Origin of the sequence: Bacillus sp. NPDC057893 (assembly GCF_042796455.1) — a bacterium.
GTDB lineage: Bacteria > Bacillota > Bacilli > Bacillales > Bacillaceae_G > Bacillus_A.
In genome coordinates this window covers 1-56,954 of the sequence record NZ_JBHVNG010000012.1, presented here as the reverse complement: position 1 = coordinate 56,954, position 56,954 = coordinate 1, and the positions used below count along the sequence as shown (strand labels likewise).

Genomic DNA, 56,954 nt, shown 5'->3' with positions numbered 1-56,954 from the left:
TGGCTGGTGTGCTGTGATTGTTTAAATGATTCTTTTTGTAACTTCCCTGGATCTGTTTCTTGTTGCGGGCTCTCAATGGCATTTTTAGCTTGTGAGATGTTTCTCTGCTCTGCTGTCTCAACATTTTTATCTAATTCCTTCATAGCACTCTCTTGTTGCCGAAAATTGCTATTTGATTTATCAGATGTGTTTTTCCTAATCAAGTTTCAGCAGCCCCCTCATTACTCATTTGCGGTTGCCCTCAAATGCTTAATTTCCTCTGGTTTTGTTGTCATAACCGGATATAAGGAATTGTTTTTAGGGAACTTATCCTTAAATGGTAAAATGACACCTGAATAAACAATTAAACCTTCGCCCTCTTTAGAGTTAGTTATATAGTTTGCTTGATAATCACTAATACCGAATTTACTTTGTAAAATTCTTCTATCACTTGTTGCTTGATTTAAAAGATAAACAAAGTCTGTATTATCAATGATCGTTTCAATCTTTGGACTTGATAATAAATCTTTAACGTTTTGCGTCATACCTGTTGGTATACCGCCCCATTTTCTAAATCTCTTCCAAAACTCTACACTATAATTTGCTGTTTGTTCTTCTGCTAAAAGTTTGTGGAATTCATCCATGTAATACCATGTCTTCTTATCTTGATTACGGTTTATTGTTACTTTGTTCCAAACATGGTCCTGTAGGACTAACATGCCTAACTCTCGTAAGTTAGAACCCAACTCTTTAATATTGAAACAAATCATACGATTATTAACATCAACCGATGTACGATGATTAAATACATTCAATGAACCATGAACATATAATTCTAATGCATCTGCTAATTCTCGACCTTCAGCTCTATCATTATTAAGTAAAGCATTATATAAATCCTCTAAGATAGGTATGTTCTCAGGTGTTGGATTTTCAAGATAAGGACGATAAATAATACGAACACATTTATCTACAATTGTTTTTTGCTTTGCTGTTAGTCCCGATTTCCCACCTGCAACAACTTCCATCATGGTAAGAACAAACTCCGTCTTGAAGGAAATTGGATTTTCTCCTTCTCCGTAATCTAATGAAATATCTAACGGATTAATATATTGCTTTGAATTAGCAGATATTTTAATTATTTCTCCACCTAACCTGTAAACGAATGGTGTATATTCCGCCTCTGGATCACAAATCAAAATATCATCTGTAGTTCTCAAGAAGGTATCTATTATTTCTCGTTTGGAAGAAAATGATTTTCCCGAACCTGGTGTACCTAGAACTAATCCATTTGGGTTCTTCAGGGATTTTCTGCTAACCTGAATCAAATTATTACTTAAAGCATTTAAGCCGTAATATACAGGTTCTTGAGCTTCTTGGTACAGCTCTTGTGTTGTAAATGGAACAAATATGGCAGTAGATGAAGTTGTCAGTCCACGCTCTAAATCTGTTACAGTAATGTTTTCACCAAGTGGCAAGGCACTGATTAAGGCTTTTTCTTGCTGTAGTTTCAGTTTTTTCAATGTACAATTTTGCTTTTGTGCGACAGAATTCAATCTAAAAATTGCATTATCTAAGCTTTTGCGATCATTTTCAAAAACTATAATGGTAAAGGTCAAATAGAAATATCTTTCATTTTCCCTTTGTAAGTCTCTTAAAATTTTTCTACTTTCTTCAACGTGCATATTTAAATCTGTCGGAAGAATATCCATATCATAACCACTACGTAGAGCCTTTTTTTGCTCCTCAATTTTAATACTATCGAGGTCAGATGTTTTTGATTTAACCATTTTGACAGCTTGTTGTTGTCCCAGACTACGAATGTGCATACTAACAAGTATTTCAAGGTCTAAATCTAAAAAGTCTGCTAAAACTCGGTCTGATAACTCTGTTGCATCAATTTTTAAATGTAAAGCAGCCGCATGCTTGTTATTCACTTTAAATTCATCTGCATAGGACTCAAAATCTATATTCTTAGGTGCAATCAAATCTTTAGTTGTTCCACTACTTAGTTGTTCCTTTGATAAACTCTCTAATTCGATATAGTGCTTAGAATTATTATTTAACAGGTAATTAATAATTGATAATCGTTCAATACCATTTAATTCTTCTACTCCTACACCTAATGTTTTAAAGTGATCTTTGATATTTTCTTCGATACTTGCTAAACGTCTAACGGCATTAGTATAAGATTCATCTGTAATTGAAAAAACCAAGTACTTATTTCGGACAATACCATTATTTCCTTTTTGTCTTTGTTCCTCTAGAAATGAAAAGTATTCTTCTTGCATCGTTTCAAAATCTTCAATATTACTCATACTTTTGCTGTAAGCAAGCACTTCTTCATTCTCTTCACCATTCATACGATAATTGATAAAGCAAAATTGAATTTTAATAGTGTCATCGAATGAATTTAGTAGTGTACTATATTGTGCGAAAATCCTTTGTTTTATTTCATCTTGTGACAATTGATACGATATATCCGAAAAACGAATCATTCTGTTATAAGTTTTCTCTCCAACATGACAAACCCCATTCGGATACATTTTGTTGTAGTTTAATGTTTCTTGTGTGGTTTTTCTTATTGGACGTTTTGAATCAATTAGTTTTTGCAACACCTGAAACAGATTGAGTTTTTCTAACCTTGCGTTTTTCATTCATCATATTCCTTTCTGCTGCAACTTTAACGTTTCTTTTTGATACTTTAAAGTATCTCTTTTGTGGATTCAGATATTTATACTCTAAATAAAGCTTGATCCACGTTTCAGCAGGCATACCATCTTTGGTGAAGAGTGTAGCAAAAATTGCTGGGCATGCTGTAAAGAAAAGACCATATAAAGCAACATCCAAGCTAAAGCTTTTTAGTAAGAAAAATACTGGTAAACCTATCGCTAAAGCGATTGAAAATCCTATTAATTGTCTTTTGGTTAATCCAAAAAACAATTTAGATTTTATGGTCTTTAACTCTTTGGGAATAGATACAACGAAATTGTTATTCATTCTTATCTAACCCCCTCCTAAGTTGACTAGGCATATCTTTCAAAAATGTTAATTCCTCTATAAATAAGGCGTTGTGTACAACTTTTTTAGTTGGGAAAATAATTTTTAGAAAAATTAATATAAATGTAAATGTCCAAATAGCAAGAAGTATCATATTAAATACTCCTAGTACACTAACAGTCTTTAAACCATCTGTAACAGTTTTTGATGTTGAATATTCATATAAATCTTCAGCGTTACTTACAATTAAATGTATCTCAAACAATGTTATTATTAATGTTATTAGAGACATTACACCAAACGTAATTAATAACTTTTTATTTTTAGTGAACCATTGCTTCATCTACATTGCCCCCACTACAGATTTAGCAAGCGTATGCGTTTTAGTTAACGTGACTACTAGGATTGCCATTGAAACAACCATTAACATCAATCCATATAACCCTGTTCCTTCGGTAGTTATTAAGCTACTTGCCTTTTCGAGTAGTCCAGCATATACAACTAGACAGACTAACATGAAATATCCCTGAAGCATTAGAGCCAATAAGTTTTTAACGTATGATTGCCCTATACTTCCAATCCAATCACGATTTAAAAATGTTGCAAAAGGAATTGGAGCAACTGAAATATAAAGCATAATTGTTATGATACGACTCCAAGCTACTAAATAAATAATCCCACTCATAACAAATGTTACGACTAAAGCAATACCTGATACAAACCACATTGACATAGCAGCGCCTACATCTCCCTTTTCTACTGAGCCAATCAGGTTCTCTTTTATAGAATCAGGTATCTTTAATGCCGAGGCTGGAATATGATTTGTTATCCATTTACCAAGATCAAATACAGCAAGTGTTATATCGAAAGCGTTAGTTAACAATAAAATCATAGCGCTCGTTTTAATGATTAAAAACATTAATTGTCCCGTCTCAAAATCGCCACCACGATTTTTTTCAACAACTAGTTGATATAGTTCATAACAAAACACATATGTTAAAATCAACCCCGCAACGGGCAATATGGCGTTGTCAGAAATTATCCTCAAGTTATCGACAATCGTTTGGGAAAACTCAGTTGGCGTTTCTGAAACGTTTGTTTGAACTGTATCAACGCTTTTTTGGAACAATTCAGTAATCATATCAAGGAAGCTTTTCGTACTCCCCATCAGCATGTCAAAAAAGAAATTCGTTATGCCCTTTATGATGTCGTCTAACATTCGTCCACCTCGTTTAATTCAAATCAATATAAACAAGTTTATTTGTCTTATTTATTTTTTGAACAATTTTTAGTTGTAAGTTTTTATTTTTAGCGTATTTATTCGGAATCGCTAATAATATTTTTCCTGATTGTTCAAAAGTCGATTCTGCTCTATGATCGGCAGTGATATATGTTTGCTGATATGTTAAAAATTCATTTTCACTAGCTAATTCATTTTCACCTATTACAAGTCCTGAACCCTCGTTTAATAAATAGCCTTCATATGGATTACTTCTTGCTTTTTCATTTATTTCATGTTTCATATTAATGATTAGTAGTTTAAAATCATTTTTGAGGTTTAAATTTTTTTTAACTACATAATCGTTATACCGATCCCGAAAATCAAGTTCAGATGATTGATCAAAATCTTTTATTTCAACATTAGTAATGCTGCGAGTGAATGTAACTTTTTTCCCTTCAATGTTATAGTTGTTATTTTCAAAAATATTAACTGGCAAGTGTACGGATTCATTCTTTTTGACACTTTTTATTGGTGTCTGCTGTTGTTCTTTAACAACATTTTCATTTTGACCACTACAAGCTGATAACATTGAAACTGATAACATTATGAATAAAGCTTTTTTTGTTAAATTCAGTGTAATATCCCCCTTACTGATTAAAATTTAGAATTGACGTGCATTAAATTTGTGAAATTTTTTATTACAATATAATGTAGGAAGTGTAGGGTAAAAATATTGAGTACATCATATTAAATAAAAAATAAATGTGTTTTATTCTATTTTTTTAGCACTAAATATACTTGGTTCAAACAGATTTTCAAGGGGTTCTTGCAGACACAAGCTGATTGCCTCCGCTCTATTTGCATTTACTCCACTTTTACCAACCTCGATTCCATACAAGGTGTTTTCAGGAACATTGGATAATCGAGATACATCTTGAACAGTTAGACCCTTAGCTTCTCTAACCGTTCTTAAAATTGTTGAACTTTCATTCAGTATTTTAGCCAAATTACCACCCCCTTGTGTATATTTTATTGGATTAATAATCCAATGTCAACGTAACGTTGAATGTTATTGAACATAACGTTGATATTTTGTGAGTTTTGAACTAATACTAATTGAAAGGTTGATTTGATTGGAAAACAATACCTTTGGGCAAAATCTTAGGAATTTAAGATTACTTAAAAAGCTTAGCTTAAATGCTTTGGGTAAAGAGTTAGACGTAACAGGAAGTGCAGTATCTGCTTGGGAACTTGGAAAAAAAGAACCCAACTTTGATATGCTAAAAAAAATCGCAAGCTATTTTATGGTTAGTACCGAATATTTGTTGAATCATCAAGTTCTGGACAATGAAGAGCAAAAAAAGGCAGTTGTTACACAGTTGGCTCATAAATTGTACGAAAAAAGCAAGGATATTCCAGTGTTCGAAGAGGAACTACTTTCCTATATTAGTTACTTGGATTTCAAAAATAAATTTGAACATGCTGAATTACAAAATAACGAGATTAACAAAGATGAAAAAAATAAGTAAACTAACTATCATGGAAAAGAAAAGAGCGTCTTTATTTTAAGATGCTCTTCCTCATTTATTTAGATTTTCACGTTCAATTTGATTTAACACACTTAAGATTTCATAGTAAAATTCCACAGGATTTTCTTGGCTACTTAAAATTTTTTCTAAAAGTTTTATTTCTGCATTCCTCAGCCCGGCTTGATCTAACGATTGATACATAACTCTTCAGCCCCTTATAACATACTGTTTAAGAATTTTCATTAGTCACAACAAGATGTTCGATAGTAATCCCTAATGCTTTAGCTAATTTTTCTAAGGTTTTAAAAGTTGGGTTTCTTCTGATGCCATTCTCTATTTCTGAAATTGTAGATTGAGGGACACCTGATCTCCTTGAGAGTTTTGACTGACTCCATCCTCTACTTTCTCTGAAAAGCTTTATTTTATAAATAATGGCCACCTCCTCGAATCATTTCTTGCTATATATATTTGAAACTATCTGTTTACAGATAGTTTCAAATATTCTTTTTTATATTACAATTCTCTCGTAATTTAGAGAAGGGGCAAAAATATACCCCTCCCCATGCGACCATTTTCATGGTAATATTATTATTTATGACAAAAAATAGCAAAATAAAATAAAGGGCGAAACACGCCCTTTATTTTATTTTGCTATATATCTTTTGCAGTTGCTTTTTTATTGTTTCAGCTGATTTGAACAATTTTTTTGCAATTTCAGCCTTACTAAGCCCGCTTTCTTTTAAATAAAAAACTTCACGCTCTGACGGTGTTAACACTCTTGCCTTCCTTTCTATTTTCAATGCATCTACTAGTATGGCCGACACATCTGAATGAAGGCAATTTTTATCATAAAATGCTTCTCTAATCACTTTGGGAATATCTTTATACGATTGTTTGGTTACATAATTAATGGCTCCATTATCAAAAGCTTCTAAAATAATTTCCTTTTCATCCCAAGATGTTGACATAATTACCTTATTAAAACCTTTTGCAGTTAACTTCCTTGCTACCTCTAATCCATTTAAATGACTATCTTCTGGTGACAATGTAACATCTAATAAAATTATATCAATTTCTTCTATATTTCCTTGTAGAGCTTCTTCCTCCGTGTAAGCTTGCCTTACAATCAATATATCTTCTTCTTTTTCTATATAATTTTTTAAACACTTCATCCAGACTTCATCATCTTCTACCAACATTACCCTAATTTGTTGCATAACGCTTAATCTCCCATCAATATAAGAATAAATTAATAATCAGCAGATTCTACAATTCGTTTACTTGGCAACCAAATGGTCATTGTAGTACCCTGATTTTCTTTACTTTTTATTGAAATATCGCCATTATGCTGTTGAACGACATTATAACAGTATGTTAGACCTAATCCATAATTCCCTTTATGTCCTTTAGTTGAATAGAAAGGATTTAATACAAGAGACTGATCTCTTTTCTTTATCCCCATTCCATCATCTTTTATATCTATATAAATTCTTCTTCTAGTTTTATATATTTTCATTAAAATATGACCCTTTTTGTTCATAGCTTCAGTTGCATTCTTTATAATATTTAAGAATGTTTCTTGTAAGTGAACAAAGTCTCCGTGTATAAGCATATCCACTTCATACTGCTTGGTTATATGCACTTCTTTACCAATATACGGATGTGCTAAAGAAATCGCAGATTCCATGCATTCACTTAGTAAGAAATCCGTTTCTTTCAACTGCATAATATCTAATTTGCTTTGTATCCGTGTCGATACATCTAACAAATGCTTAGTAGATGCTAAAGCCATATCAATATTTTCTGAAGAGTTAGGGTCGTCACCTATAGAGTCTTTAAGCTCATGAATTAAAATATCCAACTTTGAAGCTTCATTCTTCATCGTATGATTGAATAACGCTGAACCGCTTCTGACAGCCTGCATAGTAGTATCCCTTTGCTGTCGCTCAAATACGATTTGAACATCTAAAAATCCATATTTAATTATGAAATAAGCAAAAAAAGCAAATTGAAGCGCTATTCCTATTGGATTATACAGCCATACACCTTTTATCCCCATAGCTTCTAGTACTATATTTGTGAATAAAGCAAACGTTGACATTGGTACAATAACCAGGCAAGTAAACATTTTGTTTTTCTTTATCGCTGGTCTATTCTCACGCCATGTAGCCCAAATTAAGAGGATGTCCATACCAATTACATAAGGTACTACCCAAAGACAAAGTGCAACATAATGTGCTTTAAATACTGGATACAACGTATCATATTGATACATAATTACAATCGGTATTAGAAATACAATTTTCCAGAAGATTTTTTGTTTTTTTGTTTTCAAAACTTCTGCAAAAGAGAGCCCAAAAATCCACATAGCATATGGTGTCATGTAATGACTTAATGAGGTTGATATGCTATCCGCCCATAAAATCCATTCGGAGCGGTTCGGAATATCACCCAGCATTACACCTAAACCACCAAATCCTCCAAAGATAGCTATTGCGCTTCCCCATCTAGTGGTTTCATTTTTGGGATTCGTAAAAAACAAAATCGCGGCGATCATCCACAACAAAAATACAAGGACAATCATGGCAGAATTACCCTTCTATCCGTTTTCGGATAAATTGGATAGTATCAGTAGCAATTTTATTGCGATTTAAAACAATTCCTGCATGCCCACCGTTGTATACATATCTTGTCGGTTTCTCCCAAGATTCCCATAAGTAATCTGTATCTTGAATGTGAACATACCGGTCATTTTTTGCTGAGATTAATAGGATGTTATTCTTATTCATTACTGGAACAGATTGACTTGGTTCAGTAATTTTCCAATGATTTATTAAATCTTCATATGTAACACCATGCTCCTGTAAGTCCTTTTTTATATACTTCCCAGGATTGGTTTTCCATATTGAATAAGAAAGACGGTTAGCGTAGAAAATAGAAACTAATACATCTATTTGAGGTTCAACTAAAGCTGTTAAATTTGTAATAAAGCCACCTAAACTAATACCGATCAATGTAACTTGACCTTTTTTATTTTCTTTAAGCCAATGTATTAATCCACGCAAATCAGCCACCGCTTGTTGAGATGCTTCCACTGTTCGCTCAACATTAGCACTTATCATGTATTCACCACTATACAGGGAACTTTCCGGTTCTCTATCAAAATGATAAGGCATTGAAAAATAATACATATTCCATCCTAAATCCATCATCTTTTTTTGAAATATGTTTTTAACTTTGTCTATAGAATCCATTCGCCAACCATGTACAAGTATTACATTTGGTGAATCTTCATTTTTATTTATAAAAGCTTCACCTGTTACTATGTCATTACACGAAATACCAGATTTGATTGAACTTTTATATTCAAATTTACCGACTTTGTAATTTTGGTTATCACATGCGCCCATATTAAATTGAATATCAACTGGATTAGTTTTATAAAACTCTTGGATGTTTTCTACTCCTAAATATTTATTAGAAATAGAGGAATATTGGAATTCTTGACTACGTTTCCTATGTAGATCATATAAAGCACATAGATCTATTGCTTTTGAAAAAACCAAAATGTAACCCTCCGATTTTTTATGAAGTACGACACCTTACCTAATTTAAAATGCTATTTTCTCTATAATGTGGCAATATAATGAATTTTTTTCATTATATTTACATTGTATAATTTTAAAACTGTTTAATCAAAAGGAAATGCCCTTTATTGCATTAAATTAATAGACTAATCCGTTTTTTCGGAGAATTTTAACCATATAGAAGGAAATTTTTTTATGTATTATTGGTCATACTACGTAAAATTATAAAGTCCAGAATTAAGAGCGAAGAGAGACATCCCCCCTTTAAGTCATGACTATCTCTTTGCATGTTAAACTGGTAAGGGGAGGGATTTTTTAAAGCTATATATTGGAGGGAAATAGAATGAACTATATTGCTCACATCCGCGAAAGTGACAAGCAGGTACAAACTGTCGAGGAGCATTTATTAGGAGTAAAAGAACTAGCTGAAACCTATGGAAAAAAAATTAATATAAAACATTTAGCTGGTTTAGCAGGCATGCTTCATGATTTAGGTAAATATACCAATGAGTTTAGAGAGTACATATTAGAAGCAGTAAATAACCCTGATTCTCCATCTAAAAGAGGAAGTGTTGATCATTCAACTGCAGGCGGAAAATTTTTATACCAATTCTTCCATACAGAAAATATTACTCCTTATAAAGGGATAATAGCTGAAATAGTAGGCAATGCCATTATTTCTCACCATGGTTACCTCGCGATTTCTAGGCTCATAACCATTCTCAAGGTCGCACCTCTTGTAGGTGCGTGGATTGAAATAGTGCCAAGAGGGTGAAGAATCAGTTGCACGTGTCGTCGCACCTCTTATTGGTGCGCGGATTGAAACTTTTTTGAGATACTTACTGCTGGATATATAATATTTCATATTTCGACTCTTATCCTTCGCCTGCTCACCTTTCGAATTTTCTCGGCTTTTATTCAAATGAAAATTAAAAGCTGAATCCCTTCTCACAGAAGAGGTTTCAGCTTTTAATTTTTTAATCATATCCTTTGCAACAAGATGCAATTATATTTTAGTGTATCCGCATCTTGTAGCTATTATTATGTATGCTATATTCCACAAAATAATTACAAAAAATCTGTTATTCTTTTTATCTATTTTTATACTATGCTTCTCTTTTGAACCATATGCTTCTTTTTTGATTCATCTATGTATGTATAAGTTTAGGAAATTATGTACAGACTTACAGATACATAAAGGAAAAAGGAGCGGAAAAGAATGATAGGAAATAAGCAAAAGCGTACAAAGTTAGGGAAATGGTTAGATCAAAACGGGATTGAAAAAAAGGAATTAGAAATTGCAGCAAAAGTTAGTCGTAGTACTATAACTAGACTTTGTAATGATAAAAATCATGTTCCAACTCTTACTATTGTTCAAAAGATCATGAAAGCAATTAAGTGTTTTGATTCTAAAGTAAATGCACATGATTTTTGGGACATGTAAAAAGCACAAGGATTAGAATTCACCTTGTGCTTTTTAACTTTATAGTACGTCTTTTAATAAAAATGCACGGGTGTATACGTTATATTCTATCCCATACTCCTCTAGTTTCTTTTCACGATAATCTAAAATTGTAAAAAATAGAATATTAGGTATGATATCTCTTTATTTTTTATACATCTTTGCGATTAAACCATAGTACTTTATTTTTTCTTCACTTGTTTTCATGTGTTGCAACCTATCAATCTCAACAAAATGCGGTATCTGATTCACTCCATAATAACCTACAATTCGTATAAAATTGAATTAAAACGCATCCCTTAAAGAATTATGCTATAGCTGTATTAAATTATGCTCTATTTCAGAGCAATAAAAAAAGATTAACCGAAAATTTCCAAGTTAATCTTTTTGAAGTTTCAGAAGTGTTATACCGCTTCATAAAGACCTTGCTATTAATAAAAAATAATAGCAAGGTCACTCTCCTTTTTTTCTAATGTTTTTAAGTATTCATATCCTTCTCTTGTAATCAGTAGCTCTCTACCTATCATTTTTACGCTACCCTTCAATAAAATATTTGAATGTCTCTTCCACAAAAAATATATATATTTAGGGTTTTTACCTAACTTTATACTCGCTTCACGAGCCGTTAATATCTCATTCCATATTGATGACAAAAATGCTCCACCTCCCAGCATATTAATTTATTTATTCCATTCACAAAGTAATATACAATATCCTTTTTTGATGCCATATAATTTTTTATCTTTCATTTTCTTTTTTACGTTGTTGCTGCTGTTTTTGTTGCTCTTGTCTATTTACTTCCACTTCTTTTTCTTTTCCTAAACTTCCATAAAGTAAATTTCGTTCTTTTGTCATTAATGACAACTTATAATGTAATTCAGATTCATCAGTTATATTATGATTCTTTTTTAAATAGTCCATATCACGCTTGGCAACATCATACTGTTTAAATTCATGATAATGTTCTTGTTTAAACGCCATTTTATTATCAGACTGTTTATAAGCCATGATTAAAAGATAACTATTTTTATAAGTTCGAAAACAGCCCTTCATTTTCTTTAATTTAAAAATTTCATTATCAATATTTAAAAGTTGCTTTTCAAAGCTGTCAATTAACGCTTCCTTATTTGCTTCAATTTCATCAAGTTCCGTAAGTGAAACATTTAGTTTATATAGCTTAGAGCTTAATTCATTTAAGTAATTAATATTTTGCTTAGTAGCCCATCTTTGAAGTCCCTTATTATTTTTAAATTTCTCTTGTGATTTATCTATCCATTGTCTGTTAATTATGCTTGTTTTGATCGGTGAATAACCTTTGTTTTCTATTCTGTATTTGATAGAGGATTTAAGGTAATTAAACCCCATTGTTTTAGTTCGCATAAACTTCCCTGACTTCGGATTTTTAAACGATAGATATTTTCCTTGTTTATGCTCATATCCTTCTTTTTGCATGAAGCTTAAAAATTCAGCAAACGAATTTGATTTTGATATGTTTTTATCAATTGTTTCTTCTAGGTTTCCTTTGAAGGATTTCTTCTTTGATCTAGCTACATATTCGTTAAACGCTAAATATTTTTTCCTTCCCTTTCTTCCTTCTTCGATTATCGACAAACCATATTCTTCAGAGATTTTATCATTTTCTTCACGTAATCTATCCAAAGTATTTACACGCTTTGAATCGAACATTTTTAATTTATTAAAATCAATATCATTGAAAATAATATGATTGTGTAAATTATCTGTATCTGTATGTGTAATGACTGTATATTGATGATTGCCCTTCAAATAATTATCAGCAAATTCTACTCCGTATTGATGAACTTGTTCTGGCGTTAAATTATCGTCACTATCAAACGATTGTATTATCATTCTTGCACTCATATTTTTATTGCTTTTATTTTCTTCATTGTAATCAACTAAAACACTTTTAAAATCTCTTTCTATTGATTCGATATTACATTCATAAGATGTCATTAATTCCTCGTTTATTTTATGCGGTTGCATACTGTAATTAATGACATCTTTTAAGTTATTAACTTTTTGTATTTTAATAATAGACATTGAAATCAGTCCTTAATTAATAAATTTCATATTCATCTAATATGTCTTTCAGTTCAAACCAATCATCATCTGAAAAAACATTATCGAGTTTGGATAACTTAAATTTCAATTTCTGTGCAAAAATAAAAATGCTATCGGCCAATTTTATTAATTGATTATCATCTAACTTATATAGCGTATCACCATATAAATATTGCCATACATATTCTGTTACTTCTTTATCTTGTTCAGGCGAGTTTTCTATACATTCTATAATATAAACAAAATCTTCTTTTATCTTCTCATACACTTCTTCTAATAGTAATTTCTTTGGTATCTCCATTTGATTTTCCGTTAGTGATTTGATTAATTTTTCCTTTTGCTTTTTACTCAAGTTATCGCTATTAAACTTAGTTTTTAAATCAAGTAATCGGTCATATTCTGTATTCATAATATTTATGATTTTCTTCTGATTAACTCTAAGGAAATCAATATCATTATCCGTGTAAATTCCGTCTGTATTGATCCTTCTAATCAAGCTATTTATATTCTTTCCAATATAATTTATTTCTTTAGTTAAATCTCTATAAGCTTTCATATCCACTTCAAGTTTAAAAAATGATTTTGCACTAGCAACTAGAAATGCTGAAACATTTTTATAGCCAAACTCTTCAGATTTATTTTTAATGTATTCTTTATCATTTTCAGTTAATCTCATTTGAAAATAAGTGTTAGTTCTAACCATATTTTATTTCCTCCTGATACTTAAATTTATTAAACAATTTATCGAGCGAAGCGACAACAAATATATAAGTGATTTTGAAAAAATCGCTTATATATATTTGTAAAGGTCGTAGGAATCTCCTACCAAGTCAAAAACAACGTTTTTGGGGTTTGGCATGCCAAACCCGTAGCTTGCCTTCTACTAAAACCTTAATATTTTCTTTCCAAAATCATATCATCATTTTCCATTATATGGTACAATGTGTTAAATAATTTGTTAGGGGGGATATACTGTAATGGTTTCAGTAGATGAACATACACAGGTAGCGATGGAAGTAGTGTCACAGGGTACAAAACTATCAGGGGAATTACTATTAAAAGTATTGAAGGCTTTAAATGATCTCTTATCTAGCGATGATAAGCAAAAAGATTTTATTTTAAAAGATAATTCAAAAGAAGGTAAGCAAAAAATAAATGACTTGATAAATAAGCATAAAGATGGTGTTGTAGCTTTAGATGAAAATATTACTAAACAACAGTTAAATGATTATCAAAAAGAGTTTAAAAAATTGGGTGTCGATTTTTCAGTAGTGAAAAATGGAAAAGATGATTATTCATTTTTCTTTGCTGGTCAACAAACAAATGTTATAGAAAAAGCATTAAAAAATGTTGTTGAAAAAAAAGAGCGTGCCAAAGAAAATGAAAAAGAAAAACCTAAACAAAAGAAAGTTGATTTTTCAATGAATGGCGTTGCAAAACTTGATAAAAAAATCAAAGAAGAACAAAAAGAAGTATCAAAAGATAAACAAAAGACACAATCAATTAGTCGATAGTAATTTAAAACGATGGATAGAAAATATTCATCGTTTTTTAAATCTCATAAAGAGAGGAATGTTCATTATGGATAAAGAGATAGATAAAACTTCATATAAAACATTATGTGAATTTGAAAAAAGTTTCTTTGAAAATTTCAAAGAAAAAGATAATGGAAATATAGAATTTACTTCATTTGATTTGGAAGATACAGAAAGAAAGGTTCCTATTCAATCAATCACATATACTTCCTTTAAAGATTTATTTGAAGAACAATATAAAGATTCCTTTTTAACAAGTATTGAATCATTAGATTTGAAAGAATTAGATAATAAACTAGGGGCTAGTACATTAGAAACTATAATGGCCAGAGATCCAATCATTCGTATTCGATATGAAGAAATAATAAAAGAACGAGATTTAGATAATGATGGAACGCCTGACCGGATAGATATAGACGACACAAAAAATTCTGTTCAAACTGTTGGTGATTTAGACAAAGTAAAAAACTCAACCAATAAAGAAACACAAGAGGATAATGAAGAGAAGAAAGAGAAGAAAGGGAAGAAAGCAAAAAGAAAAAGTCATGATATAGAACTATAAAGGAGCGAATATCTATGGGTATTCTAAAGTTTATTATTAGGACAATTATAAAGCTATTGATATTTACAATTACAATTTCATTCGCAGTCATCAAATTTGTGGTTTTTTTTACTCTAATATTTTTAACACTTGGAGCTTTTGCATCAAAAACTCAAAAATATTAATTATCAACCCCCTATATTAATTCTAATAACAGTCTTCACATGTAAAATAAAAAACAAACTAATGATACCTTCGATCAGTCTTTTAAAAAAACTACACTTTGTTTTAAAACAGCTTTAAAACCGCCTATCAGTTTATTTGGTAGGTGTTTTTTGTATTTTTATAACACTTATTAATCGCATCTATTTTATGTTTTGAGAGGGAGAATTGAAAAATCATATGAAGAATTTTTAAAAAAGTACAGGTAAAATTTTACTAGCATCTGGATGTCTCAAGTGCAGTTCTTTCAGGAACCGTATAAAAGAATCTGTTTTAAATTCATAAGCTACATCTTCAAATAGTTCACTCAAAAAATATAGTTCTTTACTTGATCTTTCTTCTAGGAATTTTTCGGTTTCGCTTTGGCCTTTAGAAAGAATTTGAGTCATTTCTTTCCACCATTCATCAAGCGGGCTCATCCCAGCACCGTGGTCAGCTATTTCGATTCGATTGGAAATGATCTCTTTAGCTCTGGACCAATCCATATCATTCATCCCCTAACTCCCCAAAACTGGGAACCCCTACTTCCAAAACTCGTACCATTTCTTATCCTTACTCGCTGCAATCATCTTCTTAACTTCCTGGACTTCTCTGATCGTTTGCATGAGCATTTCACCGCGGCCCTGGTTCTTCGCTATGTCTTCGCTAGTATTCGTCGCTATACACGTTTCGGATTCCCTTATCGTTTGTATAGCGTTCAATAACTCCGACTCTCTTTGTGCAAATCGCTGGTCTTGTTCGACTAAACGTTTGCTTAATCCCTGTAGCAATTCATTCTGTTTTTCAATGACTTCTTTTTGATCCTGAATCATCGTCCTTAGCGTTGTAGCGTTGAAATCAGGTTCTTCATAGCGCTCCACAAATCACTTTAAAATATATTGGCATCAATAAAGAAGAAAAAGATAACATACTTGATACATTTTATATTTAAGCTATCAATTTTAATATAAAATAAAAGAAACCAATCTTTTAAATAATAAAGATTGGTCTCTTTCAATATTAATTAGAAATAAAATTGAATTCCTTTAATATAACTTTCCAAACTCGTTCTTCTCCAATTATTACAGAAGCCCTACCTACCATTCCCGTATACAACTCATGTGAATATTGTGTATCTATTGTTGCTTCTAATTCATACACATATCCTTTAGAATCCTTATCAAAAATCGGATGTGCTGATAAATAAGTTACTATTCCTGTTTGTTTATCAGATTTCTTTAGTTTAAATGAATATTGTACTTTATCCCCTTTTTTAATGCCTTTTATATCTTGAGCCGGTAATAAAATTCTGATCTTTTTCTCATTATCTTTAGGAACAATTGAAACTAACTCTTGACCCGAATCAACTAAATCACCTTTTTGCATAGCAGAGGAGAATTGTACAACCCCATCTCTTTGCGCCCTTATACTTGTCATGTCATTTTGATTATGTAATACATCCAACTCTTGCTTTTTTATAAGAATTTCTTGCTCTAAAGGTTCAATTCGCTGATTAACTAAAACAATTGTACTTTCTTTATATTGATTTAAAGCATTTTTCTTTTCTTCTTGCTTTCCTTCTTTAGCAATATCAACTTTTTTCCCTTCATTTTGTAAAGTCTCTTTTCTTAATTGAATTCTTTTTTCAATACCATTCCGCTGAGAATCTAAAGATTCTATTTTATCATTCAGAGATTGTTTATAATCATCTAACATAGTCTCTTTTTGTTTTTTAACGGCATTTATTTCTTTTTGTATATTTTCTTTATCTATAATTAAACCTTGTAATACTTCATCTTGCTCACCGATAATTTTATTATTATCTATAACTTTTATTTCATTATCTTTTTCATTTTGTAAAGATTGATAAGTTTGTTCATATAATTTATATTCCTCTATAATCTTTTTGTCTGTATCATCCAAAAAGAGCGATTTATGACCTTGAATACTCTGTTTTAATTGTTCTAACATTCCTTTTTTCTTTTCTAAATGTTTAATATTTTGGTCCAATTGACTCTGTTTATCTATTAATTCCTGATTTTTCAATTGAATTAAAGTGTCTCCTTTTTTCACCTCATCACCTGATCTAACAGCAACAGTATCTATAATTCCTCCAATTTGCGTTCTCGATACGCTCACATCATATTTGCCTTGTATCATTGCAGTCCCTTTACTCACAATATCTACTTTTCCTATATATGCCCAAATCATAAAAACTAATAGACTCATAAATAAAAAACATAGCAATCCAATAATAAAACGAGGTGGCTTTCTTTCTAACAGTTCTACACTATCCGTTAATTGATCAAAAGAATAAATCTTATTCATATTGACCACCTCTCATTACATAAGATTTTTCTTCTATATGTTCTACATGAATCGTTTGATTCTTCCAAAGACGATAATATTCATTTTTCATAAATAATAATTCTTCGTGAGAACCTTGTTCTATAATATTTCCATTTTTCATTACAAAAATTTTATTTGCATGCTGAATGGTACTTAATCTATGCGCAATCATAATTACCGTTATTCCTAGTAAACCTAATTCTTTTAGCATATCTGTAATTAATTTTTCTGTTGTAGAATCTAAATTACTAGTGGCTTCATCTAAAATTAAAATATCTGGTTTCTTTAACAATGCCCTTACGATAGCTAATCTTTGTCTTTGTCCTCCAGATAAATTTGAGGCATTTTCTTCTAAAATCGTCTCATAACGTAATGGTAATTCACTAATAAAATCATGAGCACAAACTTGCTTACATACTTGAATAACTTCTTCTAATGAAACTAAACGATTCAATCCAAATATCAAGTTTTCATAAATAGATCCACTAAAGAAAAAGGATTCTTGTGAAACATATGCAATACGATTCCTCAATGCTACTCTATTTATCTCTTTAATTTGATAATCATCATAATATATATCGCCTTGATTAAGATCATAATAATTCATTAACAATTTGGAAATAGTAGTTTTTCCAGAACCACTTTCCCCAACAAACGCAACTTGACTACCTGGATCAATAGAAAAACTTATATTATTTAATACATTCTTACGTGTCCCATAACGAAATGTAGCATCCACACATTCAATGCTTCCAGATAACTTTTTAGGAGAAACTTTATTATATTCTTTTTCATTTTGTTCTAAATCTAAATCAAAGATTTCATTTAAACGTTCTCCCGCAATTAATGCAGATTGCATTGTAGGCTGAATTCCTATTAAATTTTCAATTGGATTCAAAAAATAAACCAAAAGCGCATTATAAGAAATTAATTCCCCAATTGTCATATTCCCTTTTAACACTTCCATTGCACCAACCCATAAAATAATTGTCCCACCAATTAATTCAAGCCCCATCTTAATAGAACTTTGTAAATTAGCTAACATTCCACTTTTAAAAACATATCTCAAAAGATTAACAAAACGACTTTCTGTTTGAAAAAAGACCTCTTTTTCAGCATTATATGATTTTACAGTTGCAATACCATTTAAAGATTCCACCAAATAAGATGTTAATTTAGCATTACTCTCCATCTCTTTACGATTAATCTTTTGATAAGGTTTATGAAATCCCCAAATAATACCTATATAAAAAGGAATTAATAGCAATGTAACCCCAAATAAAATCGAGCTATGCACATATAACAATACTGCTCCTAACATTACCATTACTGTATCAATCATTAATGTAACAGTTATCGTTGATAATGCATCTCGTATTTTGCCAGCATCCATAAACCGCGAAATAATCTCTCCAACTTTTCTTGTTTCAAAAAAATGCAGCGGCAAACCAACTACATGACGATAGTATCCAAGCATTAACTGAATATCTATACGTCTACTCAAATATAAAATCAAATGCGTTCTAAAATAAGAGAGCAAAATTTTAAAAATATACAAAACGATAATTCCTATAGAAACAATATGAAGCGTTTGTATTAATTGATTTACAACTATTTCATCAATTAACAATTTAAAATAAAATGCTCCAGCAAAACCAAACAGATTAAAAAATATAGAAGCAATAAAAATTGGAAATAACAAATTAGTCTGCAGCTTCAATAAAGACAAAAAACGAGAAAATCCCCCTTTTGATACTTCTGCCTTCTCAAAATTTTGTTTTGGACTCATCAAAATTAAAATCCCTGTCCAAACTTTTAAAAAGTCTTCCAATTTATATTTAACAGACCCACTATCAGGATCTGCAACATATACTCTATTATTCTTCACTTTATGAATCACTACATAATGTAGTAATTCACCATCTACTAATATATGAGCAATTGCAGGCAAAGGAATTTCATTTAAAAGTGTGGGATCTGTTGATTTTACTCCTTTCACCTCAAAACCAAGTCTTTCTCCGGCTTCTAATAGTCCTTGTACATTTGTACCATCTAAATCTGTCCCTGCAATTTGACGAATTTTAGCAATTGAAATAGAAAGTCCATAATGTCTTGATATCATCGCAAGACATGCTGGACCACAATCTTTTAAATCATGCTGTTGAATACATTTAAACTTTTTAATCAAATTCAATCCTTCTTTCACTATTTTATATCCATCTATAATTCAGTATATAAAATAAAATAAATTTAAGATAAAAAAAATAAAAAAAATTCTAAATATGTAAAATTGCATATTCGGAATTACATATTTTGTATTAGAATAAGTTTATGAAATATATATTTCTAAATATTAAAATATTAAAAGGAGGTTTACAGCATGAATTTAAATAACACAAAATTCGCTGAACTTAATGAAAAAGAACTTCAAACAAATGGTGGAGCAAGAGGGATTTTTGGTCCTATTATCAAAGCTGGAAAACAGTGTTGGGATAATGATTCTTGCCGCGAAAAAACATATGGTACTTATGGTCGAACAGATAGTCGATATAAACATGGCGCTCCATATGGAAAATGGTAATATTTAAAAAATACAAAGAGGATTCATTAGTTTATATGAATCCTCTTTGTATTTTTAATTATATGCTTATAATGATTAATAGTTTAAAATACAAAGAGGATTCGTGTTAAGTATTTTTATATTTTAATTGAAAAGGAAAGAAAATAAGTGATAAAAAAAATACATCAATTTTTTATGAATTTGCATCCAATATCATTTATATTAGTTATGGTAGTATTAAGCTATTTGATTACCAGACCATTTATGTTATTATTACCAGAAATACAAAGTAATCCTGCTCAGAATGAACCTATATATCATCAAATTTTATCCGTTTTAATTATAGCCCCTATAGTAGAAACTTTAATTTTCCAAGTTTTTTTATTCTGGATTCTTCGTTGTATTCCCTGGATTCGTGAACATGATTTATTAATAGTTTTAATTGCAGCACTAATGTTTGGTTTATATCATCCATTTGGGATAACTTATATAATATGTATTACAGTAACAGGAATTCTTTATAATTATGCTTATTTGATTTATTATAAAAAAAATGAAAAAGCACGTGTTACAGTATCTGCATTTGGGATTGTGTTTTGGATACATGAGGTAGATAATATAATTTCTCTTACAATACAAAATCTGTATTTTTAATACATTAGACCTAATAACAGAGTACTTGCTATGAACCCTAAAATAAACTCTTTAAATCATATAAAATACTAAGATTTGTTACCAAAAACTATAAAAATAATATGTTTATAGCAAGGGAATGCTTGTAGACTGAACTATACTGCATTCCCTTATTCTATGTATACTATATTCTCATTCTCCTTTTTCTAACAGTAGAACCACGAATCTTGGCGAAGACATTGTTTTTTGCCCTGACCTGGGGTCCGTCCTCGCTATTTATTCCACGTTTTCTTGACCACGAGCCTTCTAAGCCCTCAAACTCCCGAAGGCAATCCCACAGGACAAAAACCGCCCTATGGGACAACCTCCAATATTTTGCATGAGGGTTCCCCTCATGTTCAAGAAACTTTCGCGGCATAACCGCTCAGTAGTTGCACCAAAAAAACACTTCTTCACCTTGTTAATAACCAGAGTAAATATGGAGATGACGGAATAAGAATCAAATGCAGGATCACTATAAGCCAAGAATATATATTATTCTTTTTTAATTTTGTTCTTCGTTTAAAAATAACGTTTAAAATCCAAGTTCCGACAATTGTAATTACTACCCAAAAAATAAAATCCCACAAATCACCTGTAGATTCCGGAGGATTTGACCCAACAATCATTATAAGAATGATTCCAAACGGAATATATAAGCATGGATAAACAAGAATATAAGAAAAAAAACACAAAATATATTTTACTAATTCTTTTTCTTTCACTAGAAATTCCCCCATTACAATCTATTACTTATCTATTAACATTTTACTCATTAAGTAAATAATTACCATAAATTTACAACTGTTTCAACCCATTAAAAAAGTCAATCTCTTAACCAAAAAATCGACTTTTTATTTATTCTTATTCAACTAAATCCCCCGTTATCTTAATAAGGAAAAAAGATGACCAGAAGAATAATGGCTTTTATGTTGATTCTTGTACAGATAATCCTGAACAAAAACACCTTGAATACTTCATAATAAGAGGTGAAGATGCTAAACAAATATCAGATTTATTTAAGACTCAGCATGAAGTTTTTCTGATTTATTGGATGCTGAGGCAGTCTTTTTTTTATTCAAATAAAGATTTCATTAATATTTAAATCCTAATATATAGTTGTGAATATAATTAGTTGAGTGTTAAAATACCATAGATACTCCTTAGGGAGTTCTCATGTAATTACGCAAGAGTTTAAAAACTCTCGAATCTTAGCCCTTGGAGCGCCCTCCAAGGGGCTGAACCACTTAAAATATGGATCTTATGAACGTTTATTATTTTCACTCACTTTAAAAATCACATATACATAATATACAAATATATGATAAAATATCTTTGTGAACCATCACGTGTTTCAAATACAACATTTTTTTGATGACCTCTTACCTTTCCTTAAGAGGTCTTTTTTTTATAAATAAGAGGTACAACCGAGATACGTGTAAAAATAGGTCATACGACGGAATTGTCGCCTGAAAATTCTAAACGATCTTTTTATTTCCTTTCGACATAATATGACAATATCCATATATATTATTTGTTATTATTAATATAGCAATCTTATATTTTACATAATTGGAGGAACAAACGTGGGAAAAATATTTAAATTTGGATGCCTAGGCATTATAGCTTTATTTGTAATCGGAATAATTGCTATGGTTGCTGGTGGCGGAGATTCAACAGAAAAAACTTCAACAGACACTAAAGCGGTATCAAAAGAAGGTGTGTCTTCTGACGTGAAAATTGCTGTAGGATCTATGGAAACAGTAGATTCTGTGGGTAATGAATATACAAAAGAACAAGCACAAGGTGTCTTTAAAATTTTAGAAGTTACACTTACTAATAATCAAAAAGACGCTATCACTGTTGATGCTAATAGCTTTAAATTGGTAGATAACAAAGGTCGTGAATTCACATATTCAACACAAGGTCAAACATCTTTTGACTTAGCTAACGGTGGTAAAACTGACTTCTTCTTAAAACAATTGAATCCTGGTCTAACACAAACGGGTAAAATTGTATTTGATATACCAAAAGATGCTGAAGGTCTTTTCTTAAAAGCAAGTGGCGGTATGACAGGTAAAGAAATTAAGTTAAAAGTAGAATAGTAACAAGGTACTCGAAAGAGTGCCTTTATTTTTTCTCAATAACCAATATTACTTAATACTGTAAAATAATAATTGGATTGGCATCCGATCCAATATTACTATACGATGGTTCAAGTCGGAGAAAGGCACCATAGGGTGTCTTTTTTTATGTAGAAAAAAGCCCAACCATCCTATGGGAATGGTAAGGCCTTTATATATACTACTTATTATCCAATTCATCAGTTTTATTATGGGGTAGTACCACACATCCATCAACTTAACGTATATTTTTATACAAAATGCGGTCTTTCCACGTAGTTTTTTATTATCTTTTATAGATGTTATAAAAGTAGGCACATCAAATAAACCCTGACGGGTTTCAAATTTTTCGCTATGCTACCTGATGGGCAGAAGTGGTATACTCATACACAACACCTAAAATATCAAAGACTGTTTTTTTCTCATATCTGTGAGATTTTCGTCCGTTTCGCTGTAGGAGGTTAAACAGACGAAGGAGAATCTTTGATAATTCTTGGGTGTTTTTATGTAGTGCTTGATGAAAAAGTAAGAAATAATCTTTAATTATGTACATCGCTTTATATTCACTTAGTTCTTTCTGTTTTTTACGTAACAGGAGTTCTCTCATTTTAAACATAGTAGAAGAACATAATAGGATACTAATGAGTTGTCCATAAAGGTGGCATTCTAATCGCTCTTGTTTAATAGATTTACAACGATGAATTCGAAACCAAGATTTCCATATTTTAAATAACAGCTCAATTTGCCAACGCAGTGAATATAAATCATAGATTTTCTCTTTCGGTACCCATTCCGTAGGAATGTTTGTCATATATACCGTAATTCCTTGTAAAAGTTTCGTACGCTCTGTATATGTAATCCCTTTTTTCTTTTCACGAATAGCTCGATCATGTAGACGTTTCTGTTTCTGTTTTTGCTCATCTGTACATCTATAAACCACAATGCGAGTGGGTAGTTTGTCTTTGCTCCCTACATATACATCATGTAATTCATACACTTGGCCAGGTTGTAATTGGTTCATGATGTCTTCCAAATGAATTTGTATATATACCGGTCTCAATTGAGCAGGTTTTGTTTTAAATACCACTGTTTCGAATTCTTTTCTATATATTTTAGTTGGTAATTTAAGACGCGATAAATAATACCCTTCCTTATCTTGGATCGATTTAAAGTCTTGTAAACGAAAATACCCTAAGTCACGAATATATAGTTCATTCTTTTGTGTCATGTCCATTCGAGTCGCCCCATATGCCTGATCACTTCGTTTTCCTGGTTCAATTTTCACATCAGAAAACTCTCCACTCAACAAGTCATACTCTAATTGAATTTTCACACCAGCTGTATGACTACAGCCTCCGGAACCAGGATAAGTAGCTGCGAATCGATCTGGAACTTGAAAGGTTGTAGAATCAAGGATGCGAATCCGCTCAAAGTAAGCAGAAAGAGAATGAGAAATTGTAGAAGTGTAGTAAATACATTTCGAAAGAAGGCTACAGAAGCCGAGTTAAATCGTCGATTAAGTCCCTCAGGACTTAATAAAATTCCTGTTGAAGTTTCTAATTGACTACAAAGTTGAGTAAGAGAGGTTGTAGCGATTTGTTGATTTAACCATACACACAAAGATAAAAAATGGTGCCCATGGCACTTACGTTTTCGTTTCATTCCACCTGCTTCTATAGCTAATTGATTAAGTGTAGCGGGAGACATATATCGATATAACTCTTCGGCAAATAAAGACAGCTCTTGTTTTTGATGCATATTCATAAAAAGCACGTCACCCTTTCTCATTAACATAAGAGAATAGTAACGTGCTTTTAAGTTTAAGAATAGTCTAAATCCTTAAGTTGATGGATGTGTGGTGCTACCCCTATTAGATATAGTGTCTTGTATATAAAACATGGTTAACCTAATTCTTGTGAAATACTATCCTATTGAAAAATAGAAAGATAACTCCGGAAATGTAAGTTTTAAGTAGAGAGAATAAAGAAATTATTATTGGTCGTATTTGACAAATAAGAAAAATCATCCTTGTTGAAGGATGATTTTTTGTAAGAATTTAAACTAATATAAAGAAAATAGTTGTTAAGATTATAGAAAACCCTAATATCGCTACTGTCACAACGCTATGACGTTTACCATTCATCACAATACTAGCAATATATTTCTGAATCATTACAGTGAGCAAGTAATAAAAAGTTGTTTTGGAACCGATTCCTTGACTCATTACCCCTGATTGTTTTACCGTGCTTTTTTTTTATGATTTAATCACTTTAATACCTTTTACAATATTCCAAATAAAGAAGTATAAACTAATAATACTACAAATACATACCGCGATAATTGCCCCAATACCCAGTGTTACATCTGGCTCTTGGGAACCGGTTCCCATAATTCCTAACACAATAAGTGCTATAAAAGTAGCAATACTAGGAATAATATGTGTCCACAAAGCACGTTTAGCGTGCTTTTTTGTTTCAGGTTCTCCAATAATCAAAACAATAATTGGGAACAAAATAGGTGCAAATAGAACACTCCAGTATGAAAAAGCAGCTAATAATCTATTTCCATTCATATGTATCACCTCATGACATAATAATTGTTATTTCACTAATAAAATACAGGTAAATCCATTTTGTCGCTATCGATAAACCTTTCGACAATCTTACAAAACTGTAAGGTTAGACTGCACTTGTTGTAAGAGTAGATTCTTTGTATAGATGCTATATTAACATAGCACTGAAAAACAGATAAAGAAGGAGTAAAAAATGAAAAAAGGTTTTTGTTTATTAATTTTAACTGTTTTATTTAGTATTGGATTAGCTGGTTGTGGACAATGGGATCGTTATAGTCCTTTTGCAAGTAAAACAGACGTGTATGGTGTAGTCAAAGAAGATGCACAACGAGATTCTAATGCACCTGAAAATGTAGAACATTATGGTTATGATTTAATTGGATATGATAAAGATTTAAACAAAATTGACTTAGGCTTTAGTTCTGGTCAAAAATTTCCAATTGGGACATATATCAAAGCAGTGAAAAAAGGCAGCGATACAAGAATGCATGATGTGACGGTCATTAAGAAAGAAGATATTCCAGAAAATATATTAAAAAAATTAAGTGGAAATCAAAAATAATATTGCAGAAAAAGACACAGCGTGCTGTATCTTTTTTTGTAAATAATGAAGAAATGATACATACAATGATGTCCATTAGATAGTGTGGATACACTACTATTCATGCAAAAACTAGTTCGACCCAAATAATAAAAAATTCTTAACCCTCAATGTTGACTACAGAAAGGGATGGAATTCAAATTATTTCGGATGATTTTTAGTATATTACAAAAATGTAAGGTGAATGTAATGTTAATTGATAGCGGATTATGTTGAAGTAGAGCAAAATGACGAAGGAACAAACAAAGCGTAGGAGGATAAGATTATGAACAAACCAGTTGTAGATGTTAAAAACGTTCAAAAAGTATACGGTAAAAAGGGGGAGAACCAATCGCATGCATTAAAAGGTGTTTCATTTTCAATTCGAGAGGGTGAATTTGTTGGAATTATGGGACCATCGGGTTCAGGAAAAACAACGTTATTAAATGTAATTTCAACATTAGATAACGCAACGGGCGGTACAGTTGAAATTGCAGGTACGGATATTACAAAAATGAAGCAAGGAGAACTTTCTGATTTCCGTTCTCAAAAATTAGGATTCATCTTCCAAGACTTTAACTTGTTAGAAAACCTATCAATTTATGAAAACATTGCTCTACCACTTTCACTTCAAGGTGTTCCATCACGTAAAATTGGACCAAAAGTAGAAAAGGTAGCGGAGATGTTAGGGATTTCAGCAATCCTTCAAAAATATCCATCTGAAGTATCTGGTGGACAAAAACAGCGTTCAGCAGCAGCGCGTGCGCTTGTACATGAGCCAGCGATTATTTTAGGAGACGAGCCAACAGGAGCGCTTGATTCTAAAAATGCAACAAGTCTATTAGATGCAATGACAAGCTTAAATGAAGAACAAGATGTTTCTATTATGATGGTTACACATGATCCATTTAGTGCGAGTTACTGTCAACGTATTTTATTCATTCAAGACGGAGAGCTATATAAAGAACTTCATCGTACAACTGATCGTGAAATATTCTATAAAGAAATTTTAAATGTACTGGCAGACTTAGGTACACAAACAGCATAAAAACGGAGGTGAAACCATGTTATTCAAACTATCTATGTCAGGTCTAAAAAGTAAGCTTAAAGATTATATTGTCTTACTTGTTGGCCTTATCATGTCGATTTCTATTTTTTATATGTTCCAAACGCTAGCACTGAATGAATCTTTTCTTACAGAAAGTTCTACACTTGGCCCTATTGTTTTCGTCTTTTATGCAGGTTCAGTCTTACTTGCGATTATTACCTTCTTTTATATTTTATATGCGAATTCTTTCTTATTATCGCTCCGTCAAAAAGAGTTCGGTATGTATATGATGTTAGGCGCAAAAAAACATAAGGTGACAATGCTTATGTTTATTGAAACAGTTGTATTAGGGATCGCATCTCTTGTAATCGGGATTACGATGGGTATAGGCCTTTCACAAGGTGTTGGTCAGTTACTGATGAAACAGCTTGATTTTACTGCCAGTGGTTATCAAGCACTTTATATTCCATCAGTAAATGTTACTTGTCTTTTCTTTTTTGTATTATTTGTTTTTTCCGCGATTATGAATAGTTTTAAACTATCACGTATTTCCGTCCTGCAACTTGTTCATGCAGGTTCTAAGACAGAACGTACATCTGTAGGAGGAGCGAAAACAGTTGTTATTGCAGTCCTAGCAATTATTTTGTTAGCAATTGGCTATGCTTCTATGATTTACATGGATAAGTTACAGCAAAATGGAATTATTATCGCTTTAATCACAGTAACATCAGGAACTTACATGTTATTTGGAACATTCCTACCGCTCATTATTAAAAAATTAAAGGGTAATAAAAAACGTAGTGAAAAAGGACTGAATGCCTTTACTTTTGCACAGTTAAACTTCCGTATTAATAGCCTAACTAAAGTACTAGCAACAGTCACAATGTTAGTAGCCCTGGGGGCTGGAGCGATCGCTGGCGGTATGGCGTTTAAAAATAACGTTATGCTTTCAGTAAACAGTTTTAATCATTATGATGTAGTGATTCATAATCCAAACAAAGAAGAGAAGAAAATTTTAGATGGTATTATATTTAAAGAGAAAAATGAATATCGTTACAAAACAGATGGTAAATTTGTTTACTATTTAAAAGAAGACTTAGATAAAAATCGCCCGCTTGTACGAGACGGCGAAGGACAAGAAAGTGCAGGCAAATTCAAACGTATTTCTGAAGAGCTTCCAATAGGAGCGATTTCAGGAACAAATGTAGAACAAGGGCCTGATGTAAAAGAGATGCCACAAATGTGGAATGAGGGATTCCGTACAATTGAACCTGAGTATGTTCACCCTGATCATATCATTAAAATTGTAAATCAAAAAATGTATGATAGCTTACAAGGTGAAGAAGGTATGGTATTAATTGGGAAATCTGATGATTTTGTAACACATACAAAAGAATGGAAAAAACTTGACGAGTTACAACTAGCTAAATATAAAAATGTAAAAGATGAGTTGAATTTATTCAGTAAGTACTCTGGGTATTCTGTAATTTACGGTATCTCAAGTGGAACTGTATTTATGGGGTTCTTCTTAGGCATTGCTTTCCTAGCGATGATGGCAAGTTGTTTAATGTTTAAAGTTCTATCTGGGGCATCCAACGATATTACACGTTATCAAATGCTTCGTAAAATCGGTGTTCGCCGTGAATTATTAGCGATGTCAATCTATAAAGAGTTATTCTTAGTATTCTTATTTCCAGCAATGGTTGGTATTGTCCACGTATTAGTGGGTATGAATATGTTTTCGTATTTCTTAATTAATCCGTACTACCGAGTATGGCTTCCAATCGTTATTTTTGTAGTTATTTACGCGATTTACTACTTCATTACAGTTCAATTATATAAAGGAATTGTTCTTCCAAAAAAAGATTAAGATTTCAAAATGAAGCTGTCCTAAAGGTTTGTTGAATAACATCCCTATTGGGACAGCTTTTTCAATTCTGGTGAAAATATAAAGTGAGGAATAAAAAGAACGGTAAATTTCTAATAAAATTATACTTCTTATTATAGAGAATAGCGCCACACATCCATCGACCTAAGGTTTTGAAATAAACTAAAACGGATTTTTCTCTCTATTATTTATTTATGAGATTTAAGTTCATTTTTTTCGTTTTGGGGGTACTCTAAAATATTAGCTTGATGGCGATGTGTGGTGCTACCCCTTATAGTACAGCTAACATTTTTTCATTTTTAGTCCTTATCGAATGAAATCCTCTGTTTTTTGCTGGGAATCCTGATAAAAGATTATTTATGATGTATTGTATTAGTGAAAGTATTCATTTCCATTCGAGGATTGTGAGCAAACGTACCTTTCGAAAACTCCTTTACAAGTTGGTTACTATTCAAAATCGTCCTCATTGTCGAGTTTAAGGTAGCTGCATCGTCTGCAAAGCCTCCATGATGTTTGGAGTGGCTAATTAGTTCAAGTTTTCCTGAAGTAGTTTCAAAATAACTAGGCTGATTGTTCTCATCCGAAATTACCCAGGCACCTCGTCTGCTTTCTATTAGCCTGTGTAAAGACGAATTTTTATTAGCATAAATTTGAAGACCTAAAATTTCTTCACTCTGACCTATCTCAAAAAACTGAGTAACTAAATAGAGGAGCAAGTTGCGTTGATATTTTGCTTCAAAAAACCGACTCACTAAATAAAGAAGCGAATGATGGTAAACGGTTATACCGTCCTTTTCACATGTATCCTTCAATTCCAATTCGTTGCTTAATGTATATAAAAAGAAGTTATTGAAAATATTGTGATCAAACGCCTTAACATATGTTTCTTCAAATAAATCTATCGTACATGCAGGAGCATACAGACTGCATGTTGATTTACTAATGTTACTCATGTCCACTTTTTTTTCAAATATCTGTTTTAGCAGAGTTGCCAGGACAATCGCACCTGCACTATGACCAATCAAATGAAGTTCAAACGCGAATGAGATTTTTTTCAGTGACTCGAAAAAAGACCACCCTGCACCACTATCATTGAACACTTTTTCGGCATGTTCTTTCATCTCATCCCATATTTCTTTCATTTCATCCCCTTTATTATGAGTTTTGACTGAGTATTCAATGAGTTCTTCTAAATTATCTGTTTGTATCTCCTTTATAATTTCATAAAATTGTTGACATAGAGTTTCGGAAAATCCAGAATGCCAAACAAAAAATATTGGGTAAATGCCATTCTCCAAAAATATTGGGATTTTTCGGTGAGCATTTTCCACAGCCTTATTATGTTCAACTAGTCCACCATGACAGTGAAATACTAGTCGATTAGGCATTTCATTATTTTTAAAAAAAGATTTAATGTTATCAATGATGCTACTTGAGTTAGTTTTACTTATACCATCTGTTATTATAATAATATGTTTGTCAAATTCATAAGAAAGATTCAATTCGGTTCCTCCTGGAATTCTGTTTTTATTTTTCTTATTATGTTCAAAATTTGCAACAGAACCCTATATTCACGCCCCGTAGTTGGTTCGTCACCAAAAGTTATCCTAATCCGTAATCACATACACTCACGCTCCAGGCTAACAGAGCGAGATAGCTTTATAAAAGCAAATCAGCTTTTGTAATAAAGGTGAAAAGTGAGTATTTAAAATTGGCGCTCTTAACCGAAAAACTACTATTTGTCTCTTTAGTTAACCTTATCATTTACTGTATTAAAGGTGTCAAAAGGGTATGGGATTATTTTTGTTGAACGATAAATCATGTCAGACACTGTTACACATTTATAATCGTTTTTGTACAAATACTCCATAATATCCTCTAACGCTTTCACCGTCTGCGATGTCCGAGAAAATTCGCTACCATTCCAATCATGGAGTAAAATGATATTACCAGGTCTAACACCTTTGGTTATGTGTTTAGAAATTCGGCTAGCTGCTGGACTTTTCCAATCTTGTGGATCCTGATGCCATGACCATAGAATAACAAGTTTTCCGTTTTTAATAGCTGTATTAATAATTAAGTCATTGTGTAGGCCTCCAACTGGGCGATAAAGAGCTGGTTTATATCCAGTGATAAGCTTTATAATTTTATCCGTTTGATTTAACTCTGCTGTTAATTTAGCAGCAGTAATATTTCTATCATAAATATGATTATAAGTGTGATTAGCAATTTCATGTCCTTCATCTACTTGCCTTTTTAAAATAGCAGGAAATCTTTTAACTTTATTACCTGCTACGAAAAAGGTTACTTTTGCATTGTACTTAGCTAATATATCAAGTATTTGAGGAGTGAAAACGGGATGAGGCCCATCATCAAATGTTATTGCAACCATTTTATCCTTTGTGTTTACTTCCCAAATTACCTGCCCTGTTTTTTCATACGCCTCACGACTATCTGTGAAAGCGTATGCGGGTATTTGTATGAAACAAAAAGAAATAAATAAAAGAATGGGAAACATCCAAATTTTTTTCATGAATAATACACTCCTATGAAATGCAAGTAAGTTTAGTTTATGGAGTTATCATCAAATTATTTAATAAGAAATTAAAAAGAATAAAGGATTGCCCTTACCATCGATTACATTTTCCAATATATATATGTTCTATGATAGGAGGCGGTTTTGTAACATGGTTTTATAAATCATAGGAAAATTACATAAAGACACCCAAAATAATAAAATATGTTTCTTTATTACAAGAAAGCACATTTATTTGTTTTGGGGTAATTCTGAATGCTTAAGTTGATGGGCATGGGGTAGTACCACATGCCCATCAACTTAAGAAAAATAATCGCCCCAAAAATAAAAAAATGAACTGAATTCTCATAGACAACTGTGGAGAGATAAAATTTTTGCTTTGGGGCAACCTCTTTTCTTCTTGAACAGCTTGCAAATCCACCTTCCATTGTTTCAACAAATCCTTTTTACGTCGCATCGAATTTGTACCCCTCAGATTGAAATATTAATCCATCAATTGTGTTATACACATTTATATATTTCCTTCAATAAAAAGAGAGCACCAATATCGATGGTGCTCTCAATGTGAATTGGCGTTTATCCTGAGCATTGAATAGGACACGAAGAACTCGTCCTATTACATAATACGCTTGTCCTTATCATAATGTGCGATAAAAAAAGCACCCTCGCCCAGGCGCCAAAAGATATATATACGTTGAGGTAACTAACACGTTAGAAAAGGCCCTTCCATATCATTGTATGATTATCGCTTATCTTTATACCTAGCAGACTCATTAAATACGTTCAATGTATAATTTCTATTGATTTAACCATGCCTAATTCTATCCAATTCATGGTTAGTATTCTAAATAGACCAACGATGTATTATAATCCTTTATATACCCAAGGAGGTTCACCATGCTTAATTTTCATAAAACATTCCCCATCTTAGGATTCTTTTGGTTTTTATACAGTTTCATCGGTCTCATCTTTTTATTACTATTCCTTAGCGTGTAGTAACCACGCGTATAAATATATGTTTACTATTTAATTTCTATATAACAAAGAAAAAGGGACCCGTTATAGATGCTTTTTTTCATTATGCTTCTTTTCTTTTATCTTATCTCTGATAATTTCAACAATCCACGCTAAAGAAACAGCAATACCAAAAAGAATACTTACACCTGCAACGGTGTAATAACCTAACTGTTTAGCCGTTAAATCTACAGTAAGGGCTATCCCTAGTAAAATGATTACAAACATTCTTTTCTTTCTTTTCTCGAACAAACTAACTTCTCCTCCACTAGAAGATCATCTATATAAAATTCAACATTAAATATATTGATCACGAACATCATAAAATCTATCTATCCTTATTATCGCATTATACTAATTAATTCTCAACATCTCATATATATATATCGATTATCTTTATACCTAGAACACTCTTTAAATACGCTTATCATGTAATTTCTATAATGCTAAGATAAATATTCTTAATGAACTTGATTTTATAGAAATTAACAAGAAATTTATTTATGGAGATTATGATAATATAGCCAAGTACATAAAAAGAAAATTTCAATAAAACAAGTTAACATGGTAAAATAATATTTGGATGGGAGTCCAATACATATTATTAAAATTAAGATGGTTCAAGTCGGAGGAAGGCACCTTTGGGTGTCTTTTCTTTATAAAAAAGGACTCATAAAACCCCTTAAATTAGTAAAGTTCAACATTATCCTTTTTTATTCATTCGTTTTAACTTAATATATTAATATTAAGTTAAAAATCGTTATAATTAGTAAATAATTCTATTAACTAGATAGAGAGGATACAATATTATGAGTTATAAGTTTCGTAGAATTATCCAATTTTCCCCGGGTGTGAAAATTAACTTTACATACACAGGTACGGGAGGGAGCGCCATCCCACCTGAATCAAGAACAACAACTTATGTACCTGGAACCGGAATCTCGTATACACCACGAATATAAGAGTCAAATAACTATTATAAACAACGAGGATTTCAAAGACAAAACACTTCCCCTCCCACTATGAATGAACAAGATTACAATACGGTAAAAGTACTTAATCCGGTAAGAGAAACCCAAACTTACATTGTTACTGCTTTTCGTAAGAAGGATAATCAAGTAAACTCCGTGGGTAGAAAACTAATGAAACCACTTTCCATAATTACAGGTGTTTTTGCGGGCCTATTCTTAATTATGATGCTTGTTATACCTGCTCTAATCCTGGCAGTCATTTCTTTCCTATGTTATAAAAATATAAAAACACCATTTGCGGTTGTATGCCCAGAATGTGATGCTGAGAATTTATTCATTTTTGAGGAAGAGAAGATTGCTTGTCGTAAATGTGAGAGCACTCTTATAATCCAAAAATAAAAGGTTATCAAATACACTTCCCAAAAATGAATTGTGGTATTGAATTCCAAGATGGCCCTTGAAGCCTCCAGCTCTCTTTTTTATTTCTTTTCGACAATATATGACAATATAAAGATGAATAATTTGTTATTATATTTACGGATTTATTTACATTAGGAGGAATGAACAACTATGTTTAAAAGATTAGCAGTATTACTTATTGGAGCTCTATTATTATTTGGTTTAGCTGCTTGTGACAGCGTTAAATCAATGACAAGTAATGTCACGGTTGGTAAGGTAATTGAAGAATTTAAAGCTGCAGGATTAGAAGCTGACAATCCTAGTGACCTACCAGAAAAAGAATTTGGAAATACTAGAAAAGAAGCAAAGCGTATTCTTGTTCCAGCATTAGGTGAAGATAGTGGCGGTAGAATATTTGAGTTTAAAAACAAAGAAGATCTTGAAAAAGCTAAGAAATACTATGACGATTTAGGTAATGGTAATCAAATGCTATTCTCTCATACTTACGCAAAAGGTAACTTCCTTATACAAATGAATGGTGATATGGAAGATGCCCAATTTAATAAATATAAAGAAGTTATGGATAAAGTAATTAAGTAGGTTCAAAAACCTGCTTTCATTTTTCTAAAAACATGATAGAGTTATCTTGGGACGGTAGTCCATATACATATTTATTAAAATAAAGTAGTTATCAAGTCGGAGGAAGGCACCTTAGGGTGTCTTTTTTTATGGAGAATCATTTTAAAAACTAAAAATAAAAGAATCTCAATAAATGAGGTTCAAAAAATCTACTATTTTAAATTACCTTCGTAAAAAGCAACTCCATTTTGAACATGTTTTAAATACCAAGTAATCGTCCCACCACAAACATTTTCATTAAAACTATTAGTATATACTCCATTTGAGTAATAAACCATTCTTTTGAATTTACCATTAGAATACTCATAAGGAATTGAGCATGTTGCTTCTTTCGGAGAGCTCACAGCTTTTTGCGTATCAGCTGAAGCTGTCCCGATTCCTCCTGTTAATGCAATGCTAGTTGCTAATGCTCCTACTACTAATTTCTTGAACATATAAATTCCCCCTTTGATATTTTTTTATAACTTACATCTTAAATGTATCACTTTTATTATCTTTGTTAATATTTTGAATATATAGAAATATCTATTTAAATTTGGTAATATTAGGATTTCATTTTATCAAATGGAGAATAGAGGGGTTTATAATAGTATGTAATATTACATATCCATTAGATTAGATGTTATGATATGCTCTCGTAAGTGTGATACAAAATTTCTTTAGATTGGAAAACTAAACCTTATCTACCCAATTGTGGGGACGCCTTATGGCGTCTTTTTTTATAAGAAAACCCCCAAGCATTCATACACTTGAGGACTTATCAATTGAAAGGTAGAACTGTTTGGAATTCCTTAAACTATGAACAAAGTGGGATTACTCCTAAACCAATTAATAAAGCTGCAGCAAACCGCTGGAATTGGTTTAGGAATTTGGATACCTTCTACAAATAATAAGTATTTACCATCTACTATTTTAAAACAAACTAATTGCATGGCTAATCCTCCCTTCTGTTAGGATTAATACATTGCATTTTTAAATATAATTATTAATATATTTAAATTGTTTTTTTTTTTGAAAAACGTGTAATTTAGTTAATAGCTGAGGGAAAGTACATTAGATCGTCTTTTCTTTATTTTTAAAAGGACCTGCTCAAATCATGCGTAAAAACATACAGTAAATTGAATCCGTTAAAATACATGAGTGAACCCTTGTTTTACCCTCCAATTTAAAGGAGGAACTATTATGGGATTTGGTGGTAGTTGCGGCGGAGGCTGTGGCTTTGCTGGAGGATTTGCTTTATTAGTTGTATTGTTTATATTATTAATCATTGTTGGAGCTGCTTGCTTCTGCTAAAAAAACTATTAGAAAAGGAACCCTTATCTGGGCGCCTTTTCTTTATGTATATTATTTATTATCCGATTCATCAGTTTTATTATAGACACATTTGGCTTCCCCAAAAAGACCACCAGTGTCCCATTCTCCACCATAATGGGCACACCTTAGAGGATCACCATCATCTCTTGAAGGTGGTTTATTGTCAATATCATTGATCATATTAATAAAAAATATACTTGCAATTCCAAATACCACAACAAAGGGAATGAGAAAAGATTTAGAAAGCTCTTTTAAATCCTCTTTTGCTTGTTGCTTTTCTTCTCCTGTTGAAAAGAGATAAGCAAATAAAGCTAAAATGAATGCGAAAAAACCCAAGATTATTTCAATTAATCCACTGATTAAATCTATCATTACTTATGTACCTCCCTAATATATGTACCATTAATTAACCAATAATTTCCTAATACATTGTATCAGCTAAGGTGCATGAAAGTATAACAAATTATTTGTATAACTTATTTTATTAATTTTCCATTAAATCTACTTGTTTTTGCTAAAAAAATAATAAAACCCACTTATGTAATAGATGGGTTTTATTATTTTAAATTCTTTATAGTTGATTATATAGATACAAAATCATTACAATTTCTTTTGTTTGTCCTTAACTTTTTGTAAGTTATAAATACTATCAGACTCAGTATATTTTGATTCTTGTATAGGTACAAGTTGTATAATATCATCTAAGCTACAGCCTAGTACACTACACACACGTACAATATGGCCTATACTTAACAATATAGTACGATTCTCACATAAATCATTAATAGCTGGTTGAGATAGTCCGCATAGTTCTGCTAATGCTCTTTGGGATATTCCACGAGTTTTTAAATATTCTCCTAAAATAATCTTTACACCTGTAGGTGTCTTAGATTGATGAAGAGGTAATATATTATTATACTTCTTTTTTTGCCAATCTTCGCTATCCTTAGTTATTTTATCAAGGTTCATGTATTGTAATGCATCCATGATATGTACACCTTCCTTATTCAATTCTAATTTACCAATTTATCTATTATAGAAGTTAATTACCTATACGATCAACAGTTTCCTTCTCACAATTTCTCCTTAATTACAGAAAAAACTTGAGAACATTTGCTACGATACTATCAATCGTTAATAGAATTGCTACTACAATTAATAAAAATGTACCTGGATTCTCTCTAGCAAATTCCCACATATATAATCTCCAATCCATTATAAAAATAAGATAATAAAATATATTATACCAAAATTTCACGTACTATATCCGATGTGTAAAACCAAATTTCGAAATAAAGCATATTCTAACCATCCGTTCCCTTTTCCTCTAACCAAGTAAGTAATAATTCCTTTATTTATTCCTCTATCTTAGCCAGTCAGTCCCCCAGGTCTTATACAATCCTATGTTTTTCATCTTTTCTTCGTATTTAAACTTGACTGAAGGTCTTGAAGGTTTTTATCATGTGGGAACGATTATGGAACACGGCTGGAAGGCAGAATTATCCCCTATTTTGAAAGACTACAAATCTAGTAATCAGTCAAAATAGATGGATAAGCGTCTTTGTTTTCGCCATGCGGTCACTTATAAGGTATCCGTATGTATAGACCCTGTTCACTCAGCGATCTTCACCGCATACATCCTTTTTCTATGGCTTGTCCTTGTAATATCGTCCCTACAAGACAAACTGAATGTACTCCCTAGCACCTTAATGCTAACGATAACCACCCGAACCTTTTAGAGAATCGTCCCTGGGCAAGTTCTCGCCCGCCCTCACCAGAAGAACAGGATTCCAGTGAGGGGTGCTGTTTTTGTAGGCGTATACTCTGTACCCCCTGCACGACCAACAGCTAGCCACGCCGTAACACGTTCCCTCTATATAGAAGCACGAAATTACGGCTTATCAGTTTTTATTTACGTGGTATCAGGCAATTCCACGCGAACAAAAAACAAAAAAGGCATCTCCAATCCCTAAATGACCTGTACATTCACAAGACTTCTAGGTTTAGAGATGCCCGGTATATATCTTTTGACTACAAAAAATACAATTCTAGCATTTACTAGTTGAATTTTAGCCAAATCATAGATAAAATGGGTATATCAAAGAAGCCTCGTGAAAAGGCATAATTGTTTAAGATAGTGATGGTACACTACTTAAACCGAAATCCCGTCTGGTTAAACAGGTTATGTCTAGTAAGTGTTGGTAGCAATTACTAGAACTGAGTCATTCCCGCTAAAGGTTGGTAGCCGATAGCATTTGGGAGTGGCTTTTTTATTTTATGTTCATATTCAATTGTTTTATTTAAAATATCAAAATATGTTTTGTTTTGTAGAATGGTGCTTGTTGTGTACTACGTTACAACAAGCCTTATCCTTTGTAAACAGCGATTTTATGCGCTTTTTTAATAATATCCCTATTTCCCTATTTCCCTATTTCCACTTATAGATATAGGGATATTTCCCTTTTTCTAAATATCCCTATTTCCCTATTTTTGTTGTTTTCCTACCTCGTTTCTGTTCTACTAAATTTCCTGTATCTTTCTCAAATCTCCCTAACTTGCAAACAAACAAAACCTTTTTAAATCAACGTTTATGTTATTAATTACTAACTCTATGATTCTATTGCATAACCAAAACATCATTGTTATAATTTCTTTAAAGATATAGAAATATCCCTATTTCTATAGTTAGAAATATCCCTATTTCCCTATTTCTATTTTTCCCTATTTCTATAAAGGGATATAGGGAAATTTTAAAAAATATAACTGGAGTGGTAAAAATGGCTATTACAATTACGGTAGGGAATTACAAAGGTGGAGTCGGTAAAACCACAAATGCTGTATTGAACTCTTATGAATTTGCTAAAAAAGGCAAGCGTACATTACTTGTTGACCTTGATCCACAAAGTAACGCAACAAAGTCTTTAATGTTAACAAAATCAATCCTTAATCCTGATGAGATTGTTACTGTTGAAAAAACATTAATGAAAGGAATACAAGAGGGGAACCTGGACGGCTTAGAAGTAGAAATTATGGAGAACTTACATTTACTTCCTTCTTACGTTGATTTTCAAGACTTCGCAAAATTCCTTTATAAAAATTGTTCTTCGGAAGCTGAAGAAGATCATTACTTTAAAGGATTGCTAGAAAAAATAAAACATAAATATGACTACATATTTATCGATGTTCCTCCAATGTCACTAGAAGTTACGAAGAACGCAGTTGTAGCTTCTGATTATGTTCTCATTGCTCTACAAACACAAGAACGTTCTCTTACTGGTGCAGAGAACTACGTTAATGAACTTATCAAGTTAAAGGAACTATATGATCTTGATATTGAAGTAGTTGGTGTTCTTCCTGTCCTACTAAAAAACAACGGTAAGGTTGACGAATATATCATGGAAAATGCTCGTGAAATTTTTGGGGAAGAAAACCTATTTAAAAACATCGTCCCTCAAATGGAACGTATTAAAAGATTTGATGTGAATGGTATTACTGAAAAAGATAGACATGATATGAATGTAATTGAATTATACGAAAAGATTAGTGATGAATTGTTATCTCGTATTGATATGTTTGAAGAAATGAAGGTTGGTGTGTAATATGGCAAAAACTCCTGGTTTATTAGGTAGACAGAAAAGTAACTTTGAGCCTACTGAGCCTTATGTACCGGAACAAGGACAAGCTACGGTGGAAAATAAAGAGGTATCGGCTACAATTACTCCTTCTCAACCTAAGACAGAAGAAAAACCAACTAGTCGAAAAGAGAAAAGAATCGAGAAAACTGAACCGAAAAAGAAATTTAAAAATCAGCAAGGCAGTATTAAAATTTCTAATCAATCAAAAGAAGATCTTGAAGTATTAATGAAACTTACAAACACAAAATTCAATTATGAAATCATCGATTTACTTATAGATCGTTATGTAGAAAACGAGCTAACACCTGAGCAGAAAAGGAAATTCAAGCTCTTAACAGAGCTTTAAAAAATATAGAAATATCCCTATTTAGAAATAGGGATATTTCTATATTTCCACCTTCCCTCTATCATAACACGCAAAATAGTTTTAACAGTTTAAGATAAAAAAACTAAATAGGAGTGGTACCTTGGGAAAATAAAGGTAAATCTTTTGTAGTAACTGTGACACCTATTACCGAAAGCTCAGATTTAACTATTCAAAACGATCAAACTAACACGGAAAAGGAAATACAGACACCAGAGAAACCAGATCAACGTTTAATTCCATCTAAAACAGCTAAAATTTCACCTGCTGTTTTGCTAAAGCTCAATACCCTTAAACCATTTATACAAGAACAAGAAGGCATGGATAAAACATCAATTAACAATATTATTGATATGCTTGTTGAACACTATGTAGATACCAACCTACAAAATCGACATTCTAAAGGATATAAAGATATGTACAAGCGTCTTTATGAGATGTTAGATAATGAATAAAAAAGAAGTGTCCTTGATTCTTATGGACGAAGACGGATATAAGAGAGTAACTAATTAAAGTAAGGAATAACGTATATGAAAATTAAAGTATTACTAGCAAGCCTAATCGGACTGATACTCGTAGGGTGTCTATCATCTAAGGATACTATAGAAGACGGGTTCACACATCAATTAGACTTTGAAAATAAGTTAAAAGAGTACTCAAATGGTACAATTGAAATTAAAGATTCAAGTATAGAGTATCGTGATAAGGAAAACGACAGTGTTTATTCTGCAAACTGGAATGGCTTCACAATTTATTCAAAGATGGGTAAGAGCGATTGGTTATCAAACTCATACTCTGTTACTACTGAGAAACTAGTATTTGATGATAAGACAGCAAATGAACAATATCGAACACTTATGGAAAGTATTATTCGTATAGCAGACCCAAATCTATCTACCGAAGAGGTAAATAAGTTAATCAACTCAGGGGTAGACTTAAATGAGGTAAAAGATGGTAGGGGTTTCTACTATCAACTAAAGATAGGTCAAGACCCAGTAAACAACATTGACTTTACAATTGTACCTAAAGGCGGTTGGTAATTAAATAACGCATATAAAGAGATAAGACCCTTAATTGTGGTCTTATTTTTTTGTCTTCTTTTAACCAATAGCACTTTGAAAAAAACACGCTAAGCAAAAAATACAATGAGCTGCCCATATGGACAGCTCATTTACATAATTATCGTTATTGGAAGTTGTAATGTGGTCTCTTGTTTTAAACGGTTAACTAACTTTAAATTTTTTCCATTTTGACGACATGTTCAACGCCGCGAAAAAATAAGTTTATTTTCTGTTCCTGAAAGTAACCTTTTTATATTTTCTCTATGCTTGAAAATAACTATAAACGTCATTAGGAAAGCAAATATATAAAAGTATATGGTATTCCCGAAAACTGGAACAAATGAGATGGCTGCAAAAAGCATTGTAGCGCATATTGTGCCTAAAGAAACATAACGGGTAAAAACTACTATCATCACAAAAAAACAAATGCATAAAATGGCCATAACCCAGTTGATCATAAACATCACAGCTACTCCCGTAAGTGCTCCTTTGCCTCCTTTAAAACCAAAATATATCGGCCAGTTATGCCCTATAATCACTCCTGCGCCTGCCGCTAAAAGGCTTACGCAATCTTTAGCCTCTCCTGAATAAAAGTAAACGCTAAGGAACAATCCTATAAAACAGGCAATTATTCCTTTGAATATATCTCCAGCAAGAACAAATACTGCAGCAGATTTACCAAGTACCCTCAGGGTATTGGTAAGCCCGGCGCTTTTGCTTCCATGGTTTCTTATGTCCTTTCCGTATATTTTCCCTACAATCACCGCTGTATTAAGGCTGCCTAAAAAGTAGCCCAAAGCTAAGGCTGAAAAAATTTTAAAAATATCAATCATCACTCTTCTCCCTTTAAATTATTCTAATTTTCTTTTATTTCATTTTATCAGAATGTAGCATGTAGCAAACTATGAATATCGTATACATGCTTGGTTAACATAACGCATTATTATCGGTAGAAAGGAACAGGGGAAACCCCACTCTCACAAGGGAACCTTCTTTTTTTGTTCTATGGATCTATGCATTTTTTTATACATTCCTATCCTGGCGTGGGTTTTAGGATTCTCATTTGTTACTGGATTAGCCGAAAAACTGTATAAAATCTTGCATGCTCACTTAATCGTTCTTCCATCGCTAATATACCCTAATTCAATTCTTGCGCCATAACGCTGTATTATTGTTGGAGCTGTTGTTAGATATGGAATGGGATTATATCCGTTTCTTTGGATTCCTCTGTCTCCGCATTTGGATTGGCAATTTCTAATCGTTGTGCAATCATCTTCGCTGCCTTTTCTAGCTTCATAGCGTCATGCTTGCTGAGTTCAATTAACTTTTCAATCACCATAGCATCATGCTCTGTGTATTGGCGTCTACCACGATTATCCTTCTTTACAGCGAATCCCTCGCGCAGCAATACTTCCATGTACTTTCGAAGGATGCTATCACTTATTCCTATTCGTTTGTATACTTCACTAGCGGAATAAACAATTTCGTCCGTCATAGCGTCACACATCTCCTTGTGACAGTATTCCATGATGACTAGGAAATTCTTGCAAATAAAAAAAAGACCTGTACAGGCCTTTTCAACTCAGCTATATACCTTCTTTTTCTCTTTTCTCTAACTGATAAGTTAAAGCTACATTGAACAAGAATGTTATAAATGCAATTATACTTAATGTAATAAAGATATAACCCATGATTGATATATTATTATAATCAATCGCCAAATATAATAATAAGCCTATACAAAAGAAAGATGCTAAATTATCAGAAATGACTTTTTTCACTTTAGTTTCCTCCATACGTTTGTATACTTCCATTTTTTACTATAATAATATTTTATATCGCTTTAGCGATTTCAACAAGCACTTTCATAAACAACGGCATCATTTGAACTACGATATGACCGTTCCTGGCTACCAACCATTATAAACATCCCTCCGCATAGCGCCACAACGGATGCTATTGTACTAATGGTTCAGAAACTCCTGCAAAGAAAAAAGCCCCTATTAGTGCTTAGTCACATCATAGATATTACCTGTTTTTCAATTAAATAAGAATTCACTTTTCCACTCAGGGTCTTTTCTATCCTCTTTATTATAATCAAGAAGACACTCTTTCATTATTTTTGTATCTCCCGGTAACCTTTTTTCTAACTTTGACCATCCGTTAAAGATCATCTTGTTTGGCAAAGGAAACACAAATCCTGTTATACAATCCCAAAAAGCATCCCAATTTCCCCCATAAAAATCAGGAAACTCAAGTTTTTCTTTAAGGAGTAAATGCAATTCTTTTACAGAATAAATGTTGCTTACATCTATGACTATAATTGATTCATGTTCATTACTCAATTTATACACCCCATTAAAATATTGAGCTTATATTTTATCTTTCCTCGAGAAGCATTCTTTCTTTTTTTCGTTTTTCATAGCGTAATTTTACATAATTCATTGCCACACAGTATAAAAATGATACAAACACTAATATAACTGACGCAAAATAAAAATAGTCCATAAATTTTAGGTTATTATAATTAACAAATAGAAATGCAGGTACCAGAATAAGTATCAGGGCTATATAATTCTCAGAAAATACTTTTTTAAAAGCGTGAATCACTCGCCGCACCCCCCTTTTATTATCTTATTATGCAGTTTTTTATATTTTTTATATTTTTTATATTTTTTATATTGCTTTAGCAATTTCAACAAGTAATCGCATAAACAATGGAATCATTTGAACAACTATATAGCCGATCCCTGACCTTGAAATTAAACTGAATTCACGTTCCTGGCTACCTACCATAATGAACAAGCCCCCGCATAACGCTACAACGGATGATAATATATTCCTGCAAATAAAAAAGCCCCTTATAGGGACTTTTATTATATTTTTACAGCAAGACTATCCATGAAATTGCTAATTGAAGAAGCTTGAAAGATACGTAAATTAGAAGATCTAATATCATATTGCTTATCAGTAATAATAAGAATGGAAGGAAAGAATTTAGATCCTTTTGGCTGCCACGATTCGTTATGCCATTCCTGACTGTGGAAATATAACTCATACCGGTTCATCTTATCTTGCATAACTTTTTTACTGTAAATGGACTTCTGAACCTCGATAAAGAATGGAGACCTGCGCCAGATTGTAAATGCATCAGGTTCCATATAGTCCTTGCCATACTTTGGCTCAACTTTAAATAGTTTTGGTTTTTCATACTGAATGAGTTGCTTGTATACGTCCACAATGCCGAGAAAGTGGGGAATCTTTTGGCTAGTTTTCCGAAGTGTGCTAGGTTGAGGAAAATAAATGTATGGTTGCTGCGAAATATTTGCATCCACATGGCCATCTCTTCTTAATCGTTTCATTACCGTATTACAGCAAGTAACTGCATTCTTTAATCCTTGAAAATGCAAATCTATAATATCATCACGGGACATGCATCTAAAACGTTTCAAATCATTCAAAATGGTTTTATCTCTACTCATCATAATTCTAACACCCCGAATAATTGATTCTCTTCTTGTGGAGGATTCTGAAGCGTCATATTCTCTTTCGGAGCGCGATAAGGTTCAACAATTTGTTTCGCTTTGCTTAATTCTAAATAAGGAGCTTGCACTTTCTTTAATCCATTTAACTTTAATATTATTTGTCCAGATTGCTCCAAGTGTTCTGAACCAGGTGTACCCATGATATTACTGTTAATCGTACTATCACATTTAAATCCCATTCTTACCGTCATATTCAGTTTTAATTTACCGTCTAACACCTTCGCATCTGGTCTCTGCATACTGAGCATCAGAAAGACTCCAAGCGCCCTACCGACTGCTGATATCTTTTCAACTGTAGACATACATTCTTTTTCGCCTTGCAACATTGCCACTTCATCTATAGCGAGTAATAAATATGGTTTCTGATTGTTAGGATTCACTTTGTTGTATTCATCAATATGGTCCACTTCATACTCTTCCATCAGCTTTCTACGTTCGCGTATTTCCTTCCACACTTTCTGAAGCATTATTTTCATTTCGATTTCTTCCATACAAACCTCTTTTACATGCTTAACCCTTCTCAAGAAATGAAATTCAGAGTTTTTCAAGTCACCAAGGTACAAATGTAATTTATCAGGGGACATATGTTGAATGAGTGTAGATAGGACAACGCGCACCATACTACTTTTACCACTCCCCGTTTCGCCTGCTATTAATAAATGTGGTGTATTTGCTTCAACCATATCGTACACAATCATATTGCCGAACTGGTCCCGACCAACCACAACAGGAAGACGATGTTGTTTTAGTAACGGCTGCCATTTCTTATAACTGTAATTGTATGTTTGTAGTCCTGCATCCGAATGAAATACATTGAGGACAAACTTTTTAATATCACCTTCAATTGCTACGTTCCGTCCTAATATTTGTTGAAAGCAAAACCATTTCTTTTCGATGGTCTTCGGATCCAAACCATTTGGAATGGTGAATATATATCGAACCTTTTCTTTCGAGGGAGAAATGTCATGTATCTTCGGATAAATTGGTACTTTTCCACCTCTTGTTTGATGGTCCACATATAAACCTGCTTTTCCAAATACCTCTATAAGTTGATTCTTTAAATTTTGCTTATGAAGCCATTCTTTGATGATTCCCATGCGGCACCTCCTAAAACATGATTAAGATTTTGATAAACACATACCCAATGAAACAAACTCCACCTATCCTCATTCCGTGATACATTCCATTACTTAAAAGTTTAGCTGCTGCAACGTGATCATTTTTTACAAGATGTTTTTCTAATATCGCTCCTCCGATTGTTGTTACTCCCAAAGCTCCTAATGAAATAAATGTAGTTAACATATAAAACTCCCCTTTATAAACAGAATTTGAAATCCTGATGATACATAGGTTTATCGGCTTAAAACCTTGATAGTGTTACTTTGATAGCTAACTTGATAGCTACTTTGATAGTACAAATACTAGTTACCTTGATAGCCATTAAGCTATTTACTTTGGTATCTACTTTGATAACAAGTTTGATAGCTACTTTGGTAGCGACCTTGATAAAGCATATTGTTGATGGCTTGGACAATATTCACCATTTTTAGGGATTTATTTTTAGGGGTTTATTTTTAGTGAAACTAGGACATTACTGAAGACAACAGATAACTGAAGGAGTGAATATTGTGTGGGGTCTCGGAAAAAAACGCACAAAATTTGGGAAGTATTTAGATAAACATGGAATAGAACAAGAATGGTTGATAAGGAAATCAGGTCTCGGAAGGAATACAGTAGGAGATTTAGCTAATAATCCTGACAGATCACCAACAAGGAAAACTATGCAAAAGATATTAAAGGTTCTCCGTGAATTAGATCCAAGAATTAAAGCTGATGATTTTTGGGATATGTAAAACAATAGTGTAATTTTACAAAAAGGAGCTGTTTATATGGGTATGGAGCGAAAGTCTGTTGAATATTTCATAGAAATAATGAACGAACGCATTCAATTCTTAACAGATAACATTAATGATTTCGAAAAGGAAATAGAAGCTGCTGATGGCTATGCAAAAGGTCATTTTAAAGGATATAATGCAGCTCGCCGAAGCGAAATTGAATTTATCCAACGACGAATAGAATTTTTAAATAAGATATTAGAGGAGAATAATAACTCAGAAAAAGCAGTTTAAAAAGAACAAACGTTCGTGTATAATAGACATAAATTACACGAATCGAGGGATTATCATGGATAATCAAAGTTGGGGAACACCGAAGATTAAAGGGCGCGGCATGGTGAAATGGCAGCCTTTTGCGAGTATGCCGGAACAGTTTGTAGGTATCCGAGAAATCATTAATGAAAAAACGAAAGTGCCACGTCCTATCGTTACTCAAGACGCCCAGGAACGAATTCAAAGTCGGTTACTGACTTCGTTACTAGCCGAAGAGGAGATAATGATTACGTATTATGAAAACGGATATGTGCTAACAAGTTACATGACGGTTGTTGATATCGATCCTTTAGAAAAGAAAGTTATTTTCACGGATGCTTTTCGTCATAAGAATACGTTTAAGTTTCTCAATATTATTGATGTGGAATAGGTGGTATGATCACATTAAATAAAATTTTATACTCGCTTTACACTCATTTAATATTTTGATGTTAAAATTTTATAAAATGTATCAGATTAACGTAAAAAGGGGTCCTGCAAATGATGCAAACACAGTCGAACTTATATGAATTATTTTTGAATAGCCTGCAAGCATTATCGTGGTATAACGTAGAGGTGAAACAAGGTAAGCATGTGTATGAATTTAACATCTACAGGGAAGATGACACCATTTCAGTTTTTTACGTAGATCAATCCGGTAAAAATCAGACGATAGTTAGCACGGAAGAAATGCTCAATATGTTGGTTTTCGAAGAGGATAAGAAACCTTATAGAGATTTCGTAGGGAATGCAGAGTGGATATTGTTGGATGGTATGGATACGCAACGGGGGATGACGAGAGATGAGGAAGCGGCGTTTTTATATCTGAAGGCGAATGTGTGGGACAAACTCTCCTCAGTGTTAGCAGCATAACGTAATAAAATCTATGTCCATTGATTTCTGAAGAAAAAATATTAATTTCATATTATCATCACGGAATGGTGTACAACATGTACATAAATGTATTACATATCGAACCGATGACAAGAACTGTATATTGTACAGATGCTTTTGGATTAAATACTGAATTTAAGTTTGATGAATTGGTGAATATAAACTAAAAAAAAGCCGCCCAACAGGACGGCTTTTATTTTTATTTCACGTATACATACGATTACCTGGTCCATTCCCATCACCTGCATGCCAAGCATTTCTATTAAACGGAATTAATTGAATAGCTTCTTTGTCATCTACAGCGATATGGAACGAAGTGCCTGTACTATTATTAGCAACGTTATTACGTTCGTTTAATGCTGTAGCGTCATTATAAGTATTGTGGAAGGTAATTTCCGTTGGGTCCATTGCATTCGGACATAAAACTGAATAACGACTTTCTGGTACTAACATTTTTTTGATTTCCATTACTGAACATCTCCTTTTAGTGTAAGTTATTTTTTTCTAATACATCTTTCTGTTGTAACCCTTTGTTGCTCAAATAGTTGTTCTTCCATGCCATATACAGAGTGAAAGTACCTGTAATTACAGCCACTAAATCATTTGTGATTTTGTCATCAATCGTTTTGTATCCCACAAGATTTAAGACACTATTAATCACAGCAATTACTAATACGACATAGCGACTAATTGAAGCTGTATCTAGATTCTTCATACTCTCACCTCCTTCAAATAAAAAAAGTGACCGTATATACGATCACTTCCCTGCAAATTTAAAAAGAGCCATTATCCCACCGGTGATAATAGCCCCAACAACTGTAGTTCCAATCCAAAAAACTAATTTGTCTAATCTATCCACACGCATATGAGCGCTTTTTGCTGACTGTTGTGCTTCAATTGCTACTTCTTTAACATTGCCTAGTGTATCAAGCTTTGTTTCTACCCTGGTCAACCCTACAAGAAGTTCTTTCATATCATCATGTTTTAATTCAGCCATCTTTTCACTCCTTTTCTAAAAATAAAAAGAGCAGCCGAAGCCACTCTTTTGTTTTAAAAGCCGTATTTTATTCAAAATAATTTTATTATTATTTATTTTCACCGAAATGTTTTATTATACCGTATTCTTTGTTATCGTTTTAAGTAGAAAGTAGGTATATATAATGGAAGATATAATTGGTTTATCCTTAATTTTCTTTTTCTTCCTTCTAATAGTCTTCATTGCATGTTTTGTAATACAAGTATTCATGAAGATTTTTGGCAGAAAGAAACAACCTAATAAATTTATTGAAAAGGAATTAAAAAATCATTCCTCAACACAAGAAACCGGTAATCATAACGCCCCAGGAACAAATGCTAATGATGCTGAAGCAAGCTGGATGAATGCCGTGATGACAACAGCCTTTATTACAGCATCTATGAAAAGTGCTCAGGATCATTCAGAAAGTAATGACCATGGTTCTGATTCATCAAATGATAATGACTAATTTTGAAGTTCAGATTCGTAAATTTAACTAAGAGTATTGATTTAATAGACACTAGGAATGGCATCTATTAAATCAGCTTCTCTTTACATTGGAATATAACTTACAAACACCACTGCATTTTCTTTATATTCAATACACTCCCCTTGATTATCGTCATAGAATCCGCGAATATAAATTCTATCTCCCTTTTCACAAAAAATTAACTTATTGATATTAAGAGATAGCCTGTCATTCGGGATACTGTAGTAGTTTGAACTTCGTTCTGATCCGTTAGGAGTGAAACCTGTTTTCCCTATATCAAAAACTAATCTGCAAAATGCTGAGGGTGATCCAGCTGTTTTAATATCGAAATGAGCATTTAAATTCACACTATAAAAACCGCGCTTTTTCACTTCAAAGGTCGAGATACTCGAACCTATTAAAAATTCAATCTTGAAAGATGTTGATGAAGTATATTTCATCCATTGTTTTAGTGGCCATTGCTTAAATTTGGAGATTCTGTACAGAAAGCTGGGGCATCACTTCATAAACAAGCAGTAATGGCTGATGGACTAATTAATAGTGTCTCAACGCATGTTGCAGAAGCCCAACAAGCATTCCCAACACTACATACAGATATAATGTCTGGATTAGATGCTGCCAATAACATTATGGACTCTGCTAATAAGATTTCAGGCTATAAAATAGATACGTCTAATATAGCTAAAAATGTTGGGAACATGGATGGTTTATCAACTCGTCTCAAAGATTTTGGTGTACCACCTGAAAAAATGCAAGAGTTTTTGGAAGAACAGAGGCGTACGAATGAACTTGGATCCATGTCACTTGATTTCATGCCAGTTATTGGGCAAATCAAACAAGGGCTACAACTCATTAACGGCAAAGAATATTTCACTGATAGAGAGTATGACAAAAATGACTATGTATGGGGAACCGTTTCTACTGTTTTTGGTGGGGCTCCTAAAGTTATTGGACGTGTATTCGGTAAATATGGTGAGTTAGAACAAAAAGCGAAGGAATTAGGAAAAGTATCAAAGGTAACGGAAGAGATTGGTTGGAGCATGCCAAGAGGCGGCGGAGTCATTGATGGGCGTAAGTATTCTGAACATGCGCTTGAAAGAATGGCACCTGATACAATTCAGGTTCGGGCAGAACTTACGAAGCGTGCACGTGAGAGAGCTGAAAGAAAAGGATATCCATTCGGTTCAAAAGAGTATGTCAATGAATTAAAAGGAGTTGACCCAAGGGGCATGACTCCAAATATAGTTGAAGATATTATAAAAACTGGTACTCGTAAACCAGGAGACAATCCTGGTACTTGGAAATATGTTAGAGAAGATGGCTACGTAGTAATAAATGACAAAGGTTATGTGGTCACAGTTGTTCCTGCAACGACAAAAGATTAAAATGAATAGTATAGTTAAAAAATTCTAATACAAAAAAGGTTGAGGAACATTGGATATAAAATATGATAAATACGAGTTATTAGAAATATTCGAGGATGAACCAGAAGATTATTATATTTCAGGTGCAGGCGTATATAAATATAGCAAAACAGATAGTTTAGGTTTTAGACTGTTAATGTATATGTCAGTTTATGAAAATACTGTTGAATTAAACCTGTTATTAAAAGAGAAAAGTATTTTTGATACGAATATAGTATCTGTAGAAAGAGTCTATACCCGTGAGGACACTCTTTACATTCAATGTTCAGGAGAAAATAAAATTATCCAAATTAAATTCAAACCATATTTTACAGTTACAATAAATGAATTTTAAAAACTTGAAATATAAAAAAGCACCCATGTGGGTGTCTTTTCTACTTCTTAAAATGACTTAAACAAGTTTAGAAAGCGTTAATAGAAGGGATTTAGTCATGAATGAATGAATTAATAAAAAAAGCAATACAATATTTTTATGTAAATGGAGCCGTAAATGAATATCTACTTAGGTGTGAAAATAAAATTGCATTACCTAAAGAATTAACTGTATTTATTCATAATGCACATATTCAAACAACACCTTACTACAATGATGATATTTGGCCAGCGGAAAAATATATATTCAAATTTGAATCTTATATAAAAGATAATTTACAAGTAAAATACAGCAGTACTTTATTGGTTTCAAAGTTGGCACCCGTATTTTACTTACAACATGAATTTTCAGTTGACTGTCCTGACGATACGTCACTCATGTCCACTTTAGACGGATATGACACACAGCCCTATACGATTCAACAATTGGAGTTCGAACAACAAGTCATTCAATCTTTAACATCGAAAAATTATACACAACTATCCTATGCAGAAGTAAATGAGGTTGTAATGAATCTCAAATTCCCAGAAGGGGTAACGATTTTTGGCCCTCAGGTGACTATAAAATATGCTATGTTTCATGATGTACTTGATCTATGTCCAGAATAATATACATTTCATAATATAGTAGACATATTAATTTTATACTATCGCACTTACAGGAGGATTACATTTGGAGTATAAATCCAAATATGAATTTTTAAAACTTACGACCCTCACGAAGAAATAAAAACACAGGGAAAATCATTTTCTCTGTGTTTTTATTTCTTAATAATAGGGGTACAGCCGCATGCCCATCAACTTAATAATTTTCACTACCCCAAGTGTCAAAAAACGTTATTCTTTCTAAAAAGCTAGCTAGAAAGGGTGACGTTTTTTATGAATCTTTTGATTCAAGATGGGGTTCAGCCGAGATACATGTAATTTTGGGTCATATTCTGTATTTTATTTCCATTATCCGATTATCGTGTAACAAAAAGGTATTTTAATAATAATGTTACGGATTATTTTTGATACAGTATTTTGTTACAGCTAGTTCAACGGTTAGGATATTTCATATTTTCAAATACAAAACGTAACAAAAACGAACGTTTATGTTACAAATATCACCGAAAAATAACATTTGGTAAAAAATGTATTTATATAACCTAGTTTTACACGTATCTCGGCTGAACCCCAAAGAGAATGTAAACTAATAGATAGAAGTTTACTTTCAATTTTCATCAAAAAAAATAAAAGATGATTTCACATTTATCATCTTTTATCCTTAAAAATAACAAAAAATTATTTTATTTCATCTAACTTATTCATTTTTCTAAGTAACTTAGTTTTTGTTATATCTCTAGAAATAATAAATAAAACTAAGTTAACCAAAATTAAAATTACATCTATACAAATAACCCAAAAATCACTTTTTATAAAAGAATTAGTCAAAACCAATATTAATAAGCTAATTCCTGAAATTAATCTTACTTTGTTTTGTTCTATTTTCAACATAAAACCATCTCCTTTTAACAATATTATACTATTCTTAATCTTATTAATGTGTATATTAAATTATATATATCTAATAAAAAAGCGAAAGTAAACTTTTGAATATTTGTTTACTTTGGATATATTGATTTTCATATGAAAATTTTAAGAAATAAATTTAGCAAACCATGCTATATAATATGCACCTGGAACTAATATAACCTGAGCAACTAATGTACCTAATAATCTCGAAATTAATATCATAAATGTAAAATTCTTAAGTTCCCAATATCTACGATTGTCTTGTACAACTTTATCAGTTAAAAAAGACAATTTAGGATCAATAAGAAGTGTTAATAGAATCGTAGCTACTCCAGTAATAATATTGGATGAAGACATCGCTGCTTTATCATAATCAGGAATTAATAAAGTTGCATACAACGCAGACATAACACCTACAGTAAATACGGCAGAAACAATTGTATTAATAATAAATAATTTAATTGATATATTTTTAAAATTTACCCCTTCTAGATTATTTTTATTTACTAAAACAAAATAGTTCTTCATTCTTTTCAAATTGGTGCTATTTATTAATTTAAACATGTTTAAAAACGAACCATCTTTTGATAAAGGTACAAGCGCTTTAGAAAAAACATTCATAAAAAACGGTACTAATAACCCTCCAAGTATTACTCCCATAGTAGAACCTAATAACAAAAATCTAAATTGTTTAATTAATAATTCTAATCCACCATTTTTCGCTGCACTATCCACCAAAGAAGCAGTAAATGGTTGTTGAAACATATTAGAAAATCGAGCAATTAAAGACATAATATTATATATAGCAAAAGCCGATGCAACTAAAGCTAATTTCGCTCCAACAAGTCGAACTCCATATCCTAAAACTTCTATAGAAGTCATAACCATTAAAAATAAAAAGATACAAATTACCTTAAAAGTAATAAACTCCATAATCATACCCCTTAAGTTTCTATAAATACACAACTCAATAATTATATTACAAATATTCAATATTTTCCTTATAATAACAAATCACTTTCTGTTTTATCAGCACAAAACAGAAAGTGATTTGAAATTTTAAGGTATGTTATGAAAGTAAACTTTTAGATATTAGTTTACTTTCAATACACTTGTTAACTAAATTTTTTTTAGCAAAATAAATTGATTTTTTCTATCCCTCGTGAATTTCTTTAATACTTTTTCCTTCTAAAAACGCATGTCCCGTTTTAATTTTTTCTACTGTTTCAAATCCATACTTTTCATACACTTTTTCTACTTTTTCGTTAATTGGGATCACCCAAAGATTATCTAGTCCTCTATTCATTACTTCACTTTGAATAAAGTGAATAAGTTCACCTATTAACCCTTTACCTCTAAACTTTTCAATTGTAGCTACACTTTCCATTCGGGCTTGTTTTTCATGTTCAAAAATACAAGCGATGGAACATGCTACTCCATTGTATCTAAGTAGATAGTGAGTGAATGCTGGATGTTCGAATTCATCTTGAAAAGCTTTTTTTCTAACTTCGCCCCCTAACTCTTTTATACTACATTCAATATCTAAAGCTTCTTCAAAATTTAACTCAGATACTTTTTCAATAGTAACTTTTTCATTTTTATCTTTTTTAGTTAATTTCTTGTTCCATAATTGGACTGGACTTATTAATTCTTCAAATCCAAAATTCTTTATTTGTAATTCAGAAATCAATTTTTCTTGCATATCTAAGTTGTATATATAAAATCTAGGTACTATATTTTTAGTTTTATAGAAATGCACTACTTCATCTACTATCATTTGTGGATTTAAACTTACTACACTTACATGTGCATGATTTGCATCATAATAATATGGATTACTTTCATTACAAAATATAGACCCCCATGATTTCTCTATTCGGCTAGTAAAGGTTTCAAGATATGCAAAATCAAGCTCAAGAACATTTTTTAAACTAGTCATACGATATTCCCTCTTCTCTATTTATTTCTTCAATATCTTCTTTACTTTATTATACATTTAAATATTTTAATTTTCAGTTTTTAATTAAAATATTTCCAAGAAAAAATGAAAGTAAACTTTTCAATAAAGGTTTACTTTCATTTATCACTCAAAAAAGGCAAAAAGACAGCAATAAATCAGCTGTCTTTTTTAAAAAAATCTATAAACATTCTATTTTTTAGGCATCCATGTATGTCCGCAATTCATGCAACCATTAACAATATTTTTTCTACCAACAAGTCCGCTGATTATTGTTGCAGGGAATCCTAAAATTACAGAAATTATGATAATACCTTGAGATATTTCATAATATTCATTAGGTAAAAGAGCTGAGAATAATATAAGCGCAAATAGGAAAAATAGAAAGGAAAACACCCTCCTAAAGTTATAACCACGTCTATTACCGACTATTTGATTGGCTTTACATTTCCTACAAACAACCCGCCTAGTTACCTTTTCTTTTTGTACTGTCATGTCCAATCATCCTTTTTAATTATAAATTTCAATAAACTAATTATAGAATATATAAACTACAATAAGATACAAATATTATCAAAATAAGAAATAGAATCCTAAAAACCAGTTTCTTTTTCTTATTTTCCAATATAAACTTTTGAATATTAGTTTACATTCATTACCCCTTAAACATTGGCTTCTCAGTAATTCCCCTGATATCCTCAAAATACACAACAAAAGTATACATTCAAAACGCTGTAAATAAAAAGATAAAATACATATAAAAAGAACTGGTAAATCCATCAATTCTTTTTTAAAATATATAATATTGATATAGGAGGATTATGACAAATATAACAAAACAATTGAAGACACTAAGGGTCGAAAAGAGATTATTGAATATTATCATAGTTGCTCTCGCTTTAAAGAAGTAAATTTAAAATAGAAGTATTTCTAATAAGGTCACTATACCCTTATAGAAAAATAGTAAAAACCAGCTATATTGTGAGTATTTTGCATAATATAGCTGGTTTTTTTATTTCTTTAAAAATGGATGGCTGGTTTTTTTTGTATACTCAAAAAGGAAAGGGCTGCTCATAAGTCGGTTTCACTTTTTAAACCATGAGGACTTTTTCAGTGCCTCCTCTTCCTTGTCGGAAGTCGCCCCTTTTTTAAAACACAACAATTGACGTATTTTATCAAGAATCTACAGTTGTTTTTAATATTTCAAATTTCCCTTGTTTATCCACGGTAAACATGACATTATTATTACGACTGTCCGTTCCTCCTATGGTTGTTTCATTAGGGCTGGAATACATGGTCAGAACAGCTATCTTATAAATGCCCTCTGTTAGCACGTGGCTCTTTTCGAAATCATCCATAATACTTTGAGCATTGGGAACAGTTTCACTATTTTTGTAGGTATTGTAATAGTAATTAAAATTGATAACTCCTATATAATTAGCATGATCTATAGGTTTACTATCTTTTAACATTTTCATTATGTTGTCAGTGTTTATTTTTTGATCGCGCTTGAAATTTTCAATTAATTCCTTTTCTTGTTGTCTATCTATATGTATATCTAAATAGTAATAGAAATTTGGTTTCTTTTTATCATAGGAGAATTCACTTAATAAGTTATACTTTTTTATCATCTTATCGGATTGTTTCAAAACATCACGATGTTGTTCAACATAAGCTCCTTTGAATATTTCTAGAAAAACATCATCGCTTCCATTTTTAACTATTTCATGTGATTCTTTGTCTACAATTAAATAAGCAAGAGTGCGGTATGGTTTTTTTATTTCCACGTAAGTCTCTTGATCAGAAGCTCCAAACCCACTATCAGCAGAAAGAATTTTAAAATCCCCATTCTTTATCCCGTAGTTTTCGGACAAATAATCTCCTATTGGTTTTTCTAATAGTTTTGTGTCTATAGAGCAACCACTTAATAGGAAAAGTGATATGCTCAGTAATAAGATAAAAACAGTTACTTTTGGTTTCCTCATTCAAGTTCTCCCTTTTCTATTATATACTTCATACAATCATAGTTGGGGTTTTTGCCCATCCCTTATTTAAATCACCCTATGTTCATTTTTCATTCTTACCCTTCCTTAAACTACATTTTACCATTTTTAAAGATGAAAAAGGGACTCTCTTGTGAGAAGTCGTTCCTTATTTAAAACACAATAATCGTTGTATTAGGGGTCAACATACATCGCCATCAACTTAAGAATTTTCACTACCCCTAAGTACAAAAAAACGTTATTTTTTCTTATTCCCTCTTTTCGGGAGATGGACATGTATGTTGAGGACTACTAGGCCTCAACATACCATTTCGGGTTCTGGTGCAGAAATAAAGTAAAAGAGAATAAAGGGTTCTAGTGCAAAAAATATAACACTTATGCAATGAATCTGTAAATCTTGGACATACTGATACTATTACTCTACAAAAGGGTGTGTGATCAGTATGAAAAAGGAAACTTTGTTTAAATGGAAGCACTATCAGCCAGATATTATTCTATTAACTGTACGTTGGTACCTACGGTACAATCTTAGTTTTCGTGATTTGGTAGAAATGATGGAGGAAAGAGGACTATCCTTGGCTCATACAACGATTATGCGGTGGGTCCATCAATATGGGCCGGAGTTAGATAAGCAAATTCGACGTCATCTCAAACAAACGAATGACTCCTGGAGAGTAGATGAAACGTACATAAAAGTAAAAGGACAATGGATGTACCTATATCGTGCCG

General features: G+C 31.9%; 66 protein-coding genes and 8 pseudogenes (1 of these 74 running past the window's edge). 29 read left to right on the top strand and 45 right to left on the bottom strand.

Translation table 11 applies throughout. From position 1 onward, the window contains the following. The 7 genes and pseudogenes from ACFVQC_RS26715 to ACFVQC_RS26685 form a co-directional block, all read right to left on the bottom strand. Positions 1-203 (bottom strand): annotated as a pseudogene (locus tag ACFVQC_RS26715) (hypothetical protein) (its annotated part extends 153 nt beyond the left edge of the window); the annotation flags it as partial. Between the two features lie 18 nt (positions 204-221). Continuing rightward, a complete protein-coding gene (locus tag ACFVQC_RS26710) occupies positions 222-2,636 on the bottom strand; it encodes a VirB4-like conjugal transfer ATPase, CD1110 family (RefSeq protein WP_377899760.1) in 2,415 nt (804 codons plus the stop codon). After that, on the bottom strand, positions 2,578-2,979 hold the full coding sequence (locus ACFVQC_RS26705; RefSeq protein WP_377899759.1) for a PrgI family protein: 402 nt from the start codon (positions 2,977-2,979) through the stop codon (positions 2,578-2,580). Before ACFVQC_RS26705 ends, ACFVQC_RS26710 begins: the two co-directional genes overlap by 59 nt. After that, positions 2,972-3,322, bottom strand: coding sequence for a hypothetical protein (locus tag ACFVQC_RS26700; RefSeq protein ID WP_377899758.1), 351 nt, complete (start codon positions 3,320-3,322; stop codon positions 2,972-2,974). The genes ACFVQC_RS26705 and ACFVQC_RS26700 overlap by 8 nt, the downstream gene beginning before the upstream one ends. Further along, complete coding sequence (locus tag ACFVQC_RS26695; RefSeq protein WP_336992564.1) at positions 3,323-4,198, bottom strand: VirB6/TrbL-like conjugal transfer protein, CD1112 family; 876 nt, start codon at positions 4,196-4,198, stop codon at positions 3,323-3,325. A 13-nt stretch (positions 4,199-4,211) separates the two neighbouring features. Continuing rightward, positions 4,212-4,805: a hypothetical protein gene (locus tag ACFVQC_RS26690; protein WP_377899757.1), complete on the bottom strand. Its 594-nt coding sequence runs from the start codon at positions 4,803-4,805 to the stop codon at positions 4,212-4,214. 165 nt (positions 4,806-4,970) lie between these two features. Then, positions 4,971-5,207: a helix-turn-helix domain-containing protein gene (locus tag ACFVQC_RS26685; protein ID WP_377899755.1), complete on the bottom strand. Its 237-nt coding sequence runs from the start codon at positions 5,205-5,207 to the stop codon at positions 4,971-4,973. 127 nt (positions 5,208-5,334) lie between these two features. Between ACFVQC_RS26685 and ACFVQC_RS26680 the strand changes: the two genes are divergently transcribed. Continuing rightward, on the top strand, positions 5,335-5,730 hold the full coding sequence (locus tag ACFVQC_RS26680) for a helix-turn-helix domain-containing protein (RefSeq protein WP_377899754.1): 396 nt from the start codon (positions 5,335-5,337) through the stop codon (positions 5,728-5,730). A 51-nt stretch (positions 5,731-5,781) separates the two neighbouring features. Here ACFVQC_RS26680 and ACFVQC_RS26675 read toward each other — a convergent pair whose 3' ends face one another. The 5 genes from ACFVQC_RS26675 to ACFVQC_RS26655 all read right to left on the bottom strand — a co-directional run bounded on the left by ACFVQC_RS26675 (position 5,782) and on the right by ACFVQC_RS26655 (position 9,296). Beyond that, complete coding sequence (locus tag ACFVQC_RS26675; protein ID WP_377899753.1) at positions 5,782-5,931, bottom strand: hypothetical protein; 150 nt, start codon at positions 5,929-5,931, stop codon at positions 5,782-5,784. Positions 5,932-5,959: 28 nt separating this feature from the next. Then, the gene (locus tag ACFVQC_RS26670; protein ID WP_225989863.1) at positions 5,960-6,169 is read right to left on the bottom strand and encodes a helix-turn-helix domain-containing protein; all 210 of its coding nucleotides are present in this window, start codon (positions 6,167-6,169) and stop codon (positions 5,960-5,962) included. A 199-nt stretch (positions 6,170-6,368) separates the two neighbouring features. Next, positions 6,369-6,947, bottom strand: coding sequence for a response regulator transcription factor (locus ACFVQC_RS26665; RefSeq protein ID WP_377899752.1), 579 nt, complete (start codon positions 6,945-6,947; stop codon positions 6,369-6,371). Positions 6,948-6,979: 32 nt separating this feature from the next. Beyond that, complete coding sequence (locus ACFVQC_RS26660; RefSeq protein ID WP_377899751.1) at positions 6,980-8,314, bottom strand: ATP-binding protein; 1,335 nt, start codon at positions 8,312-8,314, stop codon at positions 6,980-6,982. Between the two features lie 7 nt (positions 8,315-8,321). Further along, positions 8,322-9,296, bottom strand: coding sequence for an alpha/beta hydrolase family protein (locus tag ACFVQC_RS26655; RefSeq protein ID WP_377899750.1), 975 nt, complete (start codon positions 9,294-9,296; stop codon positions 8,322-8,324). Positions 9,297-9,660: 364 nt separating this feature from the next. On the opposite strand from ACFVQC_RS26655, the gene ACFVQC_RS26650 reads away from it, so the two are divergent. Next, positions 9,661-10,092 (top strand): CRISPR-associated endonuclease Cas3'', encoded by a 432-nt coding sequence (locus tag ACFVQC_RS26650; protein ID WP_377899749.1) that lies wholly within the window; start codon positions 9,661-9,663, stop codon positions 10,090-10,092. 444 nt (positions 10,093-10,536) lie between these two features. Next, complete coding sequence (locus tag ACFVQC_RS26645) at positions 10,537-10,761, top strand: helix-turn-helix domain-containing protein (RefSeq protein ID WP_377899748.1); 225 nt, start codon at positions 10,537-10,539, stop codon at positions 10,759-10,761. Between the two features lie 449 nt (positions 10,762-11,210). Here the strand turns inward: ACFVQC_RS26645 and ACFVQC_RS26640 are convergent, their stop codons facing one another. From ACFVQC_RS26640 to ACFVQC_RS26630, 3 genes are all read right to left on the bottom strand, one after another. Beyond that, on the bottom strand, positions 11,211-11,432 hold the full coding sequence (locus ACFVQC_RS26640) for a hypothetical protein (protein ID WP_377899747.1): 222 nt from the start codon (positions 11,430-11,432) through the stop codon (positions 11,211-11,213). An 85-nt stretch (positions 11,433-11,517) separates the two neighbouring features. Beyond that, positions 11,518-12,840, bottom strand: a complete 1,323-nt coding sequence (locus tag ACFVQC_RS26635) for a relaxase/mobilization nuclease domain-containing protein (RefSeq protein WP_377899745.1) — start codon at positions 12,838-12,840, stop codon at positions 11,518-11,520. A gap of 16 nt (positions 12,841-12,856) precedes the next feature. Continuing rightward, positions 12,857-13,564 carry a hypothetical protein gene (locus ACFVQC_RS26630; RefSeq protein ID WP_377899744.1) on the bottom strand — a complete coding sequence of 236 codons (708 nt, stop codon included), beginning with the start codon at positions 13,562-13,564 and terminating at the stop codon, positions 12,857-12,859. Between the two features lie 274 nt (positions 13,565-13,838). Here ACFVQC_RS26630 and ACFVQC_RS26625 point away from each other — a divergent pair, with 274 nt between their 5' ends. Then, positions 13,839-14,375, top strand: coding sequence for a DUF3801 domain-containing protein (locus ACFVQC_RS26625; RefSeq protein WP_377899743.1), 537 nt, complete (start codon positions 13,839-13,841; stop codon positions 14,373-14,375). Positions 14,376-14,442: 67 nt separating this feature from the next. After that, positions 14,443-14,958, top strand: coding sequence for a hypothetical protein (locus ACFVQC_RS26620; RefSeq protein WP_377899742.1), 516 nt, complete (start codon positions 14,443-14,445; stop codon positions 14,956-14,958). Positions 14,959-15,350: 392 nt separating this feature from the next. On the opposite strand, the gene ACFVQC_RS26615 is transcribed toward ACFVQC_RS26620, so the two are convergent. Further along, complete coding sequence (locus tag ACFVQC_RS26615; RefSeq protein WP_377899740.1) at positions 15,351-15,653, bottom strand: hypothetical protein; 303 nt, start codon at positions 15,651-15,653, stop codon at positions 15,351-15,353. Between the two features lie 27 nt (positions 15,654-15,680). After that, positions 15,681-16,019 (bottom strand): annotated as a pseudogene (locus ACFVQC_RS26610) (DUF3967 domain-containing protein); the annotation flags it as partial. On the opposite strand from ACFVQC_RS26610, the pseudogene ACFVQC_RS26605 reads away from it, so the two are divergent. Beyond that, positions 16,007-16,090, top strand: a pseudogene (locus ACFVQC_RS26605) (tyrosine-type recombinase/integrase); the annotation flags it as partial. The pseudogenes ACFVQC_RS26610 and ACFVQC_RS26605 sit on opposite strands and share 13 nt — an antisense overlap. Before the next feature lie 68 nt (positions 16,091-16,158). On the opposite strand, the gene ACFVQC_RS26600 reads toward ACFVQC_RS26605, so the two are convergent. After that, the gene (locus ACFVQC_RS26600) at positions 16,159-17,466 is read right to left on the bottom strand and encodes an HlyD family efflux transporter periplasmic adaptor subunit (protein WP_377899739.1); all 1,308 of its coding nucleotides are present in this window, start codon (positions 17,464-17,466) and stop codon (positions 16,159-16,161) included. Then, positions 17,459-19,675, bottom strand: a complete 2,217-nt coding sequence (locus ACFVQC_RS26595) for a peptidase domain-containing ABC transporter (RefSeq protein WP_377899737.1) — start codon at positions 19,673-19,675, stop codon at positions 17,459-17,461. Before ACFVQC_RS26595 ends, ACFVQC_RS26600 begins: the two co-directional genes overlap by 8 nt. Positions 19,676-19,867: 192 nt before the next feature. On the opposite strand from ACFVQC_RS26595, the gene ACFVQC_RS26590 reads away from it, so the two are divergent. Both ACFVQC_RS26590 and ACFVQC_RS26585 read left to right on the top strand, forming a co-directional pair. After that, entirely contained in the window at positions 19,868-20,068 is a 201-nt protein-coding gene (locus ACFVQC_RS26590) for a hypothetical protein (RefSeq protein ID WP_149237832.1), read from the top strand. Positions 20,069-20,215: 147 nt separating this feature from the next. After that, positions 20,216-20,701, top strand: a complete 486-nt coding sequence (locus ACFVQC_RS26585) for a CPBP family intramembrane glutamic endopeptidase (RefSeq protein WP_377899734.1) — start codon at positions 20,216-20,218, stop codon at positions 20,699-20,701. A 431-nt stretch (positions 20,702-21,132) separates the two neighbouring features. On the opposite strand, the gene ACFVQC_RS26580 is transcribed toward ACFVQC_RS26585, so the two are convergent. Beyond that, positions 21,133-21,444, bottom strand: a complete 312-nt coding sequence (locus ACFVQC_RS26580; RefSeq protein WP_377899733.1) for a hypothetical protein — start codon at positions 21,442-21,444, stop codon at positions 21,133-21,135. Between the two features lie 861 nt (positions 21,445-22,305). Between ACFVQC_RS26580 and ACFVQC_RS26575 the strand changes: the two genes are divergently transcribed. Continuing rightward, positions 22,306-22,824 (top strand): DUF4352 domain-containing protein, encoded by a 519-nt coding sequence (locus tag ACFVQC_RS26575; protein WP_000516001.1) that lies wholly within the window; start codon positions 22,306-22,308, stop codon positions 22,822-22,824. A 370-nt stretch (positions 22,825-23,194) separates the two neighbouring features. Here ACFVQC_RS26575 and ACFVQC_RS26570 read toward each other — a convergent pair. The 3 genes and pseudogenes from ACFVQC_RS26570 to ACFVQC_RS26560 all read right to left on the bottom strand — a co-directional run bounded on the left by ACFVQC_RS26570 (position 23,195) and on the right by ACFVQC_RS26560 (position 25,414). Continuing rightward, positions 23,195-24,606, bottom strand: a pseudogene (locus tag ACFVQC_RS26570) (IS4 family transposase). Between the two features lie 292 nt (positions 24,607-24,898). Further along, entirely contained in the window at positions 24,899-25,066 is a 168-nt protein-coding gene (locus tag ACFVQC_RS26565) for a hypothetical protein (protein WP_377899732.1), read from the bottom strand. A 30-nt stretch (positions 25,067-25,096) separates the two neighbouring features. Next, positions 25,097-25,414, bottom strand: a complete 318-nt coding sequence (locus ACFVQC_RS26560) for a magnetosome magnetite crystal formation protein family (RefSeq protein WP_377899731.1) — start codon at positions 25,412-25,414, stop codon at positions 25,097-25,099. 193 nt (positions 25,415-25,607) lie between these two features. Between ACFVQC_RS26560 and ACFVQC_RS26555 the strand changes: the two genes are divergently transcribed. From ACFVQC_RS26555 to ACFVQC_RS26545, 3 genes are all read left to right on the top strand, one after another. Then, positions 25,608-25,976, top strand: coding sequence for a YxeA family protein (locus ACFVQC_RS26555; RefSeq protein WP_377899730.1), 369 nt, complete (start codon positions 25,608-25,610; stop codon positions 25,974-25,976). Between the two features lie 304 nt (positions 25,977-26,280). Continuing rightward, a complete protein-coding gene (locus tag ACFVQC_RS26550; RefSeq protein WP_340780501.1) occupies positions 26,281-27,042 on the top strand; it encodes an ABC transporter ATP-binding protein in 762 nt (253 codons plus the stop codon). A 16-nt stretch (positions 27,043-27,058) separates the two neighbouring features. Continuing rightward, positions 27,059-28,912: an ABC transporter permease gene (locus ACFVQC_RS26545; RefSeq protein WP_377899729.1), complete on the top strand. Its 1,854-nt coding sequence runs from the start codon at positions 27,059-27,061 to the stop codon at positions 28,910-28,912. A gap of 371 nt (positions 28,913-29,283) precedes the next feature. Here the strand turns inward: ACFVQC_RS26545 and ACFVQC_RS26540 are convergent, their stop codons facing one another. The 4 genes from ACFVQC_RS26540 to ACFVQC_RS26525 all read right to left on the bottom strand — a co-directional run bounded on the left by ACFVQC_RS26540 (position 29,284) and on the right by ACFVQC_RS26525 (position 32,732). Next, the gene (locus ACFVQC_RS26540) at positions 29,284-30,432 is read right to left on the bottom strand and encodes a hypothetical protein (RefSeq protein WP_377899727.1); all 1,149 of its coding nucleotides are present in this window, start codon (positions 30,430-30,432) and stop codon (positions 29,284-29,286) included. Between the two features lie 245 nt (positions 30,433-30,677). Beyond that, a complete protein-coding gene (locus ACFVQC_RS26535; RefSeq protein ID WP_377899726.1) occupies positions 30,678-31,463 on the bottom strand; it encodes a polysaccharide deacetylase family protein in 786 nt (261 codons plus the stop codon). Positions 31,464-31,761: 298 nt separating this feature from the next. Next, positions 31,762-31,923, bottom strand: a complete 162-nt coding sequence (locus ACFVQC_RS26530; RefSeq protein WP_377899724.1) for a hypothetical protein — start codon at positions 31,921-31,923, stop codon at positions 31,762-31,764. Positions 31,924-32,525: 602 nt separating this feature from the next. Then, positions 32,526-32,732, bottom strand: a complete 207-nt coding sequence (locus ACFVQC_RS26525; protein ID WP_377899723.1) for a hypothetical protein — start codon at positions 32,730-32,732, stop codon at positions 32,526-32,528. 557 nt (positions 32,733-33,289) lie between these two features. Between ACFVQC_RS26525 and ACFVQC_RS26520 the strand changes: the two are divergent. Then, positions 33,290-33,850, top strand: a pseudogene (locus ACFVQC_RS26520) (DUF4236 domain-containing protein). Between the two features lie 171 nt (positions 33,851-34,021). Continuing rightward, positions 34,022-34,450, top strand: coding sequence for a stress protein (locus tag ACFVQC_RS26515; RefSeq protein ID WP_377899721.1), 429 nt, complete (start codon positions 34,022-34,024; stop codon positions 34,448-34,450). A 191-nt stretch (positions 34,451-34,641) separates the two neighbouring features. Here the strand turns inward: ACFVQC_RS26515 and ACFVQC_RS26510 are convergent, their stop codons facing one another. Then, positions 34,642-34,923: a hypothetical protein gene (locus ACFVQC_RS26510; RefSeq protein ID WP_377899720.1), complete on the bottom strand. Its 282-nt coding sequence runs from the start codon at positions 34,921-34,923 to the stop codon at positions 34,642-34,644. A 748-nt stretch (positions 34,924-35,671) separates the two neighbouring features. Here ACFVQC_RS26510 and ACFVQC_RS26505 point away from each other — a divergent pair. Further along, the gene (locus tag ACFVQC_RS26505; RefSeq protein ID WP_000505679.1) at positions 35,672-35,782 is read left to right on the top strand and encodes a YjcZ family sporulation protein; all 111 of its coding nucleotides are present in this window, start codon (positions 35,672-35,674) and stop codon (positions 35,780-35,782) included. Between the two features lie 51 nt (positions 35,783-35,833). Here the strand turns inward: ACFVQC_RS26505 and ACFVQC_RS26500 are convergent, their stop codons facing one another. Next, positions 35,834-36,175, bottom strand: a complete 342-nt coding sequence (locus ACFVQC_RS26500; RefSeq protein ID WP_377899719.1) for a hypothetical protein — start codon at positions 36,173-36,175, stop codon at positions 35,834-35,836. A 228-nt stretch (positions 36,176-36,403) separates the two neighbouring features. Next, the gene (locus ACFVQC_RS26495; protein ID WP_377899717.1) at positions 36,404-36,790 is read right to left on the bottom strand and encodes a helix-turn-helix domain-containing protein; all 387 of its coding nucleotides are present in this window, start codon (positions 36,788-36,790) and stop codon (positions 36,404-36,406) included. Between the two features lie 1,790 nt (positions 36,791-38,580). Between ACFVQC_RS26495 and ACFVQC_RS26490 the strand changes: the two genes are divergently transcribed. From ACFVQC_RS26490 to ACFVQC_RS26475, 4 genes are all read left to right on the top strand, one after another. Next, positions 38,581-39,402: a ParA family protein gene (locus ACFVQC_RS26490; RefSeq protein WP_215559607.1), complete on the top strand. Its 822-nt coding sequence runs from the start codon at positions 38,581-38,583 to the stop codon at positions 39,400-39,402. 1 nt (position 39,403) lies between these two features. Further along, a complete protein-coding gene (locus tag ACFVQC_RS26485; RefSeq protein WP_377899716.1) occupies positions 39,404-39,784 on the top strand; it encodes a hypothetical protein in 381 nt (126 codons plus the stop codon). Positions 39,785-39,948: 164 nt separating this feature from the next. Beyond that, entirely contained in the window at positions 39,949-40,257 is a 309-nt protein-coding gene (locus ACFVQC_RS26480) for a hypothetical protein (RefSeq protein ID WP_377899787.1), read from the top strand. Between the two features lie 75 nt (positions 40,258-40,332). Further along, positions 40,333-40,842: a hypothetical protein gene (locus ACFVQC_RS26475; protein WP_377899715.1), complete on the top strand. Its 510-nt coding sequence runs from the start codon at positions 40,333-40,335 to the stop codon at positions 40,840-40,842. Positions 40,843-41,063: 221 nt separating this feature from the next. Here ACFVQC_RS26475 and plsY read toward each other — a convergent pair whose 3' ends face one another. From plsY to ACFVQC_RS26440, 7 genes and pseudogenes are all read right to left on the bottom strand, one after another. Next, positions 41,064-41,696, bottom strand: a complete 633-nt coding sequence (gene plsY, locus ACFVQC_RS26470) for a glycerol-3-phosphate 1-O-acyltransferase PlsY (protein WP_377899714.1) — start codon at positions 41,694-41,696, stop codon at positions 41,064-41,066. Between the two features lie 308 nt (positions 41,697-42,004). Next, a pseudogene (locus tag ACFVQC_RS26465) lies at positions 42,005-42,358 on the bottom strand (MerR family transcriptional regulator); the annotation flags it as partial. Positions 42,359-42,449: 91 nt separating this feature from the next. Continuing rightward, complete coding sequence (locus ACFVQC_RS26460; RefSeq protein ID WP_377899713.1) at positions 42,450-42,644, bottom strand: hypothetical protein; 195 nt, start codon at positions 42,642-42,644, stop codon at positions 42,450-42,452. Positions 42,645-42,902: 258 nt separating this feature from the next. Further along, on the bottom strand, positions 42,903-43,208 hold the full coding sequence (locus tag ACFVQC_RS26455; protein ID WP_377899712.1) for a barstar family protein: 306 nt from the start codon (positions 43,206-43,208) through the stop codon (positions 42,903-42,905). A gap of 531 nt (positions 43,209-43,739) precedes the next feature. Then, a complete protein-coding gene (locus ACFVQC_RS26450; protein WP_377899711.1) occupies positions 43,740-44,348 on the bottom strand; it encodes a replication-relaxation family protein in 609 nt (202 codons plus the stop codon). Continuing rightward, positions 44,345-45,505: an FtsK/SpoIIIE domain-containing protein gene (locus tag ACFVQC_RS26445; RefSeq protein WP_377899709.1), complete on the bottom strand. Its 1,161-nt coding sequence runs from the start codon at positions 45,503-45,505 to the stop codon at positions 44,345-44,347. The genes ACFVQC_RS26450 and ACFVQC_RS26445 overlap by 4 nt, the downstream gene beginning before the upstream one ends. Positions 45,506-45,515: 10 nt before the next feature. Continuing rightward, a complete protein-coding gene (locus ACFVQC_RS26440) occupies positions 45,516-45,710 on the bottom strand; it encodes a hypothetical protein (RefSeq protein WP_377899707.1) in 195 nt (64 codons plus the stop codon). Positions 45,711-46,036: 326 nt separating this feature from the next. On the opposite strand from ACFVQC_RS26440, the gene ACFVQC_RS26435 reads away from it, so the two are divergent. The 5 genes and pseudogenes from ACFVQC_RS26435 to ACFVQC_RS26415 form a co-directional block, all read left to right on the top strand. Next, positions 46,037-46,261: a helix-turn-helix domain-containing protein gene (locus tag ACFVQC_RS26435; protein WP_000264499.1), complete on the top strand. Its 225-nt coding sequence runs from the start codon at positions 46,037-46,039 to the stop codon at positions 46,259-46,261. A 36-nt stretch (positions 46,262-46,297) separates the two neighbouring features. Beyond that, positions 46,298-46,537, top strand: a complete 240-nt coding sequence (locus ACFVQC_RS26430) for a hypothetical protein (RefSeq protein ID WP_377899706.1) — start codon at positions 46,298-46,300, stop codon at positions 46,535-46,537. A 55-nt stretch (positions 46,538-46,592) separates the two neighbouring features. After that, a complete protein-coding gene (locus ACFVQC_RS26425; protein ID WP_377899705.1) occupies positions 46,593-46,946 on the top strand; it encodes a YolD-like family protein in 354 nt (117 codons plus the stop codon). A gap of 110 nt (positions 46,947-47,056) precedes the next feature. Next, the gene (locus tag ACFVQC_RS26420; protein WP_377899704.1) at positions 47,057-47,428 is read left to right on the top strand and encodes a hypothetical protein; all 372 of its coding nucleotides are present in this window, start codon (positions 47,057-47,059) and stop codon (positions 47,426-47,428) included. Between the two features lie 29 nt (positions 47,429-47,457). Next, positions 47,458-47,616: pseudogene (locus ACFVQC_RS26415) on the top strand (YolD-like family protein); the annotation flags it as partial. 49 nt (positions 47,617-47,665) lie between these two features. Here the strand turns inward: ACFVQC_RS26415 and ACFVQC_RS26410 are convergent. The 3 genes and pseudogenes from ACFVQC_RS26410 to ACFVQC_RS26400 form a co-directional block, all read right to left on the bottom strand. Next, a pseudogene (locus ACFVQC_RS26410) lies at positions 47,666-47,917 on the bottom strand (peptidoglycan recognition protein family protein); the annotation flags it as partial. A 16-nt stretch (positions 47,918-47,933) separates the two neighbouring features. After that, the gene (locus ACFVQC_RS26405) at positions 47,934-48,164 is read right to left on the bottom strand and encodes a phage holin (protein WP_377899703.1); all 231 of its coding nucleotides are present in this window, start codon (positions 48,162-48,164) and stop codon (positions 47,934-47,936) included. Between the two features lie 42 nt (positions 48,165-48,206). Beyond that, positions 48,207-48,446 carry a hemolysin XhlA family protein gene (locus ACFVQC_RS26400; RefSeq protein ID WP_064056995.1) on the bottom strand — a complete coding sequence of 80 codons (240 nt, stop codon included), beginning with the start codon at positions 48,444-48,446 and terminating at the stop codon, positions 48,207-48,209. A 163-nt stretch (positions 48,447-48,609) separates the two neighbouring features. Here ACFVQC_RS26400 and ACFVQC_RS26395 point away from each other — a divergent pair, with 163 nt between their 5' ends. The 4 genes from ACFVQC_RS26395 (at position 48,610) to ACFVQC_RS26380 (ending at position 51,359) form a co-directional block, all read left to right on the top strand. Then, a complete protein-coding gene (locus ACFVQC_RS26395) occupies positions 48,610-48,933 on the top strand; it encodes a hypothetical protein (RefSeq protein ID WP_377899702.1) in 324 nt (107 codons plus the stop codon). Positions 48,934-49,412: 479 nt separating this feature from the next. Continuing rightward, positions 49,413-50,339, top strand: coding sequence for a hypothetical protein (locus ACFVQC_RS26390; RefSeq protein WP_377899701.1), 927 nt, complete (start codon positions 49,413-49,415; stop codon positions 50,337-50,339). A 49-nt stretch (positions 50,340-50,388) separates the two neighbouring features. Continuing rightward, positions 50,389-50,712, top strand: coding sequence for a hypothetical protein (locus tag ACFVQC_RS26385; RefSeq protein WP_377899700.1), 324 nt, complete (start codon positions 50,389-50,391; stop codon positions 50,710-50,712). Between the two features lie 101 nt (positions 50,713-50,813). Beyond that, the gene (locus ACFVQC_RS26380) at positions 50,814-51,359 is read left to right on the top strand and encodes a hypothetical protein (RefSeq protein ID WP_377899699.1); all 546 of its coding nucleotides are present in this window, start codon (positions 50,814-50,816) and stop codon (positions 51,357-51,359) included. A 675-nt stretch (positions 51,360-52,034) separates the two neighbouring features. On the opposite strand, the gene ACFVQC_RS26375 is transcribed toward ACFVQC_RS26380, so the two are convergent. The 5 genes from ACFVQC_RS26375 to ACFVQC_RS26355 all read right to left on the bottom strand — a co-directional run bounded on the left by ACFVQC_RS26375 (position 52,035) and on the right by ACFVQC_RS26355 (position 56,207). Next, positions 52,035-52,247: a hypothetical protein gene (locus ACFVQC_RS26375; protein WP_060752062.1), complete on the bottom strand. Its 213-nt coding sequence runs from the start codon at positions 52,245-52,247 to the stop codon at positions 52,035-52,037. Positions 52,248-52,388: 141 nt separating this feature from the next. Further along, positions 52,389-53,198 carry a lipid II flippase family protein gene (locus tag ACFVQC_RS26370; protein WP_377899698.1) on the bottom strand — a complete coding sequence of 270 codons (810 nt, stop codon included), beginning with the start codon at positions 53,196-53,198 and terminating at the stop codon, positions 52,389-52,391. Positions 53,199-53,418: 220 nt separating this feature from the next. Next, positions 53,419-54,204: a GNAT family N-acetyltransferase gene (locus ACFVQC_RS26365; protein ID WP_377899697.1), complete on the bottom strand. Its 786-nt coding sequence runs from the start codon at positions 54,202-54,204 to the stop codon at positions 53,419-53,421. A 210-nt stretch (positions 54,205-54,414) separates the two neighbouring features. After that, entirely contained in the window at positions 54,415-54,717 is a 303-nt protein-coding gene (locus ACFVQC_RS26360; protein ID WP_377899696.1) for a hypothetical protein, read from the bottom strand. 680 nt (positions 54,718-55,397) lie between these two features. Further along, positions 55,398-56,207 (bottom strand): hypothetical protein, encoded by an 810-nt coding sequence (locus ACFVQC_RS26355; RefSeq protein ID WP_377899694.1) that lies wholly within the window; start codon positions 56,205-56,207, stop codon positions 55,398-55,400. A gap of 461 nt (positions 56,208-56,668) precedes the next feature. On the opposite strand from ACFVQC_RS26355, the gene ACFVQC_RS26350 reads away from it, so the two are divergent. Further along, positions 56,669-56,954: IS6 family transposase (locus ACFVQC_RS26350; protein ID WP_377899693.1), on the top strand; the 286-nt coding region annotated here is incomplete at its 3' end.

Excerpts from the sequence above, each read along its gene's own strand:
- ACFVQC_RS26420 (WP_377899704.1), top strand. The coding sequence starts at position 47,057 with ATGATGCAAACACAGTCGAACTTATATGAATTATTTTTGAATAGCCTG.
- ACFVQC_RS26510 (WP_377899720.1), bottom strand. The coding sequence starts at position 34,923 with ATGTTCAAGAAATTAGTAGTAGGAGCATTAGCAACTAGCATTGCATTA.
- ACFVQC_RS26635 (WP_377899745.1), bottom strand. The coding sequence starts at position 12,840 with ATGTCTATTATTAAAATACAAAAAGTTAATAACTTAAAAGATGTCATT.
- ACFVQC_RS26620 (WP_377899742.1), top strand. The coding sequence starts at position 14,443 with ATGGATAAAGAGATAGATAAAACTTCATATAAAACATTATGTGAATTT.
- ACFVQC_RS26425 (WP_377899705.1), top strand. The coding sequence starts at position 46,593 with ATGGATAATCAAAGTTGGGGAACACCGAAGATTAAAGGGCGCGGCATG.
- ACFVQC_RS26445 (WP_377899709.1), bottom strand. The coding sequence starts at position 45,505 with ATGGGAATCATCAAAGAATGGCTTCATAAGCAAAATTTAAAGAATCAA.
- ACFVQC_RS26690 (WP_377899757.1), bottom strand. The coding sequence starts at position 4,805 with ATGTTATCAGTTTCAATGTTATCAGCTTGTAGTGGTCAAAATGAAAAT.
- plsY (WP_377899714.1), bottom strand. The coding sequence starts at position 41,696 with ATGATTGATATTTTTAAAATTTTTTCAGCCTTAGCTTTGGGCTACTTT.
- ACFVQC_RS26490 (WP_215559607.1), top strand. The coding sequence starts at position 38,581 with ATGGCTATTACAATTACGGTAGGGAATTACAAAGGTGGAGTCGGTAAA.
- ACFVQC_RS26430 (WP_377899706.1), top strand. The coding sequence starts at position 46,298 with ATGGGTATGGAGCGAAAGTCTGTTGAATATTTCATAGAAATAATGAAC.
- ACFVQC_RS26665 (WP_377899752.1), bottom strand. The coding sequence starts at position 6,947 with ATGCAACAAATTAGGGTAATGTTGGTAGAAGATGATGAAGTCTGGATG.
- ACFVQC_RS26440 (WP_377899707.1), bottom strand. The coding sequence starts at position 45,710 with ATGTTAACTACATTTATTTCATTAGGAGCTTTGGGAGTAACAACAATC.
- ACFVQC_RS26650 (WP_377899749.1), top strand. The coding sequence starts at position 9,661 with ATGAACTATATTGCTCACATCCGCGAAAGTGACAAGCAGGTACAAACT.
- ACFVQC_RS26450 (WP_377899711.1), bottom strand. The coding sequence starts at position 44,348 with ATGATGAGTAGAGATAAAACCATTTTGAATGATTTGAAACGTTTTAGA.
- ACFVQC_RS26545 (WP_377899729.1), top strand. The coding sequence starts at position 27,059 with ATGTTATTCAAACTATCTATGTCAGGTCTAAAAAGTAAGCTTAAAGAT.
- ACFVQC_RS26475 (WP_377899715.1), top strand. The coding sequence starts at position 40,333 with ATGAAAATTAAAGTATTACTAGCAAGCCTAATCGGACTGATACTCGTA.
- ACFVQC_RS26630 (WP_377899744.1), bottom strand. The coding sequence starts at position 13,564 with ATGGTTAGAACTAACACTTATTTTCAAATGAGATTAACTGAAAATGAT.
- ACFVQC_RS26710 (WP_377899760.1), bottom strand. The coding sequence starts at position 2,636 with ATGAAAAACGCAAGGTTAGAAAAACTCAATCTGTTTCAGGTGTTGCAA.
- ACFVQC_RS26550 (WP_340780501.1), top strand. The coding sequence starts at position 26,281 with ATGAACAAACCAGTTGTAGATGTTAAAAACGTTCAAAAAGTATACGGT.
- ACFVQC_RS26505 (WP_000505679.1), top strand. The coding sequence starts at position 35,672 with ATGGGATTTGGTGGTAGTTGCGGCGGAGGCTGTGGCTTTGCTGGAGGA.
- ACFVQC_RS26360 (WP_377899696.1), bottom strand. The coding sequence starts at position 54,717 with ATGACAGTACAAAAAGAAAAGGTAACTAGGCGGGTTGTTTGTAGGAAA.
- ACFVQC_RS26380 (WP_377899699.1), top strand. The coding sequence starts at position 50,814 with ATGAATGAATTAATAAAAAAAGCAATACAATATTTTTATGTAAATGGA.
- ACFVQC_RS26600 (WP_377899739.1), bottom strand. The coding sequence starts at position 17,466 with ATGAATAAGATTTATTCTTTTGATCAATTAACGGATAGTGTAGAACTG.
- ACFVQC_RS26365 (WP_377899697.1), bottom strand. The coding sequence starts at position 54,204 with ATGACTAGTTTAAAAAATGTTCTTGAGCTTGATTTTGCATATCTTGAA.
- ACFVQC_RS26565 (WP_377899732.1), bottom strand. The coding sequence starts at position 25,066 with ATGAGTCAAGGAATCGGTTCCAAAACAACTTTTTATTACTTGCTCACT.
- ACFVQC_RS26660 (WP_377899751.1), bottom strand. The coding sequence starts at position 8,314 with ATGATTGTCCTTGTATTTTTGTTGTGGATGATCGCCGCGATTTTGTTT.
- ACFVQC_RS26560 (WP_377899731.1), bottom strand. The coding sequence starts at position 25,414 with ATGAATGGAAATAGATTATTAGCTGCTTTTTCATACTGGAGTGTTCTA.
- ACFVQC_RS26495 (WP_377899717.1), bottom strand. The coding sequence starts at position 36,790 with ATGGATGCATTACAATACATGAACCTTGATAAAATAACTAAGGATAGC.
- ACFVQC_RS26645 (WP_377899748.1), top strand. The coding sequence starts at position 10,537 with ATGATAGGAAATAAGCAAAAGCGTACAAAGTTAGGGAAATGGTTAGAT.
- ACFVQC_RS26700 (WP_377899758.1), bottom strand. The coding sequence starts at position 3,322 with ATGAAGCAATGGTTCACTAAAAATAAAAAGTTATTAATTACGTTTGGT.
- ACFVQC_RS26615 (WP_377899740.1), bottom strand. The coding sequence starts at position 15,653 with ATGAATGATATGGATTGGTCCAGAGCTAAAGAGATCATTTCCAATCGA.
- ACFVQC_RS26500 (WP_377899719.1), bottom strand. The coding sequence starts at position 36,175 with ATGATAGATTTAATCAGTGGATTAATTGAAATAATCTTGGGTTTTTTC.
- ACFVQC_RS26515 (WP_377899721.1), top strand. The coding sequence starts at position 34,022 with ATGTTTAAAAGATTAGCAGTATTACTTATTGGAGCTCTATTATTATTT.
- ACFVQC_RS26535 (WP_377899726.1), bottom strand. The coding sequence starts at position 31,463 with ATGAAAAAAATTTGGATGTTTCCCATTCTTTTATTTATTTCTTTTTGT.
- ACFVQC_RS26530 (WP_377899724.1), bottom strand. The coding sequence starts at position 31,923 with ATGCGACGTAAAAAGGATTTGTTGAAACAATGGAAGGTGGATTTGCAA.
- ACFVQC_RS26625 (WP_377899743.1), top strand. The coding sequence starts at position 13,839 with ATGGTTTCAGTAGATGAACATACACAGGTAGCGATGGAAGTAGTGTCA.
- ACFVQC_RS26405 (WP_377899703.1), bottom strand. The coding sequence starts at position 48,164 with ATGAAGAATCTAGATACAGCTTCAATTAGTCGCTATGTCGTATTAGTA.
- ACFVQC_RS26375 (WP_060752062.1), bottom strand. The coding sequence starts at position 52,247 with ATGTTGAAAATAGAACAAAACAAAGTAAGATTAATTTCAGGAATTAGC.
- ACFVQC_RS26395 (WP_377899702.1), top strand. The coding sequence starts at position 48,610 with ATGGAAGATATAATTGGTTTATCCTTAATTTTCTTTTTCTTCCTTCTA.
- ACFVQC_RS26555 (WP_377899730.1), top strand. The coding sequence starts at position 25,608 with ATGAAAAAAGGTTTTTGTTTATTAATTTTAACTGTTTTATTTAGTATT.
- ACFVQC_RS26675 (WP_377899753.1), bottom strand. The coding sequence starts at position 5,931 with ATGTATCAATCGTTAGATCAAGCCGGGCTGAGGAATGCAGAAATAAAA.
- ACFVQC_RS26355 (WP_377899694.1), bottom strand. The coding sequence starts at position 56,207 with ATGAGGAAACCAAAAGTAACTGTTTTTATCTTATTACTGAGCATATCA.
- ACFVQC_RS26400 (WP_064056995.1), bottom strand. The coding sequence starts at position 48,446 with ATGGCTGAATTAAAACATGATGATATGAAAGAACTTCTTGTAGGGTTG.
- ACFVQC_RS26695 (WP_336992564.1), bottom strand. The coding sequence starts at position 4,198 with ATGTTAGACGACATCATAAAGGGCATAACGAATTTCTTTTTTGACATG.
- ACFVQC_RS26590 (WP_149237832.1), top strand. The coding sequence starts at position 19,868 with ATGAATTTAAATAACACAAAATTCGCTGAACTTAATGAAAAAGAACTT.
- ACFVQC_RS26485 (WP_377899716.1), top strand. The coding sequence starts at position 39,404 with ATGGCAAAAACTCCTGGTTTATTAGGTAGACAGAAAAGTAACTTTGAG.
- ACFVQC_RS26370 (WP_377899698.1), bottom strand. The coding sequence starts at position 53,198 with ATGGAGTTTATTACTTTTAAGGTAATTTGTATCTTTTTATTTTTAATG.
- ACFVQC_RS26705 (WP_377899759.1), bottom strand. The coding sequence starts at position 2,979 with ATGAATAACAATTTCGTTGTATCTATTCCCAAAGAGTTAAAGACCATA.